Origin of the sequence: Micromonospora zhanjiangensis (genome assembly GCF_042650605.1) — a bacterium.
In the GTDB taxonomy this organism is placed as follows: Bacteria; Actinomycetota; Actinomycetes; order Mycobacteriales; family Micromonosporaceae; genus Micromonospora_J; species Micromonospora_J zhanjiangensis.
Map to the genome: position 1 here is coordinate 57,672 of NZ_JBHSBN010000005.1, position 55,922 is coordinate 113,593.

The 55,922-nt window shown below is 72.1% G+C and carries 55 protein-coding genes, 3 pseudogenes and 1 riboswitch (2 of these 59 cut by a window edge); of the genes and pseudogenes, 35 read left to right on the plus strand and 23 right to left on the minus strand.

Features of this window, described 5'->3' with window-relative positions:
• From tpiA to ACFOX0_RS09515, 3 genes are all read left to right on the plus strand, one after another.
• On the plus strand, positions 1–156 hold the final stretch of the coding sequence (gene tpiA / locus ACFOX0_RS09505; RefSeq protein WP_377543690.1) for a triose-phosphate isomerase. The gene continues 636 nt to the left of window position 1, outside the view; 156 of the gene's 792 nt are visible here — the last part of the coding sequence; its start codon lies beyond the left edge, outside the window; its stop codon occupies positions 154–156.
• 95 nt (positions 157–251) lie between these two features.
• Positions 252–512 (plus strand): preprotein translocase subunit SecG, encoded by a 261-nt coding sequence (gene secG / locus ACFOX0_RS09510; RefSeq protein ID WP_377543692.1) that lies wholly within the window; start codon positions 252–254, stop codon positions 510–512.
• Between the two features lie 129 nt (positions 513–641).
• Complete coding sequence (locus ACFOX0_RS09515) at positions 642–983, plus strand: RNA polymerase-binding protein RbpA (protein ID WP_377543695.1); 342 nt, start codon at positions 642–644, stop codon at positions 981–983.
• A 187-nt stretch (positions 984–1,170) separates the two neighbouring features.
• Here the strand turns inward: ACFOX0_RS09515 and pgl are convergent, their stop codons facing one another.
• The 6 genes and pseudogenes from pgl to tkt all read right to left on the minus strand — a co-directional run bounded on the left by pgl (position 1,171) and on the right by tkt (position 9,746).
• Positions 1,171–1,944 carry a 6-phosphogluconolactonase gene (pgl, locus tag ACFOX0_RS09520; RefSeq protein WP_377543697.1) on the minus strand — a complete coding sequence of 258 codons (774 nt, stop codon included), beginning with the start codon at positions 1,942–1,944 and terminating at the stop codon, positions 1,171–1,173.
• Positions 1,945–2,165: 221 nt separating this feature from the next.
• Positions 2,166–3,164: pseudogene (locus ACFOX0_RS09525) on the minus strand (glucose-6-phosphate dehydrogenase assembly protein OpcA); the annotation flags it as partial.
• A 108-nt stretch (positions 3,165–3,272) separates the two neighbouring features.
• Entirely contained in the window at positions 3,273–4,820 is a 1,548-nt protein-coding gene (gene zwf / locus ACFOX0_RS09530) for a glucose-6-phosphate dehydrogenase (protein ID WP_377543699.1), read from the minus strand.
• Positions 4,817–6,475, minus strand: a complete 1,659-nt coding sequence (locus ACFOX0_RS09535) for a glucose-6-phosphate isomerase (RefSeq protein WP_377543701.1) — start codon at positions 6,473–6,475, stop codon at positions 4,817–4,819. The genes zwf and ACFOX0_RS09535 overlap by 4 nt, the downstream gene beginning before the upstream one ends.
• Positions 6,472–7,674 carry a transaldolase gene (gene tal, locus ACFOX0_RS09540; RefSeq protein WP_377543703.1) on the minus strand — a complete coding sequence of 401 codons (1,203 nt, stop codon included), beginning with the start codon at positions 7,672–7,674 and terminating at the stop codon, positions 6,472–6,474. The genes ACFOX0_RS09535 and tal overlap by 4 nt, the downstream gene beginning before the upstream one ends.
• A 17-nt stretch (positions 7,675–7,691) precedes the next feature.
• Positions 7,692–9,746: a transketolase gene (tkt, locus tag ACFOX0_RS09545; protein ID WP_377544225.1), complete on the minus strand. Its 2,055-nt coding sequence runs from the start codon at positions 9,744–9,746 to the stop codon at positions 7,692–7,694.
• A 354-nt stretch (positions 9,747–10,100) separates the two neighbouring features.
• Here tkt and ACFOX0_RS09550 point away from each other — a divergent pair, with 354 nt between their 5' ends.
• From ACFOX0_RS09550 to ACFOX0_RS09560, 3 genes are all read left to right on the plus strand, one after another.
• Entirely contained in the window at positions 10,101–11,060 is a 960-nt protein-coding gene (locus ACFOX0_RS09550) for a heme o synthase (RefSeq protein ID WP_377543707.1), read from the plus strand.
• A gap of 269 nt (positions 11,061–11,329) precedes the next feature.
• Positions 11,330–11,656 (plus strand): hypothetical protein, encoded by a 327-nt coding sequence (locus ACFOX0_RS09555; protein WP_377543709.1) that lies wholly within the window; start codon positions 11,330–11,332, stop codon positions 11,654–11,656.
• A gap of 5 nt (positions 11,657–11,661) precedes the next feature.
• Positions 11,662–12,573, plus strand: coding sequence for an ATP-grasp domain-containing protein (locus tag ACFOX0_RS09560; protein WP_377543711.1), 912 nt, complete (start codon positions 11,662–11,664; stop codon positions 12,571–12,573).
• Positions 12,574–12,621: 48 nt separating this feature from the next.
• Here ACFOX0_RS09560 and ACFOX0_RS09565 read toward each other — a convergent pair whose 3' ends face one another.
• The gene (locus ACFOX0_RS09565) at positions 12,622–13,590 is read right to left on the minus strand and encodes a COX15/CtaA family protein (protein WP_377544228.1); all 969 of its coding nucleotides are present in this window, start codon (positions 13,588–13,590) and stop codon (positions 12,622–12,624) included.
• Between the two features lie 107 nt (positions 13,591–13,697).
• Between ACFOX0_RS09565 and ACFOX0_RS09570 the strand changes: the two genes are divergently transcribed.
• The 9 genes from ACFOX0_RS09570 (at position 13,698) to ACFOX0_RS09610 (ending at position 21,576) form a co-directional block, all read left to right on the plus strand.
• On the plus strand, positions 13,698–14,573 hold the full coding sequence (locus ACFOX0_RS09570; protein WP_377543713.1) for a helix-turn-helix transcriptional regulator: 876 nt from the start codon (positions 13,698–13,700) through the stop codon (positions 14,571–14,573).
• Positions 14,570–16,000, plus strand: coding sequence for a Fe-S cluster assembly protein SufB (gene sufB, locus ACFOX0_RS09575; RefSeq protein WP_377543715.1), 1,431 nt, complete (start codon positions 14,570–14,572; stop codon positions 15,998–16,000). Before ACFOX0_RS09570 ends, sufB begins: the two co-directional genes overlap by 4 nt.
• Before the next feature lie 56 nt (positions 16,001–16,056).
• Positions 16,057–17,199: a Fe-S cluster assembly protein SufD gene (gene sufD / locus ACFOX0_RS09580; protein WP_377543718.1), complete on the plus strand. Its 1,143-nt coding sequence runs from the start codon at positions 16,057–16,059 to the stop codon at positions 17,197–17,199.
• Positions 17,199–17,537 carry a non-heme iron oxygenase ferredoxin subunit gene (locus tag ACFOX0_RS09585; RefSeq protein WP_377543721.1) on the plus strand — a complete coding sequence of 113 codons (339 nt, stop codon included), beginning with the start codon at positions 17,199–17,201 and terminating at the stop codon, positions 17,535–17,537. Before sufD ends, ACFOX0_RS09585 begins: the two co-directional genes overlap by 1 nt.
• Entirely contained in the window at positions 17,534–18,307 is a 774-nt protein-coding gene (gene sufC, locus ACFOX0_RS09590) for a Fe-S cluster assembly ATPase SufC (RefSeq protein WP_377543724.1), read from the plus strand. The genes ACFOX0_RS09585 and sufC overlap by 4 nt, the downstream gene beginning before the upstream one ends.
• 32 nt (positions 18,308–18,339) lie before the next feature.
• The gene (locus tag ACFOX0_RS09595; protein ID WP_377543727.1) at positions 18,340–19,644 is read left to right on the plus strand and encodes a cysteine desulfurase; all 1,305 of its coding nucleotides are present in this window, start codon (positions 18,340–18,342) and stop codon (positions 19,642–19,644) included.
• Positions 19,644–20,117 (plus strand): Fe-S cluster assembly sulfur transfer protein SufU, encoded by a 474-nt coding sequence (gene sufU / locus ACFOX0_RS09600; protein WP_377543729.1) that lies wholly within the window; start codon positions 19,644–19,646, stop codon positions 20,115–20,117. The genes ACFOX0_RS09595 and sufU overlap by 1 nt, the downstream gene beginning before the upstream one ends.
• A gap of 146 nt (positions 20,118–20,263) precedes the next feature.
• Positions 20,264–20,668 carry a metal-sulfur cluster assembly factor gene (locus tag ACFOX0_RS09605; protein ID WP_377544231.1) on the plus strand — a complete coding sequence of 135 codons (405 nt, stop codon included), beginning with the start codon at positions 20,264–20,266 and terminating at the stop codon, positions 20,666–20,668.
• A gap of 281 nt (positions 20,669–20,949) precedes the next feature.
• Positions 20,950–21,576, plus strand: a complete 627-nt coding sequence (locus tag ACFOX0_RS09610) for a LysE family transporter (RefSeq protein WP_377543732.1) — start codon at positions 20,950–20,952, stop codon at positions 21,574–21,576.
• Between the two features lie 87 nt (positions 21,577–21,663).
• Here the strand turns inward: ACFOX0_RS09610 and ypfJ are convergent, their stop codons facing one another.
• Positions 21,664–22,572: a KPN_02809 family neutral zinc metallopeptidase gene (gene ypfJ, locus ACFOX0_RS09615; protein ID WP_377543734.1), complete on the minus strand. Its 909-nt coding sequence runs from the start codon at positions 22,570–22,572 to the stop codon at positions 21,664–21,666.
• A gap of 250 nt (positions 22,573–22,822) precedes the next feature.
• Here ypfJ and ACFOX0_RS09620 point away from each other — a divergent pair, with 250 nt between their 5' ends.
• From ACFOX0_RS09620 to ACFOX0_RS09635, 4 genes are all read left to right on the plus strand, one after another.
• The gene (locus ACFOX0_RS09620) at positions 22,823–24,427 is read left to right on the plus strand and encodes an ABC-F family ATP-binding cassette domain-containing protein (protein WP_377543737.1); all 1,605 of its coding nucleotides are present in this window, start codon (positions 22,823–22,825) and stop codon (positions 24,425–24,427) included.
• Positions 24,428–24,830: 403 nt separating this feature from the next.
• A complete protein-coding gene (locus ACFOX0_RS09625) occupies positions 24,831–25,058 on the plus strand; it encodes a helix-turn-helix domain-containing protein (protein WP_095566055.1) in 228 nt (75 codons plus the stop codon).
• A gap of 46 nt (positions 25,059–25,104) precedes the next feature.
• Positions 25,105–25,872 carry an enoyl-CoA hydratase/isomerase family protein gene (locus ACFOX0_RS09630; RefSeq protein WP_377543740.1) on the plus strand — a complete coding sequence of 256 codons (768 nt, stop codon included), beginning with the start codon at positions 25,105–25,107 and terminating at the stop codon, positions 25,870–25,872.
• 143 nt (positions 25,873–26,015) lie between these two features.
• The gene (locus ACFOX0_RS09635) at positions 26,016–27,998 is read left to right on the plus strand and encodes an ABC transporter ATP-binding protein (RefSeq protein ID WP_377544233.1); all 1,983 of its coding nucleotides are present in this window, start codon (positions 26,016–26,018) and stop codon (positions 27,996–27,998) included.
• Between the two features lie 75 nt (positions 27,999–28,073).
• On the opposite strand, the gene ACFOX0_RS09640 is transcribed toward ACFOX0_RS09635, so the two are convergent.
• Positions 28,074–28,418 (minus strand): hypothetical protein, encoded by a 345-nt coding sequence (locus tag ACFOX0_RS09640; protein WP_377543742.1) that lies wholly within the window; start codon positions 28,416–28,418, stop codon positions 28,074–28,076.
• Between the two features lie 573 nt (positions 28,419–28,991).
• Here ACFOX0_RS09640 and ACFOX0_RS09645 point away from each other — a divergent pair.
• A pseudogene (locus ACFOX0_RS09645) lies at positions 28,992–29,102 on the plus strand (transposase); the annotation flags it as partial.
• Complete coding sequence (locus tag ACFOX0_RS09650; RefSeq protein WP_377543744.1) at positions 29,103–30,320, plus strand: RNA-guided endonuclease InsQ/TnpB family protein; 1,218 nt, start codon at positions 29,103–29,105, stop codon at positions 30,318–30,320.
• 237 nt (positions 30,321–30,557) lie between these two features.
• Here ACFOX0_RS09650 and ACFOX0_RS09655 read toward each other — a convergent pair whose 3' ends face one another.
• From ACFOX0_RS09655 to ACFOX0_RS09680, 6 genes are all read right to left on the minus strand, one after another.
• On the minus strand, positions 30,558–31,316 hold the full coding sequence (locus ACFOX0_RS09655; RefSeq protein WP_377543746.1) for an SDR family oxidoreductase: 759 nt from the start codon (positions 31,314–31,316) through the stop codon (positions 30,558–30,560).
• Positions 31,317–31,554: 238 nt separating this feature from the next.
• Positions 31,555–31,962: a hypothetical protein gene (locus ACFOX0_RS09660; RefSeq protein WP_377544235.1), complete on the minus strand. Its 408-nt coding sequence runs from the start codon at positions 31,960–31,962 to the stop codon at positions 31,555–31,557.
• Between the two features lie 233 nt (positions 31,963–32,195).
• The gene (locus ACFOX0_RS09665) at positions 32,196–33,107 is read right to left on the minus strand and encodes a DUF692 domain-containing protein (protein WP_377543749.1); all 912 of its coding nucleotides are present in this window, start codon (positions 33,105–33,107) and stop codon (positions 32,196–32,198) included.
• Positions 33,104–34,018, minus strand: a complete 915-nt coding sequence (locus tag ACFOX0_RS09670; protein ID WP_377543751.1) for a TIGR04222 domain-containing membrane protein — start codon at positions 34,016–34,018, stop codon at positions 33,104–33,106. Before ACFOX0_RS09670 ends, ACFOX0_RS09665 begins: the two co-directional genes overlap by 4 nt.
• A 178-nt stretch (positions 34,019–34,196) precedes the next feature.
• Entirely contained in the window at positions 34,197–35,099 is a 903-nt protein-coding gene (locus tag ACFOX0_RS09675) for a TIGR04222 domain-containing membrane protein (RefSeq protein WP_377543753.1), read from the minus strand.
• An 80-nt stretch (positions 35,100–35,179) separates the two neighbouring features.
• On the minus strand, positions 35,180–35,752 hold the full coding sequence (locus ACFOX0_RS09680; protein WP_377543756.1) for a TetR/AcrR family transcriptional regulator: 573 nt from the start codon (positions 35,750–35,752) through the stop codon (positions 35,180–35,182).
• 129 nt (positions 35,753–35,881) lie between these two features.
• Between ACFOX0_RS09680 and ACFOX0_RS09685 the strand changes: the two genes are divergently transcribed.
• Positions 35,882–36,757, plus strand: coding sequence for a carbon-nitrogen hydrolase family protein (locus ACFOX0_RS09685; RefSeq protein ID WP_377543758.1), 876 nt, complete (start codon positions 35,882–35,884; stop codon positions 36,755–36,757).
• A gap of 28 nt (positions 36,758–36,785) precedes the next feature.
• Here the strand turns inward: ACFOX0_RS09685 and ACFOX0_RS09690 are convergent, their stop codons facing one another.
• Together ACFOX0_RS09690 and ACFOX0_RS09695 are read right to left on the minus strand one after the other, a co-directional pair.
• Positions 36,786–37,172 (minus strand): VOC family protein, encoded by a 387-nt coding sequence (locus ACFOX0_RS09690; RefSeq protein ID WP_377543760.1) that lies wholly within the window; start codon positions 37,170–37,172, stop codon positions 36,786–36,788.
• Between the two features lie 46 nt (positions 37,173–37,218).
• The gene (locus tag ACFOX0_RS09695; protein ID WP_377543763.1) at positions 37,219–37,776 is read right to left on the minus strand and encodes a helix-turn-helix domain-containing protein; all 558 of its coding nucleotides are present in this window, start codon (positions 37,774–37,776) and stop codon (positions 37,219–37,221) included.
• Between the two features lie 45 nt (positions 37,777–37,821).
• On the opposite strand from ACFOX0_RS09695, the gene ACFOX0_RS09700 reads away from it, so the two are divergent.
• Positions 37,822–38,466 carry an HAD family hydrolase gene (locus ACFOX0_RS09700; protein WP_377543765.1) on the plus strand — a complete coding sequence of 215 codons (645 nt, stop codon included), beginning with the start codon at positions 37,822–37,824 and terminating at the stop codon, positions 38,464–38,466.
• A 231-nt stretch (positions 38,467–38,697) separates the two neighbouring features.
• On the plus strand, positions 38,698–39,639 hold the full coding sequence (locus tag ACFOX0_RS09705; RefSeq protein WP_377543767.1) for a serine protein kinase RIO: 942 nt from the start codon (positions 38,698–38,700) through the stop codon (positions 39,637–39,639).
• A 52-nt stretch (positions 39,640–39,691) separates the two neighbouring features.
• On the opposite strand, the gene ACFOX0_RS09710 is transcribed toward ACFOX0_RS09705, so the two are convergent.
• On the minus strand, positions 39,692–39,937 hold the full coding sequence (locus tag ACFOX0_RS09710; RefSeq protein ID WP_377543769.1) for a DUF2630 family protein: 246 nt from the start codon (positions 39,935–39,937) through the stop codon (positions 39,692–39,694).
• Between the two features lie 520 nt (positions 39,938–40,457).
• On the opposite strand from ACFOX0_RS09710, the gene ACFOX0_RS09715 reads away from it, so the two are divergent.
• Genes ACFOX0_RS09715 through ACFOX0_RS09735 form a run of 5 tightly spaced genes read left to right on the plus strand, consistent with a single transcriptional unit; the run spans position 40,458 to position 45,949 of the window.
• Positions 40,458–43,289, plus strand: a complete 2,832-nt coding sequence (locus tag ACFOX0_RS09715) for a sensor histidine kinase (RefSeq protein WP_377543771.1) — start codon at positions 40,458–40,460, stop codon at positions 43,287–43,289.
• Positions 43,290–43,334: 45 nt separating this feature from the next.
• The gene (locus ACFOX0_RS09720) at positions 43,335–43,751 is read left to right on the plus strand and encodes a roadblock/LC7 domain-containing protein (RefSeq protein WP_377543773.1); all 417 of its coding nucleotides are present in this window, start codon (positions 43,335–43,337) and stop codon (positions 43,749–43,751) included.
• A gap of 3 nt (positions 43,752–43,754) precedes the next feature.
• Complete coding sequence (locus ACFOX0_RS09725; protein WP_377543775.1) at positions 43,755–44,141, plus strand: DUF742 domain-containing protein; 387 nt, start codon at positions 43,755–43,757, stop codon at positions 44,139–44,141.
• Positions 44,122–44,730, plus strand: coding sequence for a GTP-binding protein (locus tag ACFOX0_RS09730; protein WP_377543777.1), 609 nt, complete (start codon positions 44,122–44,124; stop codon positions 44,728–44,730). Before ACFOX0_RS09725 ends, ACFOX0_RS09730 begins: the two co-directional genes overlap by 20 nt.
• Positions 44,731–44,734: 4 nt before the next feature.
• Complete coding sequence (locus ACFOX0_RS09735; RefSeq protein ID WP_377543779.1) at positions 44,735–45,949, plus strand: cytochrome P450 family protein; 1,215 nt, start codon at positions 44,735–44,737, stop codon at positions 45,947–45,949.
• A gap of 136 nt (positions 45,950–46,085) precedes the next feature.
• Here the strand turns inward: ACFOX0_RS09735 and ACFOX0_RS09740 are convergent, their stop codons facing one another.
• Positions 46,086–48,923 (minus strand): aconitate hydratase, encoded by a 2,838-nt coding sequence (locus ACFOX0_RS09740; RefSeq protein WP_377543781.1) that lies wholly within the window; start codon positions 48,921–48,923, stop codon positions 46,086–46,088.
• 211 nt (positions 48,924–49,134) lie between these two features.
• Here ACFOX0_RS09740 and ACFOX0_RS09745 point away from each other — a divergent pair, with 211 nt between their 5' ends.
• Positions 49,135–49,695: a hypothetical protein gene (locus ACFOX0_RS09745; RefSeq protein WP_377543784.1), complete on the plus strand. Its 561-nt coding sequence runs from the start codon at positions 49,135–49,137 to the stop codon at positions 49,693–49,695.
• Between the two features lie 83 nt (positions 49,696–49,778).
• On the opposite strand, the gene ACFOX0_RS09750 is transcribed toward ACFOX0_RS09745, so the two are convergent.
• Both ACFOX0_RS09750 and ACFOX0_RS09755 read right to left on the minus strand, forming a co-directional pair.
• On the minus strand, positions 49,779–50,690 hold the full coding sequence (locus ACFOX0_RS09750; protein ID WP_377543787.1) for a bifunctional 5,10-methylenetetrahydrofolate dehydrogenase/5,10-methenyltetrahydrofolate cyclohydrolase: 912 nt from the start codon (positions 50,688–50,690) through the stop codon (positions 49,779–49,781).
• Between the two features lie 26 nt (positions 50,691–50,716).
• Positions 50,717–50,807, minus strand: a riboswitch (ZMP/ZTP riboswitch).
• Between the two features lie 160 nt (positions 50,808–50,967).
• Positions 50,968–51,672, minus strand: coding sequence for a C39 family peptidase (locus ACFOX0_RS09755; protein ID WP_377544237.1), 705 nt, complete (start codon positions 51,670–51,672; stop codon positions 50,968–50,970).
• Between the two features lie 601 nt (positions 51,673–52,273).
• Here ACFOX0_RS09755 and ACFOX0_RS09760 point away from each other — a divergent pair.
• Together ACFOX0_RS09760 and ACFOX0_RS09765 are read left to right on the plus strand one after the other, a co-directional pair.
• A pseudogene (locus ACFOX0_RS09760) lies at positions 52,274–52,555 on the plus strand (pyridoxal phosphate-dependent aminotransferase); the annotation flags it as partial.
• Between the two features lie 111 nt (positions 52,556–52,666).
• A complete protein-coding gene (locus tag ACFOX0_RS09765; protein ID WP_377543789.1) occupies positions 52,667–53,188 on the plus strand; it encodes a hypothetical protein in 522 nt (173 codons plus the stop codon).
• A gap of 6 nt (positions 53,189–53,194) precedes the next feature.
• Here the strand turns inward: ACFOX0_RS09765 and ACFOX0_RS09770 are convergent, their stop codons facing one another.
• On the minus strand, positions 53,195–53,371 hold the full coding sequence (locus ACFOX0_RS09770; protein WP_377543791.1) for a hypothetical protein: 177 nt from the start codon (positions 53,369–53,371) through the stop codon (positions 53,195–53,197).
• Between the two features lie 17 nt (positions 53,372–53,388).
• Here ACFOX0_RS09770 and ACFOX0_RS09775 point away from each other — a divergent pair, with 17 nt between their 5' ends.
• From ACFOX0_RS09775 to ACFOX0_RS09785, 3 genes are all read left to right on the plus strand, one after another.
• Complete coding sequence (locus ACFOX0_RS09775; protein WP_377543794.1) at positions 53,389–54,117, plus strand: hypothetical protein; 729 nt, start codon at positions 53,389–53,391, stop codon at positions 54,115–54,117.
• 142 nt (positions 54,118–54,259) lie between these two features.
• On the plus strand, positions 54,260–55,072 hold the full coding sequence (locus ACFOX0_RS09780; protein ID WP_377543796.1) for an RICIN domain-containing protein: 813 nt from the start codon (positions 54,260–54,262) through the stop codon (positions 55,070–55,072).
• 37 nt (positions 55,073–55,109) lie between these two features.
• Complete coding sequence (locus ACFOX0_RS09785; RefSeq protein WP_377543799.1) at positions 55,110–55,499, plus strand: hypothetical protein; 390 nt, start codon at positions 55,110–55,112, stop codon at positions 55,497–55,499.
• 59 nt (positions 55,500–55,558) lie between these two features.
• Here ACFOX0_RS09785 and ACFOX0_RS09790 read toward each other — a convergent pair whose 3' ends face one another.
• On the minus strand, positions 55,559–55,922 hold the end of the coding sequence (locus tag ACFOX0_RS09790) for a TrmH family RNA methyltransferase (RefSeq protein ID WP_377543802.1). It continues 470 nt past the right edge of the window; only the last 364 of its 834 coding nucleotides appear in the window; the start codon falls outside the window, past its right edge; it ends in the stop codon at positions 55,559–55,561.

Here is a 55,922-nt window from a genome sequence, read left to right on the forward strand (position 1 = left end):
CAGGTCCGGATCCTGTACGGCGGCTCGGTGAAGGCCGCCAACATCGCCGGGATCATGGCCCAGCCGGACGTGGACGGGGCCCTGGTCGGCGGCGCGAGCCTGGACGCCGAGGAGTTCGTGCAGATCTGCCGGTTCCCGGAACACATCAGCCGCTGATCGCTCGCTATCCTTGACGAGCCCGCCCGCCGGTCGGTGCCACCGCGTCTGGCGACAGGCCGGGCGAGGACCGCAACGAGAGGACTGACCCGACCATGCCCATGTGGTTCGCCTACACGATGATCGCCCTGCTGATCATCACGAGCGTGCTGCTCACCCTGCTGATCCTGCTGCACCGTGGCAAGGGCGGCGGCCTGTCGAGCATGTTCGGCGGTGGGGTCAGCTCCAGCCTCGCCGGTTCCTCGGTGGCGGAGAAGAACCTCGACCGCTACACCGTTCTGGTGGGAATCGTGTGGTTCGCCTGCATCGTCGGGCTGGGCCTGTGGCTCAAACTCGCGATGAAGTCACCCGCGTGACAAACGCTCGTTAGTCGTACAATCTGCGCGCGGCCCGTTTTCGGGCCGCGCGCAGTTTCTTTTCGCACCATCGCGTCGCACCGCCGCAATTCGGGCGGTGACCCCTCTCGACGACAGGAGCGAACAGCCGTGCGTGGCAACGCCATCCGGGGCACCAGAGTCGGTGCCGGTCCGATGCGGCCGGTCGAGCGGGGCGAGCCGGCGCCCCGTCGTACGGTCACCTACTGGTGCGCCGCCGGCCACCGGACCGAGGTCCAACTGGCCGCCGAGGCGGCCCCGCCGGCCGAGTGGGACTGCCCGCACTGCGGGCAACCGGCCGGCCAGGACGCCGAGCACCCGCCGGGCCGGGCTCGCGCCGAGCCGTACAAGTCGCATCTGGCCTACGTGAAGGAGCGGCGCAGCGAGGCCGAGGGCGAGGCGATCCTGGCCGAGGCCCTCGCGGCGCTGCGCCGGCGGCGCAGCGAGCGCTGACCCGCCCACGACTGACGGCCCGGTCGACCCGGTCGGCCCGGTGGATGGTTCCCGGGCGGCCCGGCCGGGGCGGACACGATTTCGGCCCCACACCGAAAATGTAGTGGCTACTACATCGATGATGTGGGGCCGAAATCGACACCCGTCGCCGAGCGACATTCGAGATCAAACTGATCGACGTCACGAATCAGCGGAGGCTGCGGAAGGTGGATTTCACCTCCGCCGCCGCCGCGCGGTCCAACTGCCAGATGGTGCGGCCCACCCCGTGTACGCCCGCCGCCGGCACCTGCACCGGTCCGGCACCGGACAACGCGACGCCGACCGCCCGTGCCTTGTCCGGCCCGGCGGCCACCAGCCAGACCTCCTCGGCCGTGTTGATCGCTGGCCGGGTCAGGGTCAACCGCACCGGTGGCGGTTTCGGGCTGCCGCGTACCGCGCTCACCGGTCGGGTCTCGTAGCCGACCGGATGCTCGGGGAAGATCGAGGCCACGTGTCCGTCCTCGCCGACCCCGAGCATCAACACGTCGAAGTGCGGCAGGGTCGCCGTACCGGGCCGGGCCGCGGCGGCCAGGGCGGCGGCGTACGCGGCCGCTGCCGCCTCCGGATCGTCACCGGTGTCCGGGGCGTCCGACGGCGGCATCGGGTGGATCCGGGCCGGGTCGAGCGGCAGCGAGTCCAGCAGCGCCTCCCGGGCCTGGGTCTCGTTGCGGTCCGGATGCCCGGCCGGCAGGAACCGCTCGTCGCCCCACCAGACGTCGACCCGGGACCAGTCGACGGCGTCCCGGGCCGGCAGGGCGCCCACCGCCCGGTGGGCGGCCGCGGCGATCCGGCCGCCGGTCAGCACGATGTCGGCGTGCCCCCGCTCGGCCTGGGCGTCGATGATCTTCACGACCAGCCGGGCGGCGACGGCCTGGGCCAACAGCTCACTGTCGGCGTGGACGACGACGCTGGCCTCGCTCACGACGCGGAACCCCCGCCGGCCCAGTACGCCTGCCCGCCGGCTGCCGGGGCGGCGGAGCCGCCGCCCGGACCGGTCGCGCCGCTGGTCGGCGTCGAACCCGTTGCCGGGGTCGAGCCGGTCCGCTCCGCCGAACCGGTCTGCGTCGCGGCGGCGGTCGCCGGAGCGGTCGCCGCCGCATCGGCCGACGCGGAGTCCTCGGGCGTCGGGCCGGGTCCGGTGGGACCGGCGTGCGCGGTCACCCCGGCCTCCGCCCGGTGGGCGGTCGCCGGATCCTTCCAGACGTGCACCCGCTGAGCCGGCCGGGAATCCAGTCCCTTGACCCCCGTCTCGGCGCAGAGCGCCTCGGCGTACACCTGGTCGGCGTCCAGCCGGCGCAGTTCCTCGGCCAACTCCTCGCCGACCGGCCGGCGCACCAGGGGCAGTTCCCGGTCCTGCTGCCCGGTCCGGCGGAACAGCGCCATGCTGTCCTGCCGCTGCAGCAACAGCTCGTCGCCGTTGGCGCAGTGCAGCTCCACCGACCGCATCCGGGGGAACTCGTCGGTGTGCTTCCGGTCGACGTCGATCCCCAGCCGGGCCTTCAGCCAACCCGACATCAGGGCGGCGGTCGGGTCGGTACGCGGTGCCACCACGGTGGCGCCGGTGATCCGGGCCGCGGTGGTGTCGAAGGCCCCGGCGACCAGGGTCCGCCACGGGGTGATCCGGGTCCAGGCCAGGTCGGTGTCACCGGGGGCGTAGTCCACGGCCCGCTGGTGCAGCGCCTTGATCGGGTCGGCGGACAGCGCCACGTCGGTGATCCGGCGGTCGGCCACCACACCGAGGAAGTCGTTGGCGATCTGCTCCGGCGGCTCGTCGTACCACCAGGTCACCACCGGCACGTCCGGCACCAGCAGCGGCATCACCACCGACTCGGCGTGCAGGGCCAGCCGGCCATACATCCGGGTCACCACCGCCTCGCACGGACCGAGCCGGCCACCGACCACGATCTCGGCGTCCAGCCGGTTGCGGTCCCGTTCCACGTCCGAGCGGACCACCACCAGCAGCCGGCACGGGTGCGCCGCCGCGGCGATGGTCGCGGCGGCCTCGGCCTCCCGGACCCGCTTCTCGTCCACCACCACGATCAGGGTGAGCGCCATGCCGCTCGCCACCCCGCCGGCGCTGCGCCGCTCGGCCGCCAGCGCCTTGACCACCTCGTTCCCCGTGGTGTCCCACAACCCGATCACTGTGCCCACCTTCCGTTCGCGACTGCGGGGCTCGCAAGCTCACTCCTCGCGCTCACAGCGCCCACCCTTCGTTCGCGACTGCGGGGCTCGCAAGCTCACTCCTCGCGCTCACGCACGCCTCCAGGACCGGCCGTCGCGGGCCAGCATCTCGTCGGCCGCCCGTGGTCCCCACTCGCCGGCCCGGTAGGGCTCCGGTTCGGTGCCCGCCCAGGCAGCCTCCAGCGGGTCGACGACGTGCCAGCTCTGCTCGACCTCGGCCGCGTCCGGGAACAGGGTCCGGTCGCCGATCAGCACGTCCAGCACCAGCCGCTCGTACGCCTCCGGGCTGGACTCGGTGAACGCCTCGCCGTACTGGAAGTCCATCGCGATGTCGCGGACCTCCATGGTGCTGCCGGGCACCTTGGAGCCGAACTTCAGCACCACGCCCTCGTCCGGTTGCACCCGGATGACCAACTGGTTGTTGCCGAGCATCTCCATGTCGGCGGCGTTGAACGGCAGGTGCGGCGCCTTCTTGAACATGATGGCCACCTCGGTGACCCGCCGCGGCAGCCGCTTGCCGGCCCGGATGTAGAACGGCACCTCGGCCCAGCGGCGGTTCTGGATGTTCAGCTTCACCGCCACGTACGTCTCGGTGGTGGAGTCCGGCGGTACGCCCTTCTCGTCCTTGTAGCCGACCGCCCGCTCGCCGGCCACCCAGCCCGGCAGGTACTGCCCGCGTACGGTGTCGCGGAGCGGGTCGGCGGGCAACTTGATGGCCCGCAGCACCTTGAGCTTCTCGGCCCGGATCTCCCGCGCGTCGAAGCTGGTCGGCTCCTCCATCGCCACCAGGGCGAGCAGTTGCAGCAGGTGGTTCTGCAGCACGTCGCGGGCCGCGCCGGCGGAGTCGTAGAAACCGGCCCGGGAGCCGATCCCGACGTCCTCGGCCATGGTGATCTGTACGGAGTCGACGTACTTGGAATTCCACAGCGGCTCGAACAGGTTGTTGGCGAACCGCAGGGCGAGGATGTTCTGGACGGTCTCCTTGCCCAGATAGTGGTCGATCCGGAAGACGTCGTCCCGGGTGAACACGTCGTCGACCAGGTCGTTGAGTTCCTTGGCCGACGGCAGGTCGTTGCCGAACGGCTTCTCCACCACCACCCGGCGCCAGCCGCCGCACCGCTCGTTGTCGGCCATCCCGGTGCGGGCCAACTGCTTGAGCACCACCGGGAAGGCCGCCGGCGGGATGGAGAAGTAGAAGGCGGCGTTGCCGGCGATGCCGTGGCTCTCCCGCAGGTCGTCCAGCGTCTGGGCGAGGCGGTCGAACGCGGCGTCGTCGTCGAACGACCCGCCGACGAACTTGATGTTGCCGGCCAGCCGGGCCCACACCTCGTCCCGCCACGGGGTCCGGGCGTGCTTGCGGGCCGCCTCCCGGGCCAGCGACTCGAAGTCGCCGTGCCCCCAGTCCCGGCGGGCGAACCCCAGGACCACGAAACCGGGTGGCAGCAGCCCCCGGTTGGCCAGGTCGTAGACGGCGGGCAGTAGTTTTTTCTGGGCGAGGTCGCCGGTCACCCCGAAGATGACCAGAGCACACGGCTCCGGGATCCTCGGCAACCGACGGTCCTGCGGATCGCGCAGCGGATTCACCGCGCCCTCCTTCTCGGTCGTCCCCTGGCTCATCCCTCAGCCCGCAGGCTACGCGCCGCGTCGAGCAGTTGCGCCACCCCGGCCGCGCGGTCGGTCAGGTGCAACCGCAGCAGCGGACGGCCGCGCCCGGCCAGCGCCTCGCGGTCACCGGCGGCCTGCGCCGCCTGCAACTCGCCGAAGCTGTACGGCTTGCCGGGCACCGGCAGGTCGTCACTGACCGCGCCGGTGATCTGGAGGAACGAGCCGAGTTGCGGACCACCCTTGTGGTACTGCCCGGTCGAGTGCAGGAACCGTGGCCCCCAACCGAAGGTGACCGGCCTGCCGCCGGCCGCCGCCAGCAGTTGCCGCAGCTCGGCCACCGGCGCGTCGGCAAACCGGTCCAGGTAGGCCATCACCGCGAGGTAGCCGCCGTCGGGCAGCTCGTCGAGCAGCCGGCGCAGCGCGCCGGTCAGGTCGTCGCCGGGCGTACCGGTGGGGGTGTAGCCCTCGACCGCGCCCTGGGTGAACGCCGGGGTCTCGTCGGGCAGTCCGGCGGACAGGATCCGGTTGGTGTTCTCCTTGGACTCGGTGACGTTCGGCTGGTTGAACGGGTCGATGCCGAGCACCCGGCCGGCGACCGCCGTGGCGTACTCCCAGGCCAGGAACTGGGCGCCGAGCGGGCCGTTGACGGCCACGTCCGGACCCGGTCCGTCGCCCGGTACGGTCGCCGGCGGCTTCGCGCCGCCGTAGCTGACCGTCAGCACGTCGGGGCCGTGGGCGCCCGGGGCGTCCGGGGCCTCGACCACGACGGGCAGGATGCCGAGGCCGTCCTTGCCGGTCGACTCGGCGATCAGCTGCTCGGCCCAGTCGCCGAGCCCCTCGATGCCGGTGCCGTCGGAGACCAGGGCGACCTTGTCCCGGTTCGTCGTGGCGGCGGTGCCCAGGGCCGCGCCGAGGGCCAGGCCGGGGTTGTCCTTCTCGCCGGCCAGGGCCTGCGCCAGTTCCTCGGCCTCGTCCAGCAGGTCGGCCACCTCGACGCCGACCAGCGCGGTCGGCACCAGGCCGAACGCGGTCAGCGCCGAATACCGGCCGCCGACGTCCGGGTCGGCGAGCACCACGAAGGCGCCCATCTCGGCGGCGGTGTTCTCCAGCGGCGAGCCGGGGTCGGTGACGATGACGAAGTGCCGGCCGGCCTCGGCCTCGGTCAGGCCGGCGTCCAGGAACGCCTGCCAGTAGGCCCGCCGGTGGCTGTCGGTCTCCACCGTGGAGCCGGACTTGCTGGAGACCACCACGACGGTGCGCTCCAGCCGGTCACCGAGGGCGGCCCGGACCTGGCCCGGATCGGTGGTGTCCAGCACGGTCAGCGACCTGCCCAGGGTACGGGCGATCACCTCGGGCGCCAGCGACGAGCCACCCATCCCGGCGAGCACCACGTGGTCGAGGTCGCCCAGCTCGGCCTTGAGTTCGGCGAGTTGGGGGAGCAGTTCCCGGCTGCGCCGGTAGGTGTCCACCCAGCCGAGCCGGATCTTCGCCTCGTCCTCGGCCTCCGGCCCCCACAGGGTGGGGTCCTTGGCCATCAGCTTGCGCGGGACGTCCTCGGCGACCAGCGCCGCACGGGTGGACGCGGGGGCGGACCTGTCGACCGTCTCCGCGCCGGACACGGCCAGGCCGGCCGCGGCGTCCGTGAAGGACCGCACTGCGTCGCTCACGCATTTCCTCCCGCCTGCTGGGCGACCTCGGCGTTCGCGCCGGCGGCCTGGTTGGGCTTGCCGGAACCCTTGGCGGCGGCGGTCAGCGACTTGGCCACCCCTTCGAGCAGTTCCTTCCAGCTCACCTCGAACTTCTCCACGCCCTCGCGCTCCAGCGTGGCGATCACGTCGGCGAAGTCGACGCCGGCCGCGATGATGTCGTCCAGGGTCTTGCGGGCCTCGTCGTACGAGCCGGTGATGGTGTCGCCGGGCACCTCGCCGTGGTCGGCGAAGGCGTCGATGACCGCCTCCGGCATGGTGTTGACGGTGCCGGGGGCGATCAGTTCCTCGACGTAGATCACGTCCCGGTAGTCCGGGTTCTTGGTGGAGGTGGACGCCCACAGCGGCCGCTGCGGGTGCGCACCGGCGTCGGCCAGCGCCTTCCACCGGTCGCCGGCGAAGACCTTCTCGTAGCGCTCGTACGCCAGTCGGGCGTTGGCGACGGCGGCGCGTCCCTTGAGTCCCAGCGCGCGCTCTTTAGCGGAACTGTCCGCGGCCTCGCCGGCTATCCGATCCAATCGCTTGTCGACCTCGGTGTCGACCCGGGAGACGAAGAACGACGCCACCGAGGCGATCTTGGACAGGTCGTGGCCGTTCGCCTTCGCCTGTTCCAGTCCAGCCAGGAACGCGTCCATCACCTGCGAGTAGCGGTCCAGCCCGAAGATCAGCGTGACGTTGACACTGATCCCCTCGGCGAGCGTCGCGGTGATCGCCGGCAGGCCGGCCTCGGTGGCCGGGATCTTGATGAACAGGTTCGGCCGGTCCACCAGCCACCACAGCGACTTGGCCTCGGCCGCGGTCTTCTCGGCGTCGTGCGCCAGTCGCGGGTCGACCTCGATCGAGACCCGGCCGTCCACGCCGTCCGACGCGTCGTACGCGGGGCGCATCACGTCACAGGCCCACCGCACGTCGTAGGTGGTGGTCATCCGGACCGCCTCCTCGACGCCCAGACCGCGTACGGCGTGGTCGCGCAACTGCCAGTTGTACTCGTCGGCGTCGCTCAGCGCCTTGGCGAAGATGGTCGGGTTGGTGGTCACCCCGACCAGGTGCTTCTCCCGGCGCAGCTGGTCCAGCCCGCCGGAACTGAGTCGTACCCGGGAGAGGTCGTCGAGCCAGACCGCCACGCCGGCGGCCGTGAGTTCGCCCAATCTGTCCGTCATCGTGTAGACCTCGTTCCTCAGTTGCCGGTGGTGTTGCCGGTGATGGTGCCGACCCGGGTGAGCGAGGCGTGCGCCGCCGCCACCACCCGGTCGGGCGTGAAGCCGAACTGCTCGAACAGCACGGTGTGCGGGGCGCTGGCGCCGTAGTGCTCCAGGCTCACCGCCTCGCCGCAGTCGCCGATCAGGTCGTGCCAGGACATCGCGATCGCGGCCTCGACGCTGACCCGGGCCTTGACCCCACGCGGCAGCACCGTCTCGCGGTACGCCTCGTCCTGCGCCCGGAACCACTCCTGACAGGGCATCGAGACGACCCGGGTCGGTGTGCCCTCGGCCTCCAGCCGCTCCCGCGCGGTCAGGCAGAGCTGCACCTCGGAACCGGTGCCGATGAGGATCACCCGCGGCTGTCCGCCGGAGGCCTCGGCCAGCACGTAGCCGCCCTTGGCCACCCCGTCGGCCGGGGCGTACTGGTCCCGGTCGACGGTCGGCAGCGGCTGCCGGCTCAGTGCCAGCGCGGTCGGCCGGTCGGTGTGCTCCAGCGCCAGCCGCCACGCCCAGGCGGTCTCGTTGGCGTCGGCCGGCCGGACCACGTCCAGGCCGGGGATGGCGCGCAGCGCCGACAGGTGCTCGATCGGCTGGTGGGTCGGGCCGTCCTCGCCCAGCCCGATCGAGTCGTGCGTCCAGACGTACGTCACCGGCAGCTTCATCAGCGCGGCCAGCCGGACCGACGGGCGCATGTAGTCGCTGAAGACCAGGAACGTGCCGCCGTAGACCCGGGTACCGCCGTGCAGCGCGATGCCGTTCATGGTGGCGCCCATGGCGTGCTCGCGGATGCCGAAGTGCAGGGTGCGGCCGTACTCGTTGCCGGGGAAGTCCTTGGTGGCGTGGTCGCTCGGGACGAACGACGGCTCGCCCTTCATGGTGGTGTTGTTGCTCTCGGCCAGGTCGGCCGAGCCGCCCCACAGCTCCGGCAGCACCGGGGCGAGCGCCTCCAGCACCTTGCCGGACGCGGCCCGGGTGGCGACCCCCTTGGGGTCCGCCGGGAAGGTGGGCAGCGCGTCGGTCCAGCCGGTCGGCAGCGTACGGGTCCGCATCCGGTCGTACAGCGCCTTGCGCTCCGGATCGGCCTTGGCCCACTTCTCGTACGCGGAGTCCCACTCCGCGTGCGCGGCGCGGCCCCGCTCGGCGACCTGCCGGGCGTGCGCCAGCACCTCGTCGTCGACCTGGAAGGTGCGGGTCGGATCGAAGCCGAGCAGCTCCTTGGTGGCCGCCACCTCGTCGGCGCCCAGGGCCGAGCCGTGCGACTTGCCGGTGTTCTGCTTGTTCGGCGCGGGCCAGGCGATGATGGTGCGCAGCGCGATGAACGACGGGCGGCCGGTCTCCGCCTTGGCCGCCTGCAGCGCCCGGTAGAGGGCCTCCACGTCCTCGTGGTAGTCGCCCTGGTCGGCGTCGCCGGTGCGCCAGTCGACGGTCTGCACGTGCCAGCCGTACGCGGCGTAGCGGGCCGCCACGTCCTCGCTCTTGGCGATCCGGGTGTCGTCCTCGATGGAGATCTCGTTGTCGTCGTAGATCAGCGTCAGGTTGCCCAGCCGCTGGTGCGCCGCGAGCGAGCTGGCCTCGTGGCTGATGCCCTCCTCGATGTCACCGTCGGAGGCGATGCACCAGATGTTGTGGTCGAAGACCGACCGACCCACGGCCGGGTCCGGGTCGAACAGGCCGCGCTCGCGGCGGGCCGCCATCGCCATCCCGACCGCGTTGCCGATGCCCTGGCCGAGTGGACCGGTGGTGGTCTCGACCCCGGCGGTGTGGCCGTGCTCCGGGTGACCCGGGGTCAGCGATCCCCACTGCCGCAGCGCCTGCAGGTCGGACAGCTCCAGCCCGTACCCGGAGAGGTAGAGCTGGATGTAGAGGGTGAGGCTGGAGTGACCGGCGGAGAGCACGAACCGGTCCCGGCCGGCCCAGTCCGGGTCGGTCGGATCGTGCCGCATGATGCGGTTGAAAAGCAGGTACGCCGCGGGCGCGAGGCTCATCGCGGTGCCCGGGTGGCCGTTGCCGGATTTCTCCACGGCGTCCATGGCCAGCACCCGGACGGTGTCTACGGCCCGGCCGTCGAGGTCGGACCAGTTGAGCGGATCGTGCGTGGATTTGTTTTCAGCCACGATGGTGTGCTCCTCGGCATGTGGGCGGAACCCTCACTGGTGACCCTATCGAGCGTTCCTAGACGTGCGCGTCCGGATCTGTTCACGCATCACATACCCCTTCGGTTCGGTGCTCAGTCGGCCGACGGGGGCCCGGGATGTGACCGCCCGCACCCTTGACGGGTCGGCCGGGCAGCGAGAACGGCGACGCGTAGGCTGTCGGTCGGCGCACGGACCGCTCCGGCCGGCGCCGAATCCGCCCACTGCGCCGATGCCGGAAGGTGGCAATCCGTGAGCATGATCACCGAGCGCCCCGCATCCACCACCGCCGGATCGCCGGCCGGGCCGGTGCCGGCGGGCCGCGCGGCGGCGGGCCGGCGGGACCTCGGGGCGGTGATCCGGGCGTACGTGGCGCTGACCAAGCCGCGGATCGTCGAGCTGCTGCTGGTGACAACGGTGCCGACGATGCTGCTGGCGGCCGGTGGGATGCCCCCGCTGTGGCTGATCGCCGTGGTGCTGGTCGGTGGTTCGCTGGCGGCGGGCGCGGCCAACGCGCTGAACTGCTACATCGACCGGGACATCGACCAGCTGATGCGCCGGACCAAGCGCCGGCCGTTGCCGCAGCACACCGTCGCGCCGCGCAGCGCCCTGGTGTTCGGGCTGGTGCTCGCCGTGGTCTCGGTGACCCTGATGGCGGTCTTCACCAACTGGTTGGCGGCCGGGTTGACCGCCGCCGCGATCGCCTACTACGACATCGTCTACACCATCTGGCTCAAGCGCACCACGACGCAGAACACCTTCTGGGGTGGGGCCTGCGGGTCGGCGCCGGTGCTGATCGGCTGGGCCGCGGTGACCGGCTCGCTGAGTCCGGTGGCGTGGGCGCTGTTCGCGGTGGTGTTCTTCTGGCAGATGCCGCACTTCTACGCGCTGGCCATCAAGTACAAGGCGGACTACGCCCGGGCGAGCATCCCGATGCTGCCGGTGGTCGCCTCGGTACGCCGGGTCAACGCGGAGATCATCCTGTTCGCCTGGCTGACGGTGGGCTCCTCGCTGGCCGTCTGGGCGCTCGGGGCGAACCTGATCTACGGCGGCACCGCCGCGGTGGTCGGCGCGGTCTTCCTGATCGAGGCGCACAAGCTGTGCCGCCGGGCGAGCCGGGGCGAGCCGGTGAAGCCGATGCGGCTGTTCCACTGGTCGAACACCTACCTGACCATCCTGTTCCTCGCCGTGGCCGTCTCCGCGCTGCTCTGAGCCACTGACCCTGCGGCGTTCCGGCGGGCGGGCGTGTTGGTCCTAACGGTCCTGCCATGATCGGCCGAATGGGTGACCTTTCCCAGCCATTCATCGACGACTTGCCTTCTATGGTCTATGTCCGGGTTTATCCGACCTCCCAAAATCGCCTATAGGTGGAAAAATCACGGGGTTATCGCTGTGGTCAATCTTAAACCTCCGGGTAATTGGCATCACAAATTGTCCGTAACTCGGCGGCGGACGAAGGTCGCTCTGCTTACAGTTCCCGCATGGCAGATGGTTCCGATACGACGCTGACGACCGAGCAGACCCAGGCCCCCAACGGCCTGGTTACCGGCCTCCGGTCGTTCGCCGCCGGACACGGCGGCGCGAAGGCGGTCATCGAGTACGTCGGCAAGCGGGGGGCACGCATCGTCCTCGTCGGGGCGGACGGCGTCTGGGCGGACCAGTTCGCCGCCGGTACCGACGTCGCGCGCCACGCGTGCGACGAGGCGGGAGTTGCCGTCGAGAATGAATGGGAGCGGGAACTGATGGACCAGATGCGGCCGAGCAACGACCTGTGGCGGTCGATGTCCCGACGCACCATGGCCCGATAGAAGCCTTGGCAGGCATCCACGCGGCCCGGGGTAGCTCCCGGGTCGCCCTCATTAGTTGCGGTGAATTCCCCCAGCTCGACGAGGACGACCGGCTGCTGATCGCGCCGCTGGCCGAGCGCGGCGTCCGGGCCGAACCGGTGGTCTGGGACGCCCCCGGGACCGACTGGACCGACTACCGGCTCGCGGTGCTCCGTTCGACCTGGGACTACGCGCCGCGCCGGGACGAGTTCGTCGACTGGGCGGCGACCGTACCCAACCTGGCGAACCCGGCCGACGTCGTGCGATGGAACACCGACAAGCGGTACCTGGACACGCTGTCCGCAGCCGGGGCACCCACCGTGCCGACCACCTGGGTCGAACCCGGTGACAGCACCTGGCGGCCACCCGACCACGGCGAGTACGTGATCAAGCCGGCGGTCAGCGCCGGCAGCCGGGACACCGGCCGCTACGACCTGGCCGATTCCGATCACCGGCGGCTCGCCGCCGAGCACGTCCGGCGGTTGGCCGGGGCCGGCCGGCTGACCATGGTGCAGCCGTACCTGGCCGCGGTGGACACCGTGGGAGAGACCGCCCTGCTGTACTTCGCCGGGCCGGCGGGGTTGGAGCTCAGCCACGCGATCCGCAAGGGCCCGCTGCTGACCGGCCCGGACCTCGGCGTCGACGGTCTGTTCCGGCCCGAGACGATCGAGCCCCGGACCCCGTCGCTCGAAGAGGCGGCGATCGCCCGCAAGGTGCTGGCGCTGCTGCCCCACGGGTACGCCGACCGGCTGCTCTACGCCCGGGTGGACCTCATCCCCGGCCCCGACGGCCGCCCGGTGCTGGTGGAGTTGGAGCTCACCGAGCCGTCCCTCTTCCTGGCCCACGGCCGGGACGCCCCCGCCCGCCTCGCCGACGCCATCGTCGCCCGCCTGGCCTGACCCGTACCCCGCCCCGCCCGAGACGGCAATGTCCCGGATTTTGCTGCCTCAGCTTGCGGAGGAGGCAGCAAAATCGGGGACATTGCTGTGATCTTGGCCCTGGGTGGTGGGGAGGGTGGTGGCTGGGGTGCGTTCGCGGGTGGAGTAGTGCAGCGCGAGGGTGGCCAGCCAGACCAGGCAGGAGCCCAGCATGTGCGCGCCCACCAGGAGTTCCGGCAGGTGCGTGAAGTACTGGACGAGGCCGATCAGGCCCTGGCCCAGTTCGACGGCGATCAGCACGAGGGCGGCCCGGGCCGGGCCGGTGGCGCCGACCGCGCGCATCGCGAACCAGGCCGCGAGGGACAGGCCGATCAACAGGAAGACCGCGTCGGCGTGCAGTTGGGAGATCAACTCAGGGGAGAGGCCGTTGCGGGCCGCGCCGTGGTCGCCGGCGTGCGGGCCGCTGCCGGTCACCCAGGTCCCGATCACCAGCACCGCCGCGCTGACCACGGTGACCAGCAGGGTGAGCCGGCGCAGTGGTGTCGGTACGGTCGGGGTCACCGGTCCGTCCGGCTCGGCGACCCGCCGCCAGAAGGCGTACGCCGCCCAGAGCACCGCCATCGAGGCCAGGAAGTGCAGGCCGACCACCCAGGGATTCAGGTGGGTGAGCACGGTGATGCCGCCGATCACGCCCTGCGCCGGGATGCCGAGGAAGACCGCCACGGCCAGCGGCAGCAGCGCCCGTCGGCGGGGTCGGTCCAGCAGCACCAGCACCAGGGCGGCCAACGCGATCAGACCGACCACGAAGGTGACCATCCGGTTGCTGAACTCGATCACCCCGTAGATGCCCATTTCGGGCGTCGTCACGTAGGACCCGTCCGTACAGCGCGGCCAGGTCGGGCAGCCCAGCCCGGATCCGGTCAGTCGGACGGCGCCGCCGGTGACCACGATCGCCACGTTGGCGACGACGGAGGCCAGCGCGACCCGGGACAGGGTGTTTTTGCTCAGGTAACGGCCGGTTCGGCTCACGTCGGTCATCGTACGCGGGGATTTGATCATGCTGAGCGTGACGTCCCGGTCGCGGTGGTCCGGATCACCGGTTCGGGGATTTGCGGGCCTTCCCTGAAATACGTAACGTTGGCGTTGTGAAAAACGCGGCGATGCTCTCCGAGCAGGAGCCGACGGCCGGTTCGGCCGTCGGCCCCGCCGCGTCCACCCCGGCGGCGGACCAGGTCTACCCGACCGCGGACCAGCCCGGCCCAGACGGCCGGACCCGGGACCGGGTGATCCAGCTCCTGTTGGCGCGGGGGGCGGCCACCGCCGCCCAGCTCGGTGCCGCGCTGGGGCTCAGCCCGGCCGCGATCCGCCGCCACCTGGACGCCATGCTCGACGAGGGTGACGTGGTCTCCCGTCAGCAACCGGTACGCGGGCACCGGCGGCGCGGACGACCGGCCAAGGTCTTCGTGCTCACCGACGCGGCCCGGATCCGCTGCGGCACCCACACCTACGACGGGATGGCCACCGCCGCGCTGCGGTGGATCGCCCGCTCCGGTGGACCGGAGGCGGTCTACGCGTTCGCCGCCGAACAGGTGGCCGCGCTGGAGACACGCTGTCGGGCGGCCATGGAGGGCGCCGGCGACGACCCGTTGGCGCGGGCGGAGGCTCTCGCCGGGGTGCTCACCGCGGAGGGCTACGCTGCCAACGCGTCCACGATCGCGACCGGCGGGCAACTGTGCCAGCACCACTGCCCGGTGGCCCATGTGGCCGCGGAGTTCCCCCAGCTGTGCGAGGCCGAGACCGCGGTGATCTCTCGCCTGATCGGCACCCACGTGCAGCGGCTGGCCACCATCGCGCACGGCGACGGGGTGTGCACCACGCACATCCCGGCCCAGTCGCGGCAACCGGACCGCCCCGTGCCGGCCCCGGCCGACGCGGGCCGCACCACCTCCGCGCCGGTGCCTGCCGGCGCGGACGACCACACGACCGGTAACACCGTCACCACTGTGAGGACAGATAAATGACCGAGCAGATCGTCCAGCCCCTGACCCAGGAGGAGCAGCTCGCCGCCCTGGGCCGGTACGAATACGGTTGGGCCGACTCCGACGTGGCCGGTACGGCCGCCCAGCGCGGCCTCAGCGAGGCGGTGGTGCGGGACATCTCCGCCAAGAAGAACGAGCCCGAGTGGATGCTCGACCTGCGGCTGAAGGGTCTGAAGCTGTTCGGCCGCAAGCCGATGCCGGCCTGGGGCGCAGACCTCACCGGGATCGACTTCGACAACATCAAGTACTTCGTCCGGTCCACCGAGAAGCAGGCCGCCAGCTGGGAGGACCTGCCCGAGGAGATCAAGAACACCTACGACCGGCTGGGCATCCCGGAGGCCGAGAAGCAGCGGCTGGTGGCCGGCGTCGCCGCCCAGTACGAGTCCGAGGTGGTCTACCACAAGATCCGCGAGGACCTGGAGGAGCAGGGCGTCCTGTTCCTCGACACGGACACCGCGCTCAAGGAGCACGAGGACGTCTTCAAGGAGTACTTCGGCACGGTGATCCCGGTCGGCGACAACAAGTTCGCCGCGCTGAACACCTCGGTCTGGTCCGGCGGCTCGTTCATCTACGTGCCGAAGGGCGTGCACGTGGAGATCCCGCTGCAGGCGTACTTCCGGATCAACACCGAGAACATGGGCCAGTTCGAGCGGACGCTGATCATCGTCGACGAGGGCGCGTACGTGCACTACGTCGAGGGCTGCACCGCGCCGATCTACTCGTCCGACTCGCTGCACAGCGCGGTCGTCGAGATCATCGTGAAGAAGAACGCCCGGTGCCGGTACACGACCATCCAGAACTGGTCGAACAACGTCTACAACCTGGTCACCAAGCGCGCCGTCTGCCACGAGGGCGCGACCATGGAGTGGGTCGACGGCAACATCGGCTCCAAGGTGACCATGAAGTACCCGGCGGTGTACATGACCGGCGAGCACGCCAAGGGCGAGGTGCTCTCGGTGGCGATGGCCGGCGAGGGCCAGCACCAGGACGCCGGCGCCAAGATGGTGCACGCCGCGCCGCACACCTCCTCGACCATCATCTCCAAGTCGATCGCCCGGGGCGGCGGCCGGACCTCCTACCGGGGCCTGGTCCAGGTGCTGGAGGGCTCGCACCACAGCCGCAGCACGGTCAAGTGCGACGCGCTGCTGGTGGACACCATCTCCCGGTCGGACACCTACCCGTACGTCGACATCCGCGAGGACGACGTGTCGATGGGGCACGAGGCGACCGTCTCCAAGGTCAGCGACGACCAGCTCTTCTACCTGATGAGCCGGGGCCTGAGCGAGGACGAGGCGATGGCGATGATCGTCCGTGGCTTCATCGAGCCGATCGCCAAGGAACTGCCGATGGAGTACGCGCTGGAGCTCAACCGCCTGATCGAGCTGCAGATGGAAGGCGCCGTCGGCTGAGCCGGCACCCGGCGGATCCGACGACAGATCACGTTCGCGCAGTAGGACAGGATGAGATGAGCACGCAGGCAATCGCGCCGCCCACGACCAAGTCGCAGGCGCTGCGCTCGTACGACGTCGCGGACTTCCCGGCCCTCACCGGGCTGGAGGAGGAGTGGCGGTTCACCCCGCTGAAGCGGCTGCGCGGGCTGGCCACCGGCACGCCGGCCGCCACCGGCGCGATCCGGCACGAGTACGGGCAACTGCCGCCCGGCGTGACGGTCACCCCGATGCCCCGGAAGGACCCGCGGGTGGGCAGCGTGCTCACCCCGTTCGACCGGGTCAGCGCCCTGGCCTACGGCGCCGCCGAGCAGGCGGTGCTGGTGTCGGTGGCGGCGGACGCGGTGCTCGCCGCGCCGGCGCTGGTCCGGGTGATCGGCGGCGGCACCGACGGGGTGGCCTACGGGCACACCTTCGTCGAGGTCGGCCGGTTCGCCGAGGCGACCGTGGTGCTGGAACAGGTCGGCTCGACGACCCTGGCCGACAACGTCGAGGTCGCGGTCGCCGACGGCGCGAAGCTGACCCTGGTCACGGTCGCCGACTGGGCGCCGGACGCGGTGCAGGCCCAGCATCTCAAGATCCGACTCGGCCGGGACGCCAAGGTCAACCACGTCCAGGTCACCCTGGGCGGCGACCTGGTCCGGCAGTACACCAGCGTGGAGTACGCCGACCGGGGCGGCGAGGCGGAGCTGTACGGCCTCTACTTCGCCGACGGCGGGCAGCACCAGGAGCACCGCCAGCTGGTCGACCACTCCGTACCGGACTGCCGCAGCTACGTCGGTTACCGGGGCGCGTTGCAGGGCGCCAGCGCGCACACCGTCTGGGTCGGCGACGTGCTGATCCGGGCCGCGGCGACCGGCACCGAGACGTACGAGATCAACCGCAACCTGGTGTTGACCGACGGCGCCCGGGCCGACTCGGTACCGAACCTGGAGATCGAGACCGGCGAGGTGGCCGGCGCGGGCCACGCCAGCGCGACCGGCCGGTTCGACGACGAGCAGCTGTTCTACCTGATGGCCCGGGGCATCCCGGAGTCCGAGGCGCGCAAGCTGGTGGTCCGCGGCTTCTTCGCCGAGCTGATCAACAAGATCCCGGTCGAGGAGCTGCGCGAGCGGCTCGGCCAGGCGATCGAGGACCGGCTGCTCAAGGCGGGTGCCTGATGGCCGAGCCGATCCGGATCTGCTCCGCCGAGGACATCCCGAAGGGGACCGCGATCCGGGCCACCGTCGACGACACCGACCTGGCCGTCGTGCACGCCGAGGACGGCAACTTCTACGCCGTGTACGACGAGTGCTCGCACGCCGCCGTGGCGCTGTCCGAGGGCGAGGTGGACGGCTGCACGCTGGAGTGCTGGCTGCACGGTTCCCGCTTCGACCTGCGCACCGGCGAGCCGACCGGGCTGCCGGCCACCGAACCCGTACCCGTCTATCCCGTCGAAGTCCGCGACGGCGACATCTACGTCGCTCTGACGCCGAGCAATGGAGTAACCGCACCATGAGCGTTCTGGAGATCCGCGACCTGAAGGTGTCGGTCAAGCTGCCCGAGGGTGAGCTGAAGCCGATCCTGGCGGGCGTCGACCTGACCGTGAAGGCAGGGGAGACGCACGCAATCATGGGCCCGAACGGCTCGGGCAAGTCCACCCTGGCCTACTCGATCGCCGGCCACCCGAAGTACGAGATCACCGGCGGCACGGTCACGCTCGACGGCGAGGACGTGCTCGCGATGACCGTCGACGAGCGGGCCCGGGCCGGACTGTTCCTGGCCATGCAGTACCCGGTCGAGGTGCCGGGCGTGTCGGTGGCCAACTTCCTGCGTACCGCCAAGACCGCCGTCGACGGCCAGGCGCCGAAGCTGCGCACCTGGGCCGGCGAGCTGCGCGGCGCGATGGAGCGGCTGCAGATGGACCCGGCGTTCGCCCAGCGCAACGTCAACGAGGGCTTCTCCGGCGGCGAGAAGAAGCGGCACGAGATCGTGCAGCTCGAACTGCTCAAGCCCAAGGTGGCCGTGCTGGACGAGACCGACTCCGGGCTCGACATCGACGCGCTGCGGGTGGTCAGCGAGGGCGTCAACCGGGTCCGCGAGACCGGCGAGACCGGCCTGCTGCTGATCACCCACTACACCCGGATCCTGCGCTACATCAAGCCGGACTTCGTGCACGTCTTCGTCGGCGGTCGGATCGTCGAGGAGGGCGGCCCGGAGCTGGCCGAGCAGCTCGAGGCCGAGGGTTACGAGCGGTACGTCGCCGGCGCTGGTGCCGCGCGGGCCTGAGTCAGAGCCGACAGCGAAGGGGCGCCGCCGAGATGACCACCATCGCGATCCCGCCGGGCATGCCGCAGTACGACGACGTGCCCCGCTTCGACGTCGACCGGGTCCGGGCCGACTTCCCTATCCTGTCCCGGGAGATCAACGGCCACCCGTTGGTCTATCTCGACAGCGCCAACACCTCGCACAAGCCGCGCCAGGTGCTCGACGTGCTGCGCGACCACTACGAGCGGCACAACGCCAACGTGTCCCGGTCGGTGCACGCGCTGGGCACCGAGGCCACCGAGGCGTACGAGGGGGCGCGGGCGAAGGTCGCGGCGTTCGTCAACGCGCCCAGTCCGGACGAGGTGGTGTTCACCAAGAACTCCACCGAGGCGATCAACCTGGTCGCGTACGCCTTCTCGAACGCCTCGCTGGAAGCGGACGGTGACCCCAGGTTCCGGCTCGGTCCCGGCGACGAGGTGGTGATCTCCGAGATGGAGCACCACTCGAACATCGTGCCGTGGCAGCTGCTCTGCCGGCGCACCGGCGCCACGCTGCGCTGGTTCGGGGTCACCGAGGGCGGCCGGCTGGACGAGAGCAACCTCGACGAGCTGGTGAACGAGCGCACCAAGCTGGTGTCGCTGGTGCACATGTCGAACGTCCTCGGCACCGTCAACGCCACCGCCCGGATCACCGAACGGGTCCGCCAGGTCGGCGCGCTGCTGCTGCTGGACTGCTCGCAGTCGGTGCCGCACATGCCGATGGACGTGGTCGACTACGACGCCGACTTCATCGCCTTCACCGGGCACAAGATGTGCGGGCCGACCGGCATCGGGGTGCTCTGGGGCCGGGGTGAGCTGCTCGCGGCCATGCCGCCGGTGCTCGGCGGCGGCTCGATGATCGAGACGGTGACGATGGACGGGTCGACGTTCGCGCCGCCGCCGGCCCGGTTCGAGGCGGGCACCCCGCCGATCGCCGAGGCGGTCGCGCTGGGCGCCGCGGTCGACTACCTGACCGGGATCGGCATGCGCGCCGTCCAGTGGCACGAGAAGGAGCTGACGGCGTACGCGCTGGAGGCCTTCGGCACGGTGCCCGGCCTGCGGGTGTTCGGGCCGAACGTGCCGATCGGTCGGGGCGGCACGATCTCGTTCGCCCTGGACGGCGTCCACCCGCACGACGTGGGTCAGGTGCTCGACGCGCAGGGCGTACAGGTGCGGGTGGGACACCACTGCGCCCGCCCGACCTGCGTCCGGTACGGCGTACCGGCGATGACCCGCGCCTCGTTCTACCTGTACACCACCACGGGTGAGATCGACGCCCTGGTGCGGGGGCTCGAACAGGCGCGGAAGGTGTTCGGCTGATGCAACTGGACCAGCTCTACCAGGAGATCATCCTGGACCACTACAAGCACCCGCACGGGCGGGGCCTGCGCGATCCGGCCGATCCGGCGCTGCGCGTCGCCGAGGCGCACCACGTCAACCCGACCTGCGGCGACGAGGTGACCGTCCGGGTGGCGGTGGACGCGGACCTGCTGGCCGACATCTCGTACGACGGGATGGGCTGTTCGATCAGCCAGGCGTCGGCCAGCGTCCTGCACGAGCTGCTCAGTGCCCAGCGGCTGGACGAGGCCCGGGTGGTGCACGGCGCGTTCGTGGAGTTCATGTCGGGCCGGGGCCAGGTGACGCCGGACGAGGCGTTGCTGGGCGACGGTGTGGCGTTCGCCGGGGTGGCCCGGTTCCCGGCCCGGGTGAAGTGCGCCCTGCTGCCGTGGATGGCGTTCAAGGACGCGGTGGCCCGGGCCGGCGTGGAGATGAGTCCGGAGGTAACGGCATGAGGGACGTCATGAGCGAGCGTGGCGAGGAAACGAGCGAGGAGAGCGGAACGATGGACGGCACCGACGCGGCTCCGGCGACCGCGGGCGCGGTGGCCGCCTCGGTCGGCGCGGACGAGGCTCCGGCGACCGCCGGTGACGTCGCTCCCGTGTCCGGCGGGGCGACTCCGGCCGCCGAGGACCGAGCCGCCGATGCCCCGGCCGCCGACGCCCCGAGCGCGGGCGGTGGCAAGGCGGCCGTCGCCGATGTCGAGGAGGCGATGAAGGACGTCGTGGACCCGGAACTCGGGATCAACGTGGTCGACCTCGGCCTGGTCTACGGGGTGCACGTCGACGACGGGAACGTGGCCACCCTGGACATGACCCTGACCTCGGCGGCCTGCCCGCTGACCGATGTGATCGAGGACCAGACCCGGCAGGCGTTGACCACCGGTCCCGGTGGCGGCCTGGTCGACGACTTCCGGATCAACTGGGTCTGGCTTCCGCCGTGGGGTCCGGACAAGATCACCGACGAGGGCCGCGACCAGCTTCGCGCCCTGGGTTTCAACGTCTAGCCGTCGGAAGCGGGAACTCCGGTCGGCGGGTGACGGTACGACGCCGAGCGAGACGGACGCGGCCACGCCCGGCCCACCCCGAGCCCCGGTCGCCCGGTGGGACGACCGGGGTGAAGTCGGGCGGGCCACCCGGAAAATAGGTCGACCCGAGGACGCGGCAGGGCTTTGGATGGGGTGGTGACGTCGCCGTACCCGTGCCGACCGCGTCCCGTCCCGGCGATCACCGCCGGCCGGCGACAGCGTCGCGCCTCGACGTCCGGCAGGTCCCACCGTCCGCCGTCGTGACCGCCGCCGTACTGGCCGGCCTGGTGGCCGGCTACGGCGTGGCGATCCCGGTCGGTGCCATCGCGGCGCTGGTTCTCGGGCTCAGCGCCCGGCACTCGTTCCGGGTCGGCGCGGCCGCGGCACTCGGGGTGGCGACCGCCGACGGCCTGTACGCGGCCGTCGCGGTGCTCGGCGGGGCCTCGCTCGCGGCACTGCTCGCGCCGGCCGCCGGCCCGCTGCGGCTGGTGGCCGCCGGCGTCCTGCTCGCGATGGCCGCGTACACGGTGGGCGGCGCCCTCCGGCGGCACCGCGCACCGACCGGCGCCACCTCCGCCGAGCGGGCCGGTCTCGGCCGGCCCGGGCGGGCCTACGCCGGCCTGCTCGGCCTGACCCTGCTCAACCCGCTGACGGTGGTCTACTTCGCGGCGCTGGTGGTCGGGCGGCAGGGCGCCGGACGGTTCACCCCGGCGACGGCGGTGGCCTTCGTGCTCGGCGCGTTCGCCGCGTCGGCGAGCTGGCAGCTGCTGATCGCGGGCGGCGGGTCGCTGGTCGGTCGGCTGCTGGCCGGCCCGCGCGGCCGGCTGGCCACCGCACTGGTCTCCGCGACCCTGATCGCGGTGCTCGCCGTCGACCTGCTGCGCTGACCGCGCCGGCCGTTGTCCGGGCGGCACGGGACGACCCCGGTCATCAGACCGAGGATGACCGGGGCCGTGCCCGCCTGCGCCGGGCGTTCAGATCGAGCCGCTGAAGGTGTCGCACTTGCGCGGGTCGCCGGTGTTGAAGCCCTGCTCGAACCATTTCTGCCGCTGCGCCGACGTGCCGTGGGTGTACGAACCCGGGTCGTTGCCCCGGCCGGACTTCTGCTGGATGGCGTCGTCGCCGATCGCGCCCGCGGTCTTCACCGCGTCCTGGATGTCCTGCTGGTCGATGGACTTGAAGATGGCCTGGCCCTTGCTGTCCTTGGTCTCGGTGGCGTGGTGCGCCCAGGAGCCGGCCAGGCAGTCGGCCTGCAGCTCCAGCCGGACCGAACCGGAGTTCGGGCCGGTCTTGCCGTCCTGGGCCTTGGCCTCGATGCCGAGCAGATCCTGGACGTGGTGCCCGTACTCGTGGGCCAGCACGTACGGCTGCGGGAACTCGCCCTTGACCCCGAACTCGGACTTCAGCACGTCGTAGAAGGTGAGGTCGATGTAGACGAGCTTGTCCGCCGGGCAGTAGAACGGGCCGACGCCGGAGTCGGCCTGACCACACCCGGTGCTGACGTTGTTGCTGAAGAACTCGGTGTTCGCCGGCTTGTACTGCTGGCCGAAGGCCTCCGGCATCGCCGTCTTCCAGTACGCCTGGATCGAGTTGATGTACAGCACGTTGCGGCAGTCCTGCTTCTTGGTGGCGTCCGGCGCCTTGCACTCGGCGTTCAGGCTGGAGTTGTCCGCCGGCTGGTCACCGCCGCCCCCGCCGCCCAGTTGGCTGATCCCGAAGCCGCCGCCGACCAGGGCGACCAGCACCGCGATGATGATGCTGATCAGGCCGCCCCGACCGCCTCCGCCGCCGGGGATCGGGAAGCCCATCCCGCCGCCTCCACCGCCTCCGCGCCGGTCGTCCACCTGACTGGTGTCGATCTCCGCGTTCTCGTTGAGTTCCATCACGACCCCGATCGCTGAATCATCCTGTTGTCACGCGTTAGCCGCCGGACGGGTCCGGAGGGCATTTCGGTACCCGGTGATCTTGCTTGGTAATCCGCGCGGCGCTCCGCCCGGGTGGCCCGGTACAATCGACGCGTGCTGCTCTGCGAAGACTGACCCGCTCCGGGGCGACGGGAGGCAGTATCCCCGCCGGCCGGTTCGCGTGCGCCCATGAGCCAGCCTTCGACCTGCGAGAGCGAGTTTTCCCGACATGATCACTGTCTCCGGCCTGGAACTGCGCGCCGGTTCCCGGATCCTGCTGTCCGACACCACCCTGCGGGTGCAGCCGGGAGACCGGATCGGCCTGGTCGGGCGAAACGGCGCGGGCAAGACCACCACCCTCAAGGTGCTCGCCGGCGAGGGCCAGCCGTACGCCGGGCAGATCGACCGACGCAGCGCCATCGGCTACCTGCCACAGGACCCGCGGACCGGTGACCTGGAGGTCACCGGCCGGGACCGGGTGCTCTCCGCCCGCGGCCTGGACGTCCTGATGGCCGACATGAAGCAGATCGAGCAGCAGCTCGCCGACGGCGCCGACGACCGGCTGGTCCGCCGGTACGGCGCGCTGGAGGACCAGTTCGCCTCGCTGGGCGGGTACGCGGCCGAGGCCGAGGCGGCCCGGATCTGCGCCAACCTGGGTCTGCCGGACCGGGCCCTGGCCCAAACCATCGGCACCCTCTCCGGCGGTCAGCGGCGGCGCATCGAGCTGGCCCGGATCCTGTTCCGGGACGCCGGTGAGAACGGCGGCGGCATCCTGCTGCTCGACGAACCGACCAACCACCTGGACGCCGACTCGATCACCTGGCTGCGTAACTTTCTCTCCGGCCACAAGGGCGGGCTGGTGGTGATCAGTCACGACGGCTCGCTGCTGGAGTCGGTGGTCAACAAGGTCTGGTTCCTGGACGCCACGCGCTCGGTGGTCGACGTGTACAACCTCGGCTGGAAGGCGTACCTGGAACAGCGGGAGACCGACGAGCGTCGTCGCCGCCGGGAACGGGCCAACGCCGAGAAGAAGGCCGGCGCGCTGATGGCCCAGGCGGACAAGATGCGGGCCAAGGCCACCAAGACGGTGGCCGCGCAGAACATGGCCCGCCGGGCCGAGAAGCTGATCTCGGGCCTGGAGGAGGTCCGGGTCGCCGACAAGGTGGCGAAGGTGCGGTTCCCCAGCCCTGCCCCGTGCGGCAAGACCCCGCTGACCGCCACCGGCCTGTCGAAGTCGTACGGGTCGTTGGAGATCTTCGCCGACGTCGACGTCGCGGTCGACCGCGGCTCGCGGGTGGCCATCCTCGGCCTCAACGGTGCCGGCAAGACGACCCTGCTGCGGATGCTCGGCGGGCTGCTCGAACCGGACACCGGCGAGGTCCGGCCGGGGCACGGTCTCCGGCTCGGCTACTACGCCCAGGAGCACGAGACCCTGGACGTCGAGCGGACCGTGCTGGACCACATGCGCAGTGCCGCGTTCGAGCAGACCGACACCGACCTCCGCAAGATCCTCGGCGCGTTCCTGTTCTCCGGCGAGGACGTCGACAAGCCGGCCGGGGTGCTGTCCGGCGGCGAGAAGACCCGGCTGGCGCTGGCCACGCTGGTCTGTTCCGGGGCCAACGTGCTGCTGTTGGACGAGCCGACCAACAACCTGGACCCGGTCAGCCGCGAGCAGGTGCTGGACGCCATCGCCCGCTATCCGGGCGCGATCGTGCTGGTCACCCACGACCCGGGCGCCGTGCTCGCGCTCAAGCCGGACCGGGCGATCCTGCTGCCGGACGGCGACGAGGACGCCTGGAGCGACGACCTGCTGGAACTGGTCGAACTCGCCTGAGCCGCCGCCGACCCGGGGCTCGCCGCCACCAGTACGCCTATTCCGACGTATTGGCCGACGACGATCTGCCCGGGTCGTGGCCGACCGCTCGTCCGGGCGGAAAGGAAGAGCACCGTCAACGCGACCAGATCGTCGATGTCGGTGCCGGCGAAGACGGCCACCGCGCCGAAAACGGTGCTCAGCAGGTCGGTCACGGCGAGCAGGCTACGGTGCGACCCGGGGTGGCGGCCCCGGTGCCCCGGCCGGACACCGGTCGTCGCCCCCCGCCGCTCACGCTATCGGGAAACTGACATTGCTGTGCGTGTCGGTTGGCGAAGAGTTGATATCTGGCGCATGATCGTTCGAGGCGGTCTAATAGGTGGGACCGTATCGAACCGCACAGTCTGCGACGTGAGGAATCAACATGGCAGCCACCGGCACAGCCACCAGCACAGAGAAGGGTCGCCGGATCGTCGGGACGGAGCGCCAGACGCTCGCCAAGGACCTGGTGAAGCGGTACACGTCCGGCGAGAGCATCCGCGCCCTGGCGGCCTCGACCGGCCGTTCCTACGGGTTCATCCACCGGGTGCTCACCGAGTCCGGCGTACAGCTGCGCCAGCGCGGCGGTGCCCGGCGCCGCAAGAAGGCGTGATCCGTCCGTCAGCCTGGCCCGAAGCCGCCCCGAATCGGGGTCCCCGGTGACCGCGGTGGACAGCGGCGTACGGCTCGAATGCGCCGGGCCGGTGGCGACGGTGACGTTGTGCCGGCCCGACGTGCTCAACGCGCAGACTCCCGCGATGTGGCGGGCGATCGCGGACTTTGCCCGTGACCTGCCCGGCGACGTCCGGGTCGTGGTCGTGCGCGGCGAAGGCCGCGCCTTCTCCGCCGGGCTCGACCGCGCGGTGGTGGCCGGCGCCGGCGACGGTTCGCTGGCCCGGTTGACCACCCTTCCGCCGGAGCGCGCGGCCGACGAGATCGCCGGTTTCCAGGCGGCCTTCAGCTGGTTGCACCGGCCCGACCTGATCTCCGTCGCCGCCGTGCGGGGGCACGCCATCGGCGCCGGCTTCCAACTCGCCCTCGCCTGCGACCTGCGGGTGCTGGCCGAGGACGCCAGCCTCGCGATGGCCGAGGTGACGCTGGGCCTGGTGCCCGATCTGACCGGGACCAAGCGCCTGGTGGATCTGGTCGGCTACGCCCGGGCGCTGGAGATCTGTGTGACCGGCCGGCGGCTGGACGCGGCCGAGGCCGCGCGGCTCGGGCTGGCCACCGTCGTGGTGCCCGGCGCGGACCTGGACGCCACCGTCGGCGACCTGACCGGCGCGATCCTGGCCGGCAACCGGGACGCGATCGTCGAGATCAAGGCGTTGCTCGCCGGTGCCGGCGAACGGTCGGCGGCCGATCAGCTGCGGGCCGAGCGGGAGGCGCAGGTCCGGCGGCTGCGCGATCTCGCGGGAGTCGGCGAATAGCGGCCGGCTGAGCCGGCCGGCGGCGGTAAGGACCGTCTGGGAAGAAACGGGTTACTTCGCGGGTTGTCGTAGGCGTCGGGAAGACTGGGTCCGCACGGACCGGAGACCGACACATGACACGGAGGTGACGGGTGACCCACCCGATGGCCGGCGGAGGCATGGGCGGCAGCTGGAGCATGCTGCGGTCGATGCGCAACAAGGACGAGGTCTCCGGGCACCGGCTGAGCCGCGGCACGGCGCGCCGCATCGTCGCTTTCGCCCAGCCCTACCGGCGGGACATCGTCGTCTTCCTGGTGACCGTGGTGATCTCCGCCGTCATCGGGGTGGCCACCCCGGTGCTGGCGGGCGACGTCGTCAACGCCATCACCAAGGGCGGCTCCACGGCGGGCGCCACCGTCGTCCGGCTGGCCCTGGTCATCGCCGGGCTGGCCGTCGTCGACGCGCTGTTCTCGCTGGCCCAGCGGTGGTATTCGGCCCGCATCGGCGAGGGCATCATTCTCGACCTGCGCACCCGGGTCTACGACCACGTGCAGCGGATGCCGTTGCAGTTCTTCACCCGGACCCAGACCGGGGCACTGGTCAGTCGGCTCAACAACGACGTGCTCGGCGCCCAGCGGGCGTTCACCTCCACGCTCTCCGGGGTGGTCAGCAACATCATCCAGCTGGTGCTCACCGCCGGCGTGATGTTCAGCCTCTCCTGGCAGATCACCCTGTTGTCACTGGTCCTGCTGCCGATCTTCATCATCCCGGCCCGCCGGGTCGGCCGGCGGCTGGCGGAGATCACCCGCGAGTCGTACAACCTCGACGCCAAGATGAACGCCACCATGACCGAACGGTTCGGCGTCTCCGGCGCGCTGCTGGTCAAGCTCTTCGGCCGGCCCGAGGTGGAGGCGGAGCGGTTCGCCGGCCGGGCCGAACGGGTACGGGACATCGGCATCCAGTCCGCCATGTACTCCCGGACCTTCTTCGTGGCGATGCTGCTGGTCGCCTCGCTGGCCCAGGCCCTCACCTACGGACTCGGCGGCTGGCTCGCCGTCACCGGCGCGGTCAGCGCCGGTACGGTCGTCACCCTCGCCCTGCTGCTCACCCGGTTGTACGGTCCGCTGACGGCGCTGTCCAACGTGCGGGTGGACGTGATGAGCGCGCTGGTGTCGTTCGACCGGGTCTTCGAGGTGCTGGACCTGACCCCGTCCATCGGCGAGAAGCCGGGCGCGGTCCAGATCCCGCGCGGCGCCGGGCGGGTGGAGTTCCGCGACGTACGGTTCCGCTACCCCAGCGCCGCCGAGGTGTCGCTGGCCTCGCTGGAGGACGTCGCCGCGCTGGACCGGACCGTCTCCGAACCGGTGCTGAAGGGCGTCTCGTTCACCGTCGAACCGGGTCAGATGGTGGCCCTGGTCGGCCCCTCCGGTGCCGGCAAGTCCACCACGTCGATGCTGCTGTCCCGGATCTACGACGTGACCGACGGTGAGGTCCGCGTCGGCGGGGTCGACGTCCGGGACGCGACCCTGTCGTCGTTGCGGGACGAGATCGGCGTGGTCACCCAGGACTCGCACCTGTTCCACGAGACCATCGCCGACAACCTCCGGTACGCCAAGCCGGACGCCACCGACGAGGAACTGTGGGCGGCGTTGCGGGGGGCGCAGGTGGCCGAGTTGGTCCGGTCGCTGCCGGACGGGCTGGACACCATCGTGGGTGAGCGCGGCTACCGGTTCTCCGGCGGCGAGAAGCAACGCATCGCCATCGCCCGGCTGCTGCTCAAGGCGCCTTCCATCGTGGTGCTCGACGAGGCGACCGCGCACCTGGACTCGGAGTCCGAGGCGGCGGTGCAGCGGGCGCTGTCGGTGGCGCTGGCCGGGCGTACCGCCCTGGTGATCGCGCACCGGTTGTCCACGGTGCGGGACGCCGACCAGATCCTGGTGCTCGACGACGGGCGGATCGTGGAGCGCGGCCGACACGACGAACTGGTCGCCGTCGGCGGCCTGTACGCCGAGCTGTACCGCACCCAGTTCGCGGTGGCCGACTCGCCGGCGCCGTTCACCGACGCGGTCGGTCCGGAGCCCGTCGTCACCATGCCGATGCGCGACTACGTGGCCGAGGAGGCCCTGCCGCCGGCGGCGGCCAACTGACGCGTCGCGCCGACCGCCGCCCGTAGCTTGCGGTCGCCCAAGGCGGTCGGGCCGCACCCGGCTGGTGGAGGGCGATCAGGCCGCGTCTCGCGCGAGCGATGCGGCCGCGGTACGGGCCGCGTCCAGGTGGCGAACCAGCTCACCGAGTTGGTCGGGCGAGCCCGTGCCCCGGTGGCTTTCCACCCATTCTTCAATGATCTGCCGCATCAGGGTCGACGCCCCGATCCCGCGGGCCGCGGCTGCGGCCTCCAGTTCCGCCTGGATGCCGAGATCGATCCGCAGAGCTGTGACCACCTTGGCGGGCCGGCGTTCCCGGACGACCTCCGCCTCGTCAAACAGGTCACCAAGGTCGTTGTTCATCGCGAATTCCGCGGCCTCGTCCGCTGTCTCGCTCCCACCATCTCCGCGCTTCTTGGTCATGACGTGTATTTCCTCCACATCTTCCGTTCGTTCATACCCGCTTAGCGTGCGACGGAGGTGGTCCAGGTCCCGCCGTCCGCCGTTCGCTTGCAGACGACGATTAGGCGGTGATCGTCTGTAGGCGCGTAGACGGTCAGAAAGGCCGGCCCCTGTGGCACCGCTGTCGGGCCGCTGCCACACCTCGGGCATCGAAAGTATAACGGTCCGTATTACGACCTTGTCCGAATGCCGGTAGCTCGGCCGTCGGGTGGCGCGGCGCGCCGGTACGGGAGACATGGCCGTCGGACGATTAAGGTGAGGCATGCCCGCATCGCCACTGCCCGATGTCGTCGCCGCCCTTCGGGATTTCGTCGACCGGATCGACGCGCTCGACCCTGAGGCCGCCCTGGCCGGGGCGGTCGACCTCCATGCCGGAGACGATCAGCTTCGGCTCACGTTGAGTCAGCCTGTGGCACGGGCCCTGGTCGAGGCGTTACGCGGATACCGGGACCCGCGTGACCGTGGCCGGTGCGAGCATTGCGGCGGACGGCGCGACCCGGCCACCGCGGGTTGATCGGGGTGCGCAGCGTGACCCTCAAGTCTCGACTGCCTACGCTGTGGACCAATTCGTACTTCGTGGCTACCACGGGTGGTGCTCCGGTGGCCGCTGTGAAGCGGTACGTCGAGCAGCAGAAGCAGCGGTAGATGCTGACCGGCCGCCGTTACCTGCTGGCCTTCACGCCTGATCAGGCTGCCTATGCCGGTCGGGTCGGCGCGGCGTGTCGGTCGGTGTGGAACACCGCCTTGGAGCAGCGTCGTGAGTACCGGCGCCGGGGCGCATTCATCTCCTACGTCGAGCAGGCCCGGCAGATGGCCGAGGCGAAGAAGGATCCCGACTGCGCGTGGCTGGCCGAAGCTCCGTCACCCACCTTGCAGCAGACCCTCCGGGACCTGGACCGGGCGTGCCGGGAGCACGGCACGTGGCGGGTGCGGTGGCGGACCCGGGCGCGGACCGCCCCGTCGTTTCGGTTCCCGGACCCGAACCACATCGCGGTACGCCGGCTCAACCGCCGGTGGGGCGAGGTGCGGTTGCCGAAGTTCGGGCCGGTGCGGTTCCGCTGGACCCGCCCGATCGGCGGAACTATCCGCAACGCCACCGTCTCCCGCGACGGCGGACGCTGGTACATCTCCTTCTGCGTCGAGGACGGCGTGACCGAGGCTGTCCCGAACGGCAAACCGCCAGTCGGCGTTGACCGGGGCGTCGCGGTCGCGGTCGCCACATCCGACGGCGACATGATGGACCGGGAGTTCGTCACCCCGGGCGAAGCGAAACGGGTCAAGCGGTTGCAGCAGCGCCTGGCTCGGTCGTTGCGGACCCATGGCCGTAACCGGCGGTCCGGACGCCGGGACGCGACCCGCGCTCAGATCGGCCGGCTCAACGCCCGCATCCGGGCGCGGCGCGCCGACTTCGCCGCGCAGACCGCCGTACGGCTGGTGCGCGGACACGGCCTGGTCGCCGTGGAGAACCTGCGGGTGCGGAACATGACAGCCAGCGCGAAGGGCACCATCGAGCGGCCCGGCCGGAACGTGCGGCAGAAAGCCGGCCTCAATCGGGCAATCCTGGCCAAGGGGTGGGGCGGGTTCCTGCTCAAGGTGGAACATGCGGCGCGCTATCACGGCGCGACCGTGGTCAAGGTCAATCCTGCGTTCACGTCGCAGACCTGCAACGCCTGCAAGCATGTTGCCCGGGAGTCCCGCGAGAGCCAAGCGGTCTTCCGGTGCGCAGCCTGCGGGCATCAGGACAACGCTGACGTGAACGCCGCGAAGAACATTCTGGCCGCTGGACTGGCGGTCACCGGGCGTGGAGACCTCGCCATTGGGCGGTCCGCGAAGCGCCAACCACCCGAACGGCTGGCGGCGTGAACACGCCCCAGCCACGGGAATCCCCCGGCTCCAGCCATGGGGAAGAGGTCAAGCCGCAGAACAGCACGCGCAGGTCGTCGGCGATGATGTCCGGGATCGTGGTCCCGGCCGCCGCCGCGACCTGCTCCCGACTCGGTTTCGGTGGCGCGTCGCTGGTCGCCCCGGACGCCGGCTGGGAACGGGGACGCAACGCCGGCGTCCGTCCGCGCCCGGCGGCCGGGCGACTGGCTCGGCCGGTCACAGCCCGCGCAACGCGCCGCCGTCGACCGGGATGGTCAGCCCGGTCAGATAGCTCGCGGCGGGGGAGAGGACGAAGGCGGCGACCCGGCCGAACTCCGCCGGCTCGCCGAGCCGGCGGACCGGGATGGCCGCCTCGGCCTCGGCCCGGGCCCGGTCCGCGTCGCCGGTGGCGGCAAACAGTTCCCGGTTGCGGTCGGTCATGATCCGGCCGGGCAGCAGGCTGACCACCCGTACGCCGCGTGGGCCGTACTCGTCGGCCAGGTCCTTGGCCACCCCGGCGAGGCCGGGCCGCAGCCCGTTGGAGATACCCAGCCCGGTGATCGGGGTGCGGGCCGAGGTGGACAGCACCAGACCGATGGCGCCGCCCTCGGTCAACGCCGCGGCGATGGTCCGGGACAGGCGTACCGCGCCGAGGAAGACCGTCTCGAACGACGTCCGCCACTGCTCGTCGGTGACCTGGGCGGCCGTGCCGCCCGGTGGGCCGCCGACGGAGACCAGCGCGCCGTCTAGTCGACCGAACCGTTCCCGGGCGGTGTCCACCAACCGGGTCGGGGTCCGCGGGTCGGTGAGGTCGGCGGTCAGGCCGACGGCGCGGTCGGCGCCGAGCCGTCGTACGGCCGCGTCGACCGCGGCCTCGTCCCGGGCCGAGAGAACCACCCGGGCGCCGTCGGCCACCAGGCATTCCGCGGTGGCGAAGCCGAGGCCCCGGGAGGCACCGGTCAGGACGTAGACGCGGTCGGTCAGTCCGAGATCCATACCGGAGATCCTGCCGTACCGACGGGGCGGTCGCCACCGCGGCACCGCAGCCGGCACCGCGCCGCACCGGCACCGCGCACCGGCACCGCGCACCGGCACCGCGCACCGGCACCGCGCACCGGCACCGCGCGGCACCGCGCCGCGCCGGCACCGCCGCGAGGCACCCGCGTCGGGCGGGACCGCGGCCGCCGCGAGGCGTGGCGCCCGCAGCCGCCGGTCGGGCGCCGTCGCGGAGGGCTCAGCCGTCGGGCGCGCGGAGCACCCAAACCCGGCCCGCCAGCTGGACGACCACGGCGCGGCCGGCCCGGCGTACGGTCGGGAACCGGCGGGGTCGGGGGGCCTGATCGCCGTCGTAGCGCCAGGCGGCCTCGCGCACGGCCAACTCCTCGGCGGCCGTGGCGGGCAGCCGCCCGGTCGCGGCGAGATCCCGGGCGAGGTCCCAGCCGTCCCGCAGCGAGCCCCGGGTCGGCCGCCCGTCGGCCCAGCCGGCGAAGGTGGCCGGCCACGGTGTGCCGGCGGCCAGCAGCGGCCAGTGCCGGGCCACCTCGCCGGCCCGCTTGCGCAGCAGGGCCGCGCGGGCCACGCCGACCAACCGGGCGTCGAAACCCGCCGGTACGGGCGCCCCGGCCACCAGGGCCGCCACCAGTTCGGCCTGCCGGGCGGCGAGCCCGCCGAGCGGCGCGGTCGGGTCCTCCGCCGGCCGGCGGCGCCCGGCCGTGGCCCCGGTCTCCGGGTGCCGGGGTGAGGCGGCTTCCGCGTCGGGGCGCCGGGGTGGGGTGGCCTCCGGGTCGGGGTGCCGGGGTGGGGTGGCCTCCGGGTCGGGGTGCCGGGGTGGGGTGGCCTCCGGGTCGGGGTGCCGGGGTGGGGCGGAGCCGTCGATCATGTCACCCTCGGATGGCCGGCGGCCGCGGCGATGGCGTCCAACTCGCCGCGCAGCGCCTCGGCCGGCGGGTACGACCCGTCGCGTTCCAGCATCAACGCCGGGGGTCGACGCCGCGCCGCGAGTTCGCCGATCAGGTCGAGCACCGGTCCGGGCACCGGATCGGCGTGCGTGTCGTGGTAGACGCCGCCGTGCTCGGCACCGCCCGCCACGTGGACGTAGCCGATCCGGTCCAGCGGCAGCCGGTCGAGCAGGGCGAGCGGGTCGTCGCCCCGGTTGCGGGCGTTGGCGTACACGTTGGCGAGGTCGAGCAGCAGCAGCGCGCCGGTACGGTCCAGGATCTCGGTGAGGAACGTGGCCTCGTCGAGTTCGTCGTCGGGCCAGTCGAAGACCGCCGCGATCGGTTCCAGCGCCAGCGGCACCGGCAGTTCCTCCTGGGTGCGCCGGACGTTGGCGACCATCGCGTCGACCGCCTCCCGGGTGCGGGGCAGCGGCAGCAGGTGCCCGGCCTCCACGTCACCGGCCCGGACGAACGCGATGTGTTCGCTGACCAGCGGCGCGTCGAACAGCTCGGCCACCTCGGCCAGGTGGGCCACCCGGTCCGGCTGGACCGGTTCGGCGCCGCCCAGGGAGAGCCGTACCCCGTGCGGCACGACCGCGACACCCCGCCCGCGCAGCGCGGCCAGCCCTTCGGGTACGGGGTGGTGACCGCCCACCGACTCGGCGACCACCTCGACGAAGCGCAGGCCGGGCAGGTCGGCGACGAAGCCGGCGATCTCCGGCCGCCACCCGATCCCCACCCCGCACACCGAACCGATACCCGCGCCGGTCGCCGACCCGGTCCGGTCCTCGTGGTCCGACCCGGTCCGGCCGTCCGCCGAGATTCGGAGATCGCACCGTGGGCCGTTCATCCGCCGCACCCGCTGCCACCGCCGCAGGAACTGCCCCCACCGCAGGAGCTGCCGCTACTGCAGGAACTGCTGCTCCCGCCGGAGGACGTGCTGCCCCAGCCCGTGCCGGTGGCCACCGCGCCCCGGTGGATCTGGGCCAGGCCGGCGAACTCGGGGTCCATCGCCCAGAGCGAGGCGGTGCCGAACAGCGCGATGCCCATCGCGGCTCCCGCGGACCCGTAGGTGGTGTACGCGGGGGACTTGTTCGGCGCGAGGTGCCGGTTGCGGTCGCGCAGGCTCGCCACCGCGGCGCTGCCGGCCCGGGTCCGGCGCGGTGTCCGGCCGGTCAGCGCGAAGCAGATGGCCAGCCCGACGACGGTGATCAGCAGGTAGCCGATCGGCTTTCCGTTGGACAGGCCGTTGACCAGCCGGAACGCGCCGAGCCCGAGCAGCGTCCAGGTGAGCAACTGGAAGATCAGGGCGAGGCCGCGGCGGGCCGGGTCGACCGCCAGGCCGCGCCGCACCAGATCCTGACGCAGCTCGTCGAGGGCGGTGCGCACCCACTGGTCGCCGGTCAGGTCGCGGGCCCGGATCCGCTTGCCGGCCGCGTTGTAGACGGCCTGGTCGAGCGGGGTGGACCCGGTCGGCATCGGGCCGGTGGTGGTGAGCATCCCGTCGGGGGCAATGCCGAGCGCGCCCGCGCCGCGCAACCCGCCGAGCGCGGTGTAGACCGCGAGCCGGTCCCCGGCGTTGAGGTAGGCCGCCTGCTGCGGGTGGACCCGGTCGTACCCGGGTTCCCGCCTGCCGGCGAAGGCCCAGGCCCGGTACAACAGCGTGCCGGCCACGACCACCGCCGCCGCCACCAGGTAGAACCGCAGGAAGGCCGGACCGGAGATGCCCCAGGTGTCGCCGCTCGCCGCCAGTGTCCGCATCTGCCGCTCCTGTCGAGGATGGGGTGCATGGCGCCATCATTGTGCGGCAGGCACGCCAGCGACTCAGCCTTGCGTGGTCAGGGCCGGCGGACGGCCTCCTCGACCGGGTCGAGCACCCGGCCCAGGTCGCCGGCCGGGGCGTCCCACCGCCAGGTCCGGCCGTCGCGCGTCGACCGGGTCAGCCGCCGCACCCGCCGCACCCGCCGCAGCCGCCGCAACCGCCCCCACAGGAACTGCAGCCGCCGCAGGAGCTGGCGCCCTCGCCCGTGGTGCCGCTACCGGCCAGCGCGTTCCGCTGGATCTGGGCCTGGCCGGCGAACGCGGGGTCCATCGCCCAGAGCGAGGCGGTGCCGAACAGGGCGATGCCCATCGCCGCTCCCGCCGCGCCGTAGGTGGCGTACGCGGGGGACATGCTGGGCGCGAGGTGCCGGTTGCGGTCGCGCAGGCTCGCCACGGCGGTGGCGCCGGCCCGGGTCCGGCGCGGTGTCCGGCCGGTCAGCGCGAAGCAGATGCCCAGGCCGACGATGGTGACCAGCAGGTAGCCGACCGGCTTGCCGGTGGACAGGCCGGTGACCAGCCGGAGCCCGCCGACCGCGAGCAACGCCCAGCAGGCCAGCTGGAAGAGCCGGGCGATCCGGCGACGGGCCGGGTCGACGGCCAGGCCTTGCCGGACCAGATCCCGGCGCAACTCGTCGAGGGCGTCGGCCACCCGCTGGTCCCCGATTAGGTCACCCGCCCGGGTCCGGTTGCCAGCGGCGTGGTAGACGGCCCGGCTGAGCGGGGTGGCCCCGGTCGGCAGCCGGCCGGTGGTGGTCAGCACACCGTCGTGGGCGACGCCGACCGCGTCCGCGCTGCGCAACCAGCCGAGCGCGGTGTAGACCGCGAGCCGGTCCCCGGCGTTGAGGTAGGCCGCCTGTTGCGGGTGGATCCGGTCGTACCCGGGATCGCGGCTGCCGGCGAAGGCCCACGCCCGGTAGAGCAGCGTGCCGACCACGACCAGTGCCGCCGCCGCCAGGTAGAGCCGCAGAAAGGCCGGGCCGGGGATACCCCAGGTGTCGCCGCTCGCCGCCAGTGTCCGCATCTGCCACTCCTGTCGAGGTGGAATGCAGGGGCACCATCATTGTGCGGCAGGCACACCAACGAATCGAGAGGCATAATTTTTCAGGGCCGGCGGACGGCCTCCTCGACCAGGTCGAGCACCCGGCCCAGGTCGCCGGCCGGCCGGCCCATCGCCAGGTGCAGCACCAGGCCGTCGTAGGCCAGCTCCAGGAACTGGGTCAACACCTCGATCGGTACGTCGTCGCGCAGCACGCCCGCCTCCCGTTGCCGGGCCAGCCGGTCCCGGGTGGCCGCGGCGATCGCCGCGGACCGCTCGGCCCAACGCTTGGCGAACTCCGGATCGGTCCGTAACCGCCGGGAGACCTCCAGTTGGCTGCCGAGCCAGCCGGCGGTGTCCGGCGACGTCGCCCGGGCCAGCAGGTCCCGCATCACCTGGACCAGGCCGTTGCGGGCGACCGTTTCGACCATGGCGGCCGCGTCGTCCTCGGCGACGGCGAGGAAGAGCGAGTCCTTGTCCCGGAAGTGGTGGAAGATCGCGCCGCGGGACAGGCCGGTCGCCTCCTCCAGCCGCCGGACCGTGGCGCCCTCGTAACCGTGCCGCGCGAAACAGGCGCGCGCCGCGGCCAGGATCTCCTGGCGGCGCGCGTCCAACTGGTCCTGGCTTACCCTGGGCACCAGTCGATCGTGACAGGTACCGGAAGCCAATGCAATCCGTACGTACGGCTTGTTAATACGCGGCGCGCCACCCCGCGCTCACCCGCCGACGGTGGCCGCAGCGGCGGGTGACCCCCTACCATCGGCGGCGTGTCGACACAGTCCTGGGAGCTACCGACCGATCCGCTGCGGGTGGCGGCGGTGCAGGCCGAGGCGGTCCCCGGTGATCTGGCCGGCAACGCGGCCACCGCCGCCCGGACGGTCACGGCGGCCGGGGCCGAGGGAGCGGCCGTGGCGGTGCTGCCGGAGTTGTTCCTGCCGGCGTACCACCCGGATACGCTGCGGGCCGACCCGGCCGGCACCGACCTGGCCGCGGACCACGCGGGCCGGGTCGACGATCCCCGGCTGGACCCGCTGCGGCTGGCCGCCCGGGACGCCCGGGTCGTCGTGGTGGTCGGCGCGGCGGTCCGCCACCCCGACGGCCGGCGGGCCTGTTCGGCCCTGCTGGTCGACCGGACCGGCCAGGTCACCTGCGGGTACGACAAGCAGCACCTGTGCGGTCCGGACGAACGGGAGTTGTTCGTCCCGGGCCGGCGCGGTGCCACCCTGCTGGTCGACGGGTGGCGGCTGGGGTTGGGCGTCTGCTACGACGGCTGCTTCCCCGAGCACGGCCGGGCCGCGGCCGACGACGGCGCGCACGGTTACCTCTGTCCGGCCGCCTACCGGGACGGTTCGCAGCACCGGCGGGATCTCTACTACCCGGCCCGGGCCCTGGAGAACACCATGTACGTCGTCTTCGCCAACCCGGTCGGTGGTCCGCCGCCGTGGCGGTTCAACGGCGGTGCCGCCGTCTACGACCCGGAGGGTCGCCCGCTGCGTCGCGCACCGGACCACGGAACGGCCATCGTCGTCGCCAGCTGCGAACCCGCCGTGCTGGCCGAGGTCCGGGCGGCGCACCCGATGCTCGCCGACCGGCTCCCCGACCAGGGAACGGACCGGGCGACCGTCGGCGACCTCACCGGGTGAGGCGTGGCCGGGCCGGCGCCCGAAGCGGTCATTCCGTTCGCTGGGAGATCATCCACTGGTGCCCGAACGGGTCGGCGATCCGGCCGGCCCGCCCGCCGTGGGGCTGGTCGCGCACCCGGTGGACGACGACGGCACCGGCGTTGGTCGCGGCCGCCTCGATCGCGTCGGCGTCGGAGACGTCGAGTGCCATGATCACCGGCGGTCCGCCGGTCGAGGTCGGCGCGGTGTCCCCGTACCCCTCGTCCTTGAGCGCGACGGTGAAGGTCCCGATGGTGACCTCCGCGTGGACGACACTGCCGCCGTCGTCGGTGTACCGGGCGGTCTCCCGCGCGCCGAAGGCGCTCCGGTAGAAGTCGATCGCGGCCGCGGCGTCGGCGACCACCAGTTTCGGATAGAGGTTCTGGATCTCGGTCATCCGGTCAGCATGAACCGCCGGCCGGCCGGGCGATTGTAGAAATGGGTCATGCCGGGACGTGGTTCCGGGCGCCGTCCGACCGGGGCCGGTACGCGGTCGGGCTGAACCCGGCGAACGCCCGGAAGTCGTGGATCATGTGGGCCTGGTCGTGGTAGCCGTGCTCCGCCGCGAGCCGGGCCCAGTCCGGTGCCAGGCCGTGCCGGGCGTCGGTGGTGACCGCACCGAGCAGCCGCTGGAACCGGCGCACCCGGGCGAACCGCTTCGGCGTGATCCCGACCCGGTCCCCGAACCTGCTGGCCAACCGTCGCCGGGTCCAACCGAGGCGGTCCTCCACCTCGGCCACGGTGGCGCCCCGGTGCAGGACGGCCGCCGCGACCGTGACCGCCGGGTCCGCGGCCGGCGCCCCGGCCGCCCGGGCCAGCAGGACCGCCTCCACCCACGCCCCGCAGGCTATCGCCAGCGGCGGACGGTAGCCGATGGCGCGGCGTTCGTGGCGGCCGGCCGGGCCCGGCCGTTCGCCCCGGCCGGTCGCACCTTCGGCGGATCGTCCACAACGGGCCACGCGGACCGGTCCGGCGGCCGTGCGGACCTCCCCGGTGGCCACCTGCCGGACTGTTCCCGGGCGGCCCAGGTCACGTAGTGTCTCGGCGTGCCGCTGCTGCTCCTCGACCTGGACAACACCTTGCTCGATCGGACCGGGGCCTTCCGGTCGTGGGGGCAGAGCCTGCTGGCCGAGATCGGCGCACCCGCTTCCGACATCGACTGGTTGCTGTCGGTGGACGCGGACGGGTTGACCGACCGCTGGGACGTCGCCGACGCCATCCGCGACCGGTACGACCTGCGGATCTCCTCGATCGACCTGGTCGACGCGTTGCGCGAGGGGGTGATCCGGCGGACCCGCCTCGACCCGCTGATCGCCTGCGCCCTGCGGATCGCCGAGGACGCCGGCTGGGTACCGGTGGTGGTGTGCAACGGCACGGTTACCCAGGAGGACGACAAGATCCGTCGGACCGGACTGGACCGGTACGTGGCGGACTGGGTGATCTCCGAGGAGGCCGGCGTCAGCAAGCCCAACCCCCGCATCTTCGAACTCGCCGCGCAACGGGCCCGGATGTCGTTGCGGGGCGCCTGGGTGATCGGCGACGGCCCGGAGGCGGACATCGGCGGCGCGGCCGCGATGGGGTTGCCCAGTGTGTGGCTGCACCGGGGGCGGACCTGGTTGGAGGACCGGTACGCCCCGACGCGTACCGCCGACGGCCTGATCGCCGCCGTGGCCACCGTGCTGGCGGGCTGACGGCGCCGGCGGGCTGACGGTGCTGGCGGGCTGACGGCCCGCTAAATGGGTTGCCCCGGGGCCGCGGGTCGGGTGAGACTCCGCGGGAGCGCCGGAGCATCGCCGAAGCCGCCGGCGGACGGAACGCACGCACCGGACAGGCACGTCCGGTCGGGGGAGAGGAGGAGCCGTGGCTGTGGTCATCCCGCGATACGTCATGCCTTCTTCCACCTCGACCAAGGGGACTCCACTGTGCGTGAGCACGACTTCCACGACGCGGCGCCCGGTCGCCGTACCCGACGCGGCCGCTTCGACGACGACGAACCGCGCTTCCTGAAGCGGTCCCGGACCGCCACGCCGGACGTTCTGAACGCCGGCCCCGACCTCGACCAACCGGAGACGGGCGACCGCTGGTCCTCCTGGGACGACGCGGAGCACGGTCCGCAGCCGCAGCCGGACTGGTTGGTGACCGAACTGGCCGCCGTCGACACCGAGCTGGGTGTGCTCAAGACGGGCAAGGAGGCCGACGTGCATCTGGTCCGGCGCGCGGTACCGGACACCGACCGGTCCTGCCTGCTGGCCGCCAAGCGCTACCGCGATCCGGAACACCGGCTGTTCCACCGGGACGCCGGCTACCTGGAGGGGCGTCGGGTGCGCCGGTCCCGGGAGATGCGGGCGATGGCCGGCCGGACCGCCTTCGGCCGGCAGGTGATCGCGGGGCAGTGGGCGGCCGCCGAGTTCACCGCGCTGTCCCGGCTCTGGCGGGTCGGTCACGAGTACGGCGGGATCGCGGTGCCCTACCCCGTACAGTTGCTGGGCACCGAGCTGCTGTTGGAGTTCGTCGGCGACCCCGTCGAGGGGCGGGCGGCGCCGCGGCTGGCCCAGCTGCGACCGGACGGTACGGAACTGGGCCGGCTCTGGGAGCAACTCGTCGACGCGCTGGTCGTCCTGGCTCGGGCGGGACTGGCACACGGCGACCTGTCGCCGTACAACCTGCTGGTGCACGACGGGCGGCTGGTGCTGATCGACCTGCCCCAGGTGGTCGACGTGGTGGCCAACCCGCAGGGACCGGAGTTCCTGGCCCGGGACGTACGGGTGGTGGCGAAATGGTTCGTCGCCCGGGGTCTGCCGGCGCGGGTGGCCGATCCGGGCGGGCTGACCGAGCGGCTGCGCGCCGAGGCCGGCCTGCCCTGATGCCGGCGGCGGGGACGGGTCGGCCCGGATCGGGGTCGACCCGGACCCGGCGTTACTGGAGGTACCTCTCCACCTCGTCGACCCCGCGTTCACCGGTGGCGTCGGGATCCTTGCCGGCCTGCCGGGCGGCCCGGCGCCGGCGCAGCAGGTCCCAGCACTTGTCGAGCGATTCCTCCAGGTGCCGCAGCCGCTCGCGCTCCTCGTCGCTGGTGCCCTCGGTGGCCTGCGACCGCGCCCGCAGTTGGTGCTCCTCGTCGACCAGGTCGGTGATCCGGCTCAGGATGGTCTTGTCGTCCATGGGCAAAGCCTGTCACAACGCCAACCGGTATGCCCCGGTTCCCCGCAGGCGGCCGCCGGCCGATGTAACGCCGGTGGATCTCGGGGCGATATAGGTAGCGTGAACCGCACAAAATTTGATCATGATTGCCCGGGGTCGACGGACCGCTCCGGGTGCGCCAGTGTCCCGCAACAAATTTAGGTTTCCATTAATTGATCTGGAGAAATGCGGCTGACGGTGGCATGCTCGCCGGAACTCGGTCGGAAACAGTCGGTCGGCAAAGCCACTGTCCACCGGGCGGGGTCCGAACGGGACGGAGCCGGCAGGCGCCCGGGAGGGCTGCCGTCCCACGGCGCCGATCCCCCGAGCTCCTCGGATCGGCAATGTTCGGACACGGCAGGTGACGTAGCGTATGGCGGCGGTCCGGATGACTTGAGTGACGCTCGGCGGCGCTGCTAGCGTGCGCCGGAAGTTTCGGTCGCGCCGGATGTCGGCGTGGCCATCACAGGTGACCACATGAAGCCCGGCCAGGGACGGTGTAATGGGTGCCCGCAGTTCGAGCCTGCGTACCAAGATTGTTGCCCTGTTGGTCTCACTCTCCGCGTTGTGGGTGTTCGCCGCCTGGGTCACCACGCGGGACGGGATGAACCTGCTGCTGTTGCAGACCTTGAACAACGGGGTATACCAGCCGAGCTCGCCGCTCCTGCTGGAGTTGCAGTTCGAGCGGCGGCTCTCCGTGACCTACCTGGCCAAGCCGAGCGAGCCGCAGCGTACGGCGTTGGACGGCAGCCGGCAGCGGACCGAGCGGCTCGTCGCCACCTTCAAGGAGTCGGCCCGTGACTGGCAGGTCGAAACCGCCGGCAGCGCCGCCCTCGACAGCCGGATCCGGGAGGCACTGGCCAAACTGGACGGCCTGGCCGCGGTCCGCTCCTCGGTCGACAACCGGTCCCTCGACCGGCCGGCCGCGATCCGGGCGTACACCGACGTGGTCGACGCGCTGTTCGGCGTCTACGGCGCGCTCGGCGTGCTCGACGACGAGAGCCTGGCCCGGGACTCCGACAATCTCACCAGGGTCAACCAGGCCCGCGAGCTGGCCGCCCAGGAGGACGCGCTGGTCGCCGGCGTGCTCGCCGCCGGCCGGATGACCGAAGCGGAGTACACCCAGTTCAGCCAGTTGGTGGGCGCGCAGCGGTTCGTCGCCGCCGACGCGGCCGCGAAAATGCCGGGCACCCTCCAGGCGAGATTCGAGCAGATGAGGAGCAGCCCGGAGATCGTCCGGTTCCGGAACCTCGAGGACCGGCTGATCATCGACGGTCGGTCGGCACGACCATTACCGGTGGACCCGGTCGACTGGCGCAACGCCGCCGAGGCGGCCCTGGAGCAGATGCACCAGGTGGTGCTCGCCGGAGCCGACGCGATCGAGGAGCGGGCCACCCCGATGGCGATCGGTGTGATCATCCGGCTGCTGCTCGCCGCCGGTCTCGGCCTGCTCGCCGTCATCGCCTCGATCGTCGTCTCGATCACCACCGCCCGCGCCCTGGTCCGCCAGTTGGAACGGCTGCGGGAGGCGGCTCGGCAACTGGCCGAGGAACGCCTGCCCGGCGTCGTCGCCCGCCTCGGTCGGGGCGAGGACGTCGACGTCGCCGCCGAGGCGCCACCGCTCGCCTTCGGCGAGGACGAGATCGGTCAGGTCGGTCAGGCCTTCAACGCCGTGCAGGAGACCGCCGTCCGTACCGCCGTCGAGCAGGCGGAACTGCGCCGCAACGTGCGCGACGTCTTCCTCAGCATCGCCCGGCGCAGCCAGGCGCTCGTGCACCGGCAGCTCACCCTGCTGGACACGATGGAACGGCGTGAGCAGAACGCCGAGGACCTGGAGGATCTGTTCCGGGTCGACCACCTCGCCACCCGGATGCGGCGCAACGCCGAGAACCTGATCGTGCTCTCCGGGTCGACGCCCGGGCGGGCCTGGCGACGCAACGTCCCGATGGTCGACGTCGCTCGCGGCGCGGTCGCCGAGGTGGAGGACTACACCCGGGTGACCGTCCTGCCGTTCGGCCCGGTGTCGTTGGCCGGTCGGGCCGTCGGTGACACGATCCACCTGCTCGCCGAGCTGATCGAGAACGCGTTGTCCTTCTCACCGCCGCACACCGCCGTCGAGGTCAAGGGTCAGCTGGTGGGCAACGGCTACGTGATCGAGGTCGAGGACCGCGGGCTCGGTATGTCCGAGGAGGACCTGGCGGCGGCGAACGTCCAGGTCAACAACCGGTCGGCGGAGTTCAACCTGGCCAACGCGGCCCGCCTCGGCCTGTTCGTGGTGAGCCGGTTGACCGAGCGGCACGGGATCCGGGTGCAGCTCAAGGAGTCGCCCTACGGCGGCACCACCGCGGTCGTCCTGATCCCGGCGGAACTGGTGTCCGACGGTTCGACGGACGGGGACACCTCCGGCGGTTTCCTGGCCGGCCGGACCGCCACGGCCCCGCGGGCCGGGCACGCCGACGAGTCCGTCCGCGCGGTCCGGGCGCCGGCGGCCATCGAGGCCGGCCCGGTCGCGGTCGTCGACCCGCCGGCCGACGGTGCGGTGGCGCTTGCGGGTGGACCGGAATCGGTGCGGCCCACCGCCGACGGGGTCGCGGAACGGACGTCCGTGGCCGAGCGGCGCGCCCTCGGGCCGGGGGACACGCCCACGATCGAACTGACCGGGCCGCTGATCGGGCCGGACGGAAATCCGGCGACCGAGCCGCCGCTGCCGGTACGGCGCCGGCAACGGCCGCCGGTGCCCGGGCAGCGGCAGGCGCCGTCCGGCCCGTCTCCCGACGGCGGAACCGGATCCGGCCCGACCGTCGCGGCTCCGACCGGCGGTGCCGGCCCGACCGTCGCGGCTCCGACCGGACGTGCCGTGGACGCCCCGGTCGCCGGGTCCGCGGCCGGCGGCGTGGTGGATGCTCCGGTCGCCGGGACGCCGGCGGGTGGGGCAACCGACCGTACCGCGGGTCCGGCGGCGGGTACCACCGCCTCCGGCCTGCCGTTGCGGGTCCGTCAGGCCAACCTCGCGCCGCCGCTGCGGCCCGGGTCCGACCCGGCCGGGTCGACCGACGCCGAACCGGACGTTCCTCCGGTGCCGGAGCGGGTCCGCCGGATGATGACCGCGTACCAGAGCGGCACCCGCCGCGGCCGCGACGAGGCGGCCCGGTTGCAGAACGAACCGGGCGACGAGCCGGCCGACCCGGCACCGGTAACCTCCACTGTGGAGAGTCCGGCCGGTACCGTCGGCACGGACGTCGCTCCCGACCCGACCGACCCGGCCCCGGCCGGCGACGGACCGGCCGAGCGGGACCGGGAGACCGGGACCGGCGGACCGGTACGGAACAGCTGACCACGACGATCGCGACGACACGCGCCAGCAGAAAGAGGACAACGAGTGGTGCAGAAGACGGCGTCGAGCCTGGCCTGGTTGCTGGACGACCTGGTCGGGCGGGTCAAGCAGGTCGAACATGCGATCGCCCTCTCCACAGACGGCCTGCTGATGGCGTCGTCCCAGGGACTCGGCCAGGACGACGGCGACCACCTGGCGGCGATGGCCGCGGGCATCCAGAGCCTGGCCCGGGGCGCCGGGAAGCGGTTCGGTGGTGGCCAGGTGCAGCAGACCATCATCGAGATGCAGAGCACGTTCCTGTTCGTCACCGCGGCCGGCCGCAACGCGTGCCTGGCGGTGCTCGCCGCGGAGGACGCCGACGTGGGGCTGATCGCGTACGAGATGGCCATGCTGGTGACCCGGGCCGGCAAGTTCCTGACCTCGCCGAACCGGCCGGCGCAGGATCCGGGCGAGGAGCGGTAACCGATGGCCACACCACCAGAGCCGCACCTGGAACGATGGGTGGACGACCACGCCGGCCCGGTGGTACGTCCGTACGCGGTGACCGGCGGTCGGGCCCGGACGGTCGCCGGCAGGTTCGACCTGATCTCGCTGGTGAGCGCCACCGGCATGGTGCCGCCGCCGGACATCGGTCTCGGGCCGGAGCACCTGGCCATCGTGGAGTTGAGCCAACGGACGCTCTCGGTGGCGGAGGTGGCCGCACACCTGGACCTGCCGGTCGGCACCGTCCGGGTGCTCCTCGGCGACCTGGTGGAACGTAATCTGATCGAGGTCCGGGAGCCGCGAGCCGCCTCCCATCATCCTGACGACAGCATCTTCGAGGCGGTGATCAATGGACTCCGAGCGCTCTGACCCGGGCGTCGAGCGGGCCAATCTGCCCACCGCCGTCAAGGTCCTGGTGGCCGGCGGTTTCGGGGCGGGCAAGACCACCCTGGTCGGCTCGGTCAGCGAGACCAGGCCGTTGCGCACCGAGGAGGTGCTCACCGAGACCGGCATCGGCGTGGACGACCTGGCCGGCGTCGAGGACAAGAACACCACCACGGTGGCGATGGACTTCGGCCGGATCACCATCGGGCCGGATCTGGTGCTCTACCTCTTCGGTACGCCCGGCCAGGACCGGTTCTGGTTCGTCTGGGACGAACTCGCGCTCGGCGCGCTCGGCGCGGTCGTGCTCGCCGACACCCGCCGGCTGGCCGACTGCTTCCCGTCGATCGACTACTTCGAGGGCCGGGGCACCCCGTTCATCGTGGCGGTGAACTGCTTCGACGGTGCCCGGCGGTACCACCTGGACGAGGTCCGGCAGGCGCTCGACCTCGACGAGGACGTGCCGGTGGTGCTCTGCGACGCCCGGGAGCGCACGTCCAGCAAGGAGGCGCTGATCACGCTGCTGGAGCACGCGATGAAGGCCCGCGAGGCGCGCCGGGCCGACCCGGCCGGGTGACCGGGTGACGGCGCCGCCCACCGGGGCGTTCGACGCGTCCTTCCTGGCCGATCCGTACGCCGGTTGGGCTGCGCTGCGGCGGGCCGCCCCGGTGCACCGGATCACCCTGCCGGACGGCGCGCCGGTCTGGCTGGTCACCCGGTACCCGGACGTCCGGGCCGGCCTGGCCGACGAGCGGCTGTCGCTGGACAAGGCCAACGGGACCGGCCGGTGGCGCGGGTTCTCGCTGCCACCGGCGCTGGACGCCAACCTGCTGAACCTGGACCCGCCGGACCACACCCGGATCCGGCGTCTGGTCGGGCGGGCCTTTACCGCCGCGCGGGTGGCCCGGTTGAGACCCCGGATCGAGGCGACGGCGGACGAACTGCTGGACCGGGTCGCGCCGGCCGGCCGGGCCGACCTCGTCGCCGACTACGCCGGGCCGTTGCCGGTGACGGTGATCTGCGACCTGCTGGGCGTACCGGCCGACGACCGGTCGTCGCTGCGGGGCTGGACGGACCGGCTGCTGACCCCACCCGCGGACGATCCCGGGGCGGCCGGCCGGGCCCTCGGCGCGCTGCACGACTTCCTGATCCGGCTGATCGCCGACAAGCGCCGTGAGCCCGGCGACGACCTGCTCTCCGGGATGATCGCGGTGCGGGACGACGGCGACCGGTTGACCGAGGACGAGCTGACCTCGCTGGCCTTCCTGGTGCTGTTCGCGGGCTACGAGAACTCCGTCCACCTGATCGGCACCGGCCTGCTTGCCCTGCTGCGCCGCCCGGACCTGCTCGCCGACCTGCGCGGGCCCGACGGGTCAGCCGAGGGGTCGCTCGACAGCGGGCTGCCGGAGCCGGTGGTGGAGGAGCTGCTGCGGCTGGAACCGCCCGCACCGCTGGCCATCCGCCGGTTCGCGCTGGTCGACCTGACCATCGGCGGGGTCACCATTCCCGCCGGCGAGACCGTACTGCTGGGCATCGCCGCCGCCAACCGCGACCCGGACCGGTTCGCCGAGCCGGACATCGTGGATCCGACGCGGCCGGTCGGCGGGCAGCTCAGCCTGGGTCACGGCATCCACTACTGCCTGGGCGCCCCGCTGGCCCGGCTGGAGGCGCGGACCGCCATCGGCGCGGTGCTGCGCCGCTTCCCCCGGGTGGCGCTGGCGGTCGACCCGGCCGAGCTGACCTGGCGGACCTCCTACCGGGTCCGCGGCCTGCGCGCCCTGCCGGTCACCTTCTGACGGTACGGAAATCCGGCACCCCGGCGGCGCACGTCGACACGGCCCCGGGCGCATCTGCCGCGGTTGGGCCGCACACAACGGGCACGGGCTCCTTTCCGCAGGGAGAAGGAGCCCGTGACCAGGTTCGCCGTGCCGGTCAGCCGTTCAGCATCTTGCGCAGGACGTACTGCAGGATGCCGCCGTGCCGGTAGTAGTCGGCCTCGCCGGGGGTGTCGATCCGGACCACCGCGTCGAACTCCACGCCGGTGTCGGTGGTGACCTTCACCGTCCGCGGGGTCCGTCCGTCGTTCAGCGCGGTCACCCCGCTGATCGAGAACGTCTCGGTGCCGGTGAGCCCGAGCGACTCGGCCGTGGTGTCGGTGGGGAACTGCAGCGGCAGCACGCCCATGCCGATCAGGTTGGACCGGTGGATCCGCTCGTACGACTCGGCGATGACCGCCCGTACGCCGAGCAGCATGGTGCCCTTGGCCGCCCAGTCCCGGGACGAGCCGGAGCCGTACTCCTTGCCGGCCAGCACCACCAGCGGCACGCCGGCCTCGGCGTACGCCACCGAGGCGTCGTAGATAGTGGTCTGCTCGCCGGTCAGGTGGTTGACCGTGAAGCCACCCTCGGGAAGCGAAGCTCCCGCATCAGAACCGGTACCGGGCATCCGCAGTTGATTACGCAGCCGGATGTTGGCGAAGGTGCCCCGGATCATCACCTCGTGGTTGCCGCGCCGGGAGCCGTACGAGTTGAACTCGTGCTTCGGCACGCCGTGCTCGGCGAGGTAGCGACCGGCGGGCGAGTCGGCCTTGATCGAGCCGGCCGGCGAGATGTGGTCGGTGGTCACCGAGTCACCCAGCCGGGCCAGCACCCGGGCGCCGGAGATGTCCGCCACCGGCTGCGGCTCGCGTCCCATGCCCTCGAAGTACGGGGGCTTGCGGACGTACGTGGACTCGTCCGCCCAGGCGAACGTGTCGCCCGTCGGGGTGGGCAGCGACTGCCAGCGTTCGTCGCCGGCGAACACGTCGGCGTAGTCCCGGGTGAACATCTCGCTGGCGATCGCGCTGGCGATGACGTCCTCGATCTCCTGGCCGTTCGGCCAGATCTCCCGCAGGAAGACCGGCTTGCCCTCGGTGTCCTCGCCGATCGGCTCGTTGGCCAGGTCGATGTCCATCGTGCCGGCCAGCGCGTAGGCCACCACCAGCGGCGGGGAGGCCAGGTAGTTCATCTTGACGTCCGGGTTGATCCGGCCCTCGAAGTTGCGGTTGCCGGACAGCACCGAGACCACCGACAGGTCGTTCTCGTTCACCGCGGCGCTGATCGCCTCGGGCAGCGGGCCGGAGTTGCCGATGCAGGTGGTGCAGCCGTAGCCGACCAGGTGGAAGCCGAGCTTCTCCAGGTAGGGCGTGAGACCGGCCCGCTCGTAGTAGTCCATGACCACCTTCGAGCCGGGGGCCAGGGTGGTCTTCACCCACGGCTTGCGGTTCAGGCCGCGGTCGACGGCGTTGCGGGCCAGCAGCGCCGCGCCGATCATGACCTGCGGGTTGGAGGTGTTGGTGCAGGAGGTGATGGCGGCGATCACCACGGCGCCGTGGTCGAGTTCGAACTCGGAGCCGTCGTCGCCGGTGACCCGGATCGGGTTGCTGGCCCGGCCGCCCGAGCCGACGGCCGCGGTGACCAGGTCACGCGGGGCGTCGGCCGGGTCGTGCGCGCAGTCGGCGGCGGGCGGGTCGCTGGCCGGGAACGACTCGGCGCTGGCCTCGTCGGCCTTGCCGGTCGGACCCTGCTCGGGCTGGGCGACGTAGTCGGCCAGCGCGGAGCGGAACAGCGTCTTGGCGTTGCCCAGCGGCACCCGGTCCTGCGGGCGCTTCGGGCCGGCCAGCGACGGTTCGATGGTGGACAGGTCCAGTTCGAGCCGCTCGGAGTAGTTCGGCTCGGCCGAGGGGTCGTGCCACAGACCCTGTTCCTTCGCGTACGCCTCGACCAGCGCGACCTGCTGCTCGGACCGGCCGGTGAGCTTCAGGTAGCGGACCGTCTCGTCGTCGATCGGGAAGATCGCGACGGTGGAGCCGTACTCCGGGGACATGTTGCCGATGGTGGCCCGGTTGGCCAGCGGCACGGCGCTGACGCCGGGGCCGTAGAACTCGACGAACTTGCCGACCACGCCGTGCTTGCGCAGCATCTCGGTGATGGTCAGCACCAGGTCGGTGGCGGTGGTGCCGGCCGGCATCTCACCGTGCAGCTTGAAGCCGACGACCCGGGGGATCAGCATGCTGACCGGCTGGCCGAGCATGGCGGCCTCGGCCTCGATGCCGCCGACGCCCCAGCCCAGCACGCCCAGGCCGTTGACCATCGTGGTGTGCGAGTCGGTGCCGACCACGGTGTCGGGATATGCCTGCCCGTTGCGCTCCATGATCGTACGGGCCAGGTACTCGATGTTGACCTGGTGCACGATGCCGGTGCCGGGCGGGACGACCTTGAACTCGTTGAACGCGCTCTGCCCCCAGCGCAGGAACTGGTAGCGCTCCTTGTTGCGGCCGTACTCCAGCTCGACGTTGCGGACGAAGGCGTCCTCGCGGCCGAACAGGTCGGCGATCACCGAGTGGTCGATGACCAGCTCGGCCGGGTTGAGCGGGTTGACCTTGGTGGCGTCGCCACCCAGCTCGCGGACCGCCTCACGCATGGTGGCCAGGTCCACGACGCAGGGCACGCCGGTGAAGTCCTGCATCAGCACCCGGGCCGGGGTGAACTGGATCTCCACGCTCGGGTCCGCGTCCGGGTCCCATCCGCCGAGTTCGCGGATGTGGTCCTCGGTGATGTTCGCGCCGTCCTCGGTGCGCAGCAGGTTCTCCAGCAGGATCTTCAGGCTGTACGGCAGGCGGTCGTGCCCGTCGACCTTGCTGATCTTGAAAATCTCGTAGCTCGCGTCTCCGACGCGTAGCTGGGTTTTCGCACCGAAGGTGTCGAGGCTCGCCACGTCGTACTCCTTCACACCGGCGACCGGGTAGTCCTGAGCAGTCTCGCTTACCAGTTACCGCGACACCGGCCTGGGGTAACGCCGGCCGGGTCGGTTTGTCTCCGCAGTTGTTGTCTCCGCGTAATAAAACCGTACGTCCGTCTTGCTATCGGCGCAACCCCTGACCGCCACTCCGGACGGGCACGTCGGGCGTGGTCGGTGGCGTGACGGTGCTAGCCTGCCCCGGGTGATCTCCGCAGACGTGCACCTCGCCGCCCAGCCGCGCCTCGACACGCTGGTCACCGGGTTCGCCGCCGGTCCCGGCTCGGACGAACTGCGCCGGGTGCGCACCGAGTACGCCGGCGTCGCCTGGATCGGCGACCAGCCGGACCCGGACACCGGCATGCTGGGCTCGACGTACCGTCGCCGCGCGTTCGACGCGCGGCTGTTCCTGCCGGACACCCACTGGTACGACGCGGACGCGCTCGCCGACGCGGAGGTCCAGGTCACCGGCGCCCTGCTGCAGGTACCGAAGACCGACCGGGACACCCAGGGCCTGGTCGGCGCGGCGGCCGAACCGGTGGTCGAGTTCTACGAGCACCCGGAGGGCCAGCCCGGCGTCGGCGTCTGCCTGTGGCTGCGCGGCGACCTCTGGTCCAACCTCGGCCTGAGCTACCGGATCATCGTGCTCTGCGCTGCCGAGGCGATCATCCGGCCGGGGGCCGACACCGACTCGGACACGGTCTTCGAGCTGTTGCCGCCCCCGGACGGCTACGGCGACACGGGCGCCGACACCAGCTACAACTGAACCTTTTTCAACCTGAACCGCGCGGCGCGCGCGCCGCCTTCGACCTCGACCAACGGCGGCCCGCAAGGGGAGGTTGAAAAGGTTCACTGATCCGGCTGTCGGGGACGGCCGGCGGCCAGGGGATCGGCGGCGGCCCCGCCGAGCTGTTCCTCGGCGGCCCGGACCGTCTGCTCCAGCAGGATCGCGATGGTCATCGGGCCCACTCCGCCCGGCACCGGAGTGAGCATGCCGGCCACGGCGCGCGCCGCGTCGAAGTCGACGTCGCCCACCCCGCCCGGGTGGTAGCCGGCGTCGACGACCACCGCGCCCGGCTTGAGCCAGGTGCCCTGGACGAAGTTCGGCCGGCCCACCGCCGCCACCACGAGGTCCGCGCCGCCGACGATCGCCGGCAGGTCCGTGGTCCGGGAATGGCAGTAGGTCACCGTCGCGTCCCGGGCCAGCAGCAACATGCCGACCGGCCGGCCGAGGATCGGACTGCGGCCGATCACCACCGCGTGCCGGCCGCGCGGATCCACGCCGTACGCGTCGAGCAGCCGGACGATGCCGCCCGGGGTACAGGAGACGAAGCCCGGCAGCCCGAACGCCATCGTGCCAAACGAGTGCGTGGTCACCCCGTCGACGTCCTTGGCCGGCGCGATCGCCTCGAACGCGGCCCGCTCGTCGATGTGCCCCGGCACCGGGTGCTGCAGCAGGATGCCGTGCACCGCCGGGTCGGCGGACAGGTCGGCGATCCGGGTCACCAGCTCCGCGGTGCCGGTCCCGGCGGGCAGGTGTACGTACCGGGAGTCGATGCCCGCCTCGTGGCACCGGTTGCGTTTCATCCGTACGTAGGTGGCCGAGGCCGGGTCGTCGCCGACCAGCACGGTGGCCAGGCAGGGCCGACGACCGGTCCGCCCGACCAGCGCGGCGGCCCGTTCGGCGCTGCGGATCAGGATGTCGCGGGCGAGTCGGGTACCGACCATCAGGTGGGCGTCGGGAGTGGCGGGAATGGTCATCGGCGGCTCCGGGGCGGCGCGTCGGGACGGCTCGCCCAGGCGCGCGGCATCGTCGACGAAACGGGTCGGGCCGCTCCCCGGTGGTGCTCCACCTCAGCGCCAGTCACGGCCGCGACCCACGTTACCCCGTCGCTGCGGGGTCAGCCGCCGGAGCGGTCGGCTCACCAGGTGCGACCGCCCCGAACCGCAGCACCGCCGCCGCCGTCGCGGCCGGGCGTGCGCGCGACGACGGGCCGGCCTCCGGGATGGAGGCCGGCCCGTCGGTGCGGAGAGCGGGTCAGTGCGAGTAGCCGTGGGTGGCCATCCAGTGCGCCAGGTCGTCGGTGTGGATCCAGTAGCTGGCCACGTTCGGGTTGGCCGGGTCGGCGATCTTCACCAGGTCACCGTCGTCCTGGTAGCCGACCACGCTGACGTAGTGGCCGCCCGAGTAGTCGTGGACCGCACCGTCGGTGTCGGTGGCGACGCCGGCGACGTTGGCCACGACGGCGCGGTTGTCGTCGATGGTGGCCTTGATGTCGGACTTCAGCGTGTCGATCTGACCGGCGGTGATGTCGGTCGTGGGCAGCGCGGTGGTCTTGTACTTGTCGGCGCCGAGAACCGTGTTCAGGACCCGGGTGGTGTCCTCGGCGGACGCGGTGCCGGCTTCGGTGGTGCCGAGCGCCTTGGCGATCTCGTCCTGGCTGAGGTCGTGACCGGTGGCGGTCAGCGCGATCCGGGTGGACGCCGGGCCGCAGTAGTAGAAGTTGGGCTGGGACTCGTACTTGATGGCGACGTCCTTGGCCCGCTTGCCGCCGTGGGCGCCGTTACCGCCGCCACGGTTGCCGTGGTCGCCACCCCGGTCGGTGGTGACGGTGGCCGCGTGGGGCTTGGTGTGGGCCGGCTCGGCGGCGTGGGCGGCGACGGCGGGCCCGGCGATGGCACCGCCGGTGAGGGCGAGGCCGGCCGCGGTGAGGACGGTGCGGCGGATCAGCGGGGTACGGATGGTCTCCGGGAGGAAACGGGTGAAGGTGGTCATGGTGGTGATCGCCTTTCACTCGGGGGTGTGCGGCTGGGGGGCCGCGTCGCGCGTCTCTCGTCGCCCCGGTCGGGGATGGGGCGGTGCGCGGGTCGGGAGGTGTAACCGGCCGGGGCCCGGGGATGTTCCCGGCCCCGTCGGCCTGCGCTGCGGCGGTCACGGGACGGCGCCGGAAGCCCGGCGCGGCCGGGGGTCGCTGCTGCGGTCGTACGGGGTCTTCAACGCCGCCGACCGCCGACCGATTCCGCCGATCCGGACATTTCGCCACCCCGATCGGGGCATCGATCCGGACATTCCGGCCAGGGCGTCGGTGCCGGGGCCGCCGGGCGGTGTTCCGGTTTGGTGCCACGTGTCCGGATCCGGCCGGATGCGAGGCGGGTGGGTGCTCGGTAGCGTGCGGTCATGACGAATCCGTTGCGCATGTTGACGTTGGCCGAGTTGCGCAGCCGCACCAGCATGAAGTGGCGGAACTACCCGCCGGACGTCCTGCCGCTGTGGGTGGCGGAGATGGACGTACCGCTCGCCGAGCCGGTGGTCCGGGCCGTCACCGACGCGATCGCCCGCGGCGGGACTGGACGGCAACCGGCGGGCGCTGGCCGACCTGCTCGCCGAGCACCTGCCCACCGTGGGCTACCGGCCGCCGCAGGGCACCTACCTCGCGTGGCTGGACTGCCGCCCGCTGGACCTGGCCGACGATCCGGCGGCGGTCTTCCTCGACCGGGGTCGGGTCGCGCTGAACTCCGGGCCGGATTTCGGCACCGGCGGAGCCGGGCACGTCCGGCTCAACCTGGCCACCTCGCCGGACCTGCTGGCCGAGGCGGTCCGTCGGATCGCGGCGGCGGTTCGCTGACCGCCCGGTCCGGCCCGCGGGCCGTGTCCTGCCGACGCGTTCGCACACCTGTCGGGTAAGTTCGTCTGCTGGCTCTGGCAGCGCGTCCCACCGACCAGGAGTTCCGACAGCATGGGCAAGAAGACCGTTCACATCTCCGACTTCAGCGGCGAGGTTCTGCGACACGAGGACGACGTGGTCCGCGTCGTGGTGCTGGAGCACCCCGACCTGGTCGCCGGTCCGGTGCAGTTGGAGGCCCGTCCCGTCGAGGTGGAGAGCATCGACGACGCGGCCTTGGACGTCGCGGTCGTGGAGATCTACGACCGGCACGGCAACGGCGAACCACGCCGGGTGACGCTGACCGCGGCCGAGTTCGACGAACTCGCCACCGACGTACCGATGGCGCAGTTGCTGCGGACCGCCGAGCGGGTCAAGCCGGCCCGCGCGCCGCGCCGGGCCGCGGACCGGCCCGACTACTCGACGCCGGAGCACGCCGGCAAGCCGCACCGGGGCCGGGTCACTGACGAGGAGGCCCGGTACGTCCGGGAGAACCTGGACGAGGTGAACAAGCGGCTCGCCGACGAGGGACTGCGGCAGATCGACCCGGCCGACGCCGAACACGCCGCCCGGTACGGCCTTCCCGCCCCGGCGTAGCCGCGGTCAGGCCGCGCCCTGCGGCGGCTGACCGCCGCCGGCCTCCGCGTGCCGCTCACGCAGCCGGAGCCGGATCTCGTCCGGTGTGTACGCCCGCCGCTGCCGCTCGGCGCGGGCGATCACCACTCCGGTGGCCGCGACGCCGACGAAGCTGGCCAGGCCCAGTACCTTCCACCACCGCATCCGCCTAATGTAGTCGGGTGACTCAGACCAGCATCAGCCTGGACGAGGCGGTGGAGCTGACCCGGACCGGCGACGTCTGGGTCTTCCGGGGCCGGAGCGCGCCCGACCGGGCCATCCAGCTCACCACCAACAGCCCGGTCAACCACGTCGGCATGGCGGTGGTGCTGGACGACATGCCGCCGCTGATGTGGCACGCCGAACTCGGCAGGTCGCTGCCCGACCTGTGGGCCGGCGGGCACCACCGCGGCGTGCAACTGCACGACCTGCGGGACGCCGTCTGTGTCTGGGCGAACCGGTACGGCCAGCGGGCCTGGCTGCGCCAGCTCGAACCACCGGCCGCGCGGCAGATGGAGGACGCGGTGCTGCGTACCGTCGCCCGGCTGGACGGCACCCCGTTCCCGTCCACCGCGCAACTCGCCTGGCGCTGGGTCCGGGGCCGGGTGCCGGACGTCCGGCTGCCCGGCGGTCGCCGGATCGCCCGCCCGTTCACCGCACCCGACGCGGACCGGTCGCCGTCGGCAGTCGACGCGGACCGGTCGCCGTCGGCCGCCGCCGGGGACCGGGCGCTGGAGACGGCCTACTGCGCCGAGGTGGTGGCGGTGACGTACGAGGCGATGGGGCTGCTGCCGGCCGGCCGGCGCCCCAACTGGTACGACCCGGGCCGGTTCTGGAGCGGCGACGACCTGGAACTGGCCGACGGGGCGCGGCTCGGCAGCGAGATCATGGTCAGCATCCCGCCGCGTTGATCCCGTCGGGCCCCCTCGACGGTACGGGAATCCCATATGGACCGGTTTCCCCCGTTGCCTCCCAGGAAGTAGATCGTTACGCTCTGGCGGGCCGAGGTTCCGCGCTCCCACGAGTCGGGCCGCTACCGGAGCGGGGAGGCCAATGTCTGGTGACCATGCCCTTGTCAAGGACGAGCGGCGGATGCCCGGTCCACTCGCCTCCATCCCGTGGCTCGTCGTGGTGGTCGGCGCGGCGATGATGGTGAGCCTGTTCCTGATCGCGTTGGGCACCATGCTGCCCCACCGGCAGCCCGGGCTGCCGTTGACGAACCAACAGGGTGCGCCGCTGTTGCCGGCGCGTGACCCGTCGTCGGAGCAGCTTCCCCTCCCGGTGGCCTCCGACGGCCCGATGACCGACTCGCCGGCACCGTTGCCCGGCGGCCGGGGTGCCACCAGCCGCCGGGCCGAGCCGCCACCGACGACCCAGCCGACCCGGTCCGATCCGGGCGGGAACGCGCCGGGCGCCGGCCAGCACGGATTGCCGCCCGCCGGCGGTAACGCCAACGGGCCCTCCCGGGACGGCCCGAGCAACGTCATGCTCATGGGCGGTCAGTCGAGGCGCTGCCTGGACATCGACAACTTCGGTACGGCCAACGGCACGCAGGCCCAGCTGTGGGACTGCAACGGCGGCTACAACCAGCGCTGGACCTACACCGCGGCTCAGCAGATCGTCCTGTACGGGAACAAGTGCCTGACGGCCGGCAATCGCGGCACCACCGACGGCACCCCGGCGGTGATCTGGGACTGCGACGGTGGAAGCCACCAGCGATGGACGATCAGATTCGACGGTACCGTCGTCGGCGAGCGGTCCGGGCTGTGTCTGGACGCGTACTTCGCCCGCACCGGCAACGGCACACAGATCGTCCTCTGGTCCTGCAACGGCGGCGCGAACCAGAGGTGGCGACTGCTGAACTGAGGTTTGCCGGTCGGCCGGCGCGGAAACTGCCCATCCCGTGAACGCCTCCACGGATCTCGACGCGCTGACCGAGTTCTTCGACCGGTACGGCGCGGCGCTGACCACGGCCGACGTGCCGGCCATCGCCGGCTGCTACGCCCTGCCGGGCATGGTGGTCGCCGACACCTACAGCTTCTCGTTCACCTCGCCGGCGGCCATCGCGCTGTCCTTCGTCGGCGCGGCACCGGACTACGCCGACCGCGAGCTGATCGCCGCGAACGCCCAGATCCGGGACGTACGCCGGGTGTCGGCGCTGCTCACCTCGGTGGCGGTGGAGTGGGAGTACCTGGACAGCCAGGGTCGGGCGGTGCCGGGGGAGTGCTTCGAGTACCTGCTGCGGACGACCGACCACGGCCCGGTCATCTGCACCGTGATCCGGGCCGGCTGACCGATCCGCGCCGGGCCGACCGCCGGGTCCGGGCCGGTCGACCGCCGGGTCCGGTGTGGTCAGTGCGGCCCGGCGGTACGACGTTGCCGGGCCGCCTCGTACAGCACCACCGTGCCGGCGCTCGCGGCGTTCAGGGAACTGGCGGCGCCGGTCATCGGAATCCGGACCATCCGGTCGCAGGCGTCCCGCCAGGCGCTGCTGAGGCCGCGCGTCTCGTTCCCGATCACCAGGACGGTCGGTCCGGTCAGGTCGTCCCCGGCGACGTCCGTGCCGCCGTTCTCGTCGGTGCCGACGATCCGCACCGGCAGGCCGTCGGCGCGCAGCCCGGCCACCCAGTCCAGCACGGCGTGCTGCGACGGCACCCGTACCACCGGCAGGGCCAGCAGCGAACCGGTGCTGGCCCGGACCGCCTTCGGGTCGTAC

Coding starts and splice junctions, on each gene's coding strand:
- secG (WP_377543692.1), top strand. CDS start 252: ATGCCCATGTGGTTCGCCTACACGATGATCGCCCTGCTGATCATCACG.
- zwf (WP_377543699.1), bottom strand. CDS start 4,820: ATGAGCCAGGGGACGACCGAGAAGGAGGGCGCGGTGAATCCGCTGCGC.
- tal (WP_377543703.1), bottom strand. CDS start 7,674: ATGACGGACAGATTGGGCGAACTCACGGCCGCCGGCGTGGCGGTCTGG.
- tkt (WP_377544225.1), bottom strand. CDS start 9,746: ATGGACGCCGTGGAGAAATCCGGCAACGGCCACCCGGGCACCGCGATG.
- ACFOX0_RS09555 (WP_377543709.1), top strand. CDS start 11,330: ATGGCAGATGGTTCCGATACGACGCTGACGACCGAGCAGACCCAGGCC.
- ACFOX0_RS09565 (WP_377544228.1), bottom strand. CDS start 13,590: ATGACCGACGTGAGCCGAACCGGCCGTTACCTGAGCAAAAACACCCTG.
- sufB (WP_377543715.1), top strand. CDS start 14,570: ATGACCGAGCAGATCGTCCAGCCCCTGACCCAGGAGGAGCAGCTCGCC.
- sufD (WP_377543718.1), top strand. CDS start 16,057: ATGAGCACGCAGGCAATCGCGCCGCCCACGACCAAGTCGCAGGCGCTG.
- ACFOX0_RS09585 (WP_377543721.1), top strand. CDS start 17,199: ATGGCCGAGCCGATCCGGATCTGCTCCGCCGAGGACATCCCGAAGGGG.
- sufC (WP_377543724.1), top strand. CDS start 17,534: ATGAGCGTTCTGGAGATCCGCGACCTGAAGGTGTCGGTCAAGCTGCCC.
- ACFOX0_RS09595 (WP_377543727.1), top strand. CDS start 18,340: ATGACCACCATCGCGATCCCGCCGGGCATGCCGCAGTACGACGACGTG.
- sufU (WP_377543729.1), top strand. CDS start 19,644: ATGCAACTGGACCAGCTCTACCAGGAGATCATCCTGGACCACTACAAG.
- ypfJ (WP_377543734.1), bottom strand. CDS start 22,572: ATGGAACTCAACGAGAACGCGGAGATCGACACCAGTCAGGTGGACGAC.
- ACFOX0_RS09620 (WP_377543737.1), top strand. CDS start 22,823: ATGATCACTGTCTCCGGCCTGGAACTGCGCGCCGGTTCCCGGATCCTG.
- ACFOX0_RS09625 (WP_095566055.1), top strand. CDS start 24,831: ATGGCAGCCACCGGCACAGCCACCAGCACAGAGAAGGGTCGCCGGATC.
- ACFOX0_RS09635 (WP_377544233.1), top strand. CDS start 26,016: ATGGCCGGCGGAGGCATGGGCGGCAGCTGGAGCATGCTGCGGTCGATG.
- ACFOX0_RS09640 (WP_377543742.1), bottom strand. CDS start 28,418: ATGACCAAGAAGCGCGGAGATGGTGGGAGCGAGACAGCGGACGAGGCC.
- ACFOX0_RS09650 (WP_377543744.1), top strand. CDS start 29,103: ATGCTGACCGGCCGCCGTTACCTGCTGGCCTTCACGCCTGATCAGGCT.
- ACFOX0_RS09655 (WP_377543746.1), bottom strand. CDS start 31,316: ATGGATCTCGGACTGACCGACCGCGTCTACGTCCTGACCGGTGCCTCC.
- ACFOX0_RS09665 (WP_377543749.1), bottom strand. CDS start 33,107: ATGAACGGCCCACGGTGCGATCTCCGAATCTCGGCGGACGGCCGGACC.
- ACFOX0_RS09670 (WP_377543751.1), bottom strand. CDS start 34,018: ATGCGGACACTGGCGGCGAGCGGCGACACCTGGGGCATCTCCGGTCCG.
- ACFOX0_RS09675 (WP_377543753.1), bottom strand. CDS start 35,099: ATGCGGACACTGGCGGCGAGCGGCGACACCTGGGGTATCCCCGGCCCG.
- ACFOX0_RS09690 (WP_377543760.1), bottom strand. CDS start 37,172: ATGACCGAGATCCAGAACCTCTATCCGAAACTGGTGGTCGCCGACGCC.
- ACFOX0_RS09710 (WP_377543769.1), bottom strand. CDS start 39,937: ATGGACGACAAGACCATCCTGAGCCGGATCACCGACCTGGTCGACGAG.
- ACFOX0_RS09715 (WP_377543771.1), top strand. CDS start 40,458: ATGGGTGCCCGCAGTTCGAGCCTGCGTACCAAGATTGTTGCCCTGTTG.
- ACFOX0_RS09725 (WP_377543775.1), top strand. CDS start 43,755: ATGGCCACACCACCAGAGCCGCACCTGGAACGATGGGTGGACGACCAC.
- ACFOX0_RS09730 (WP_377543777.1), top strand. CDS start 44,122: ATGGACTCCGAGCGCTCTGACCCGGGCGTCGAGCGGGCCAATCTGCCC.
- ACFOX0_RS09750 (WP_377543787.1), bottom strand. CDS start 50,690: ATGACCATTCCCGCCACTCCCGACGCCCACCTGATGGTCGGTACCCGA.
- ACFOX0_RS09765 (WP_377543789.1), top strand. CDS start 52,667: ATGGGCAAGAAGACCGTTCACATCTCCGACTTCAGCGGCGAGGTTCTG.
- ACFOX0_RS09770 (WP_377543791.1), bottom strand. CDS start 53,371: ATGCGGTGGTGGAAGGTACTGGGCCTGGCCAGCTTCGTCGGCGTCGCG.
- ACFOX0_RS09780 (WP_377543796.1), top strand. CDS start 54,260: ATGTCTGGTGACCATGCCCTTGTCAAGGACGAGCGGCGGATGCCCGGT.